Origin of the sequence: Treponema socranskii subsp. socranskii VPI DR56BR1116 = ATCC 35536 (genome assembly GCF_000468115.1) — a bacterium.
GTDB lineage: Bacteria > Spirochaetota > Spirochaetia > Treponematales > Treponemataceae > Treponema_D > Treponema_D socranskii.
The window spans coordinates 1-57,671 of the sequence record NZ_AVQI01000068.1; the positions used below are offsets into that span (position 1 = coordinate 1).

Below are 57,671 nucleotides of genomic sequence, written 5' to 3' on the forward strand. Positions count from 1 at the left end.
AAAGCTCGACATCCGTCCTTTTTCGTGTTAAAATCGCCGCTATGGATACTCGTTCAAATAAAATCGTACCGAAAAACCTTGTTGACGAATTTAATAAACTCTACGGCAACGGCAAAGACGCCGTGCGCGTTTTCGCGTCTCCCGCACGCATCAATATTATCGGAGAGCACATCGATTATAACGGCGGAAAAGTGTTTCCCGCGGCGATCGACCGCTACCTCTACGTAATTATCAGAAAGCGGGACGATACACGCATTACCTACCGCGACGTAAAATTTCCCGGTGTCTACAACTTCGATATATGCGAACCGCTTACATACAAAAAAGAAAACGGCTACGCAAATTACTTAAACGGCATCGTGACGATTTTAAAACGAAGAGGCTGCGTCTTTTCAAGCGGCTTCGACCTACTCATCGGAAGCGACATTCCCCCTGCCGGAGGCATTTCATCCTCGTCCGCACTCGAATGCGGTTTCGCGTACGCGCTTTCCGAAATTTTCGGCTTCGGCATTTCGCGTAAAGATATTGCGCTCGTCGGTCAACAAAGCGAACACGAATTCATGAACGTCAAGTGCGGCATCATGGATCAATTCATCATCGCGACGGCAAAAAAAGATACGGCGGAACTGCTTGACTGCGCGACGCTCGATTACGAATATGTGCCGCTTGCGCTCAACGGCTGCCGTTTCGTCGTTATGAACACACAAAAAAAGCGGCAGCTTGCCGATTCGAAGTACAACGAACGGAGAGCCGAGTGCGAACAGGCGCTCGCAATTTTACAAGCGGAAAAAATTCAGCTCACATCCGCCGGTAGATATACGAATACAAAAGATATTCCCGACCTGTGCGCTTTGACGCCGAAACAGTTCGACGAATGTAAAAATATTTTTGCCGACGAAACGATTTTCAGACGCGCCCGCCACTGCGTCACCGAAAACGAACGCGTTGCACAAGCGGCCGATGTGCTTAAAGCGGGAAATCTCATGGCACTCGGAACATTATTAAAAGCATCGCATGCGTCGCTCAAAAACGATTACGAAGTAACCGGCATCGAACTCGATACGCTCGCAGACGCCGCAAATGCCGAGCGCTCGTGCATCGGAGCCAGAATGACGGGAGCGGGTTTCGGAGGCTGTGCGATCGCGCTCGTAAAAAGCGACGGCACGGAAGAATTTATCGACAACGTACAGCGCGCATACGTAAAAGCGATCGGTTACGAAGCGGCCTTTTTTACATGCTCGACCGCGGATGGAGTACGAGAGATTGAAACGGCGCGGCGGTAAGGCGGACAAAATACCGGAGCGGCAAAATGCTATGTGTGCGATGATATGCGGCACAGCGCAATCCGGCAGTTCGCATTCAAACGAACGCGGGCTTAAACCGACGAGCAGCCGCGGCTCTTTGTTTTATCAATAGCCCGGATCGGCCGTTACCTTTAACACGGCACCGGAACCTTTGAGCTTCACTTGAACTTCCATAATCTTTGAACCGGTCTCTTTTTTAAGCTGTATGTTTTCAATAAAGATTATGTTTTCGTTTCTGGTTTTTGACGCGCCGAAAATCGCACAGCCTAAATGTGCTGAAGGATTAATATTTTCACTGTTTACACACAGGTGAAACGGAATATCCGTTGCAACAAAAGGATTGTTTACTGCAGCAGCCCCATTTTCATCTACACGCAGTAAATAATAGTCGGAAAAAGTTTTTTGTTCCCACTGCGTTTTTAACTCATCGGTCAACGGAATTTTCGGTATAAGATTAAAGAATAGGTGCGTTTTTTCCGCAAGTGCCGCATCTTCGGGAATCTTTGCAAATCCCGATTTTTCTATGTTTTTAATCGCCGTAATACCGCTTTGATCTGCAATCTCTTGATTGGTCGCAATACAAAGATTTATCTTAACCGTACCCGTATAATCATCAGCATCGATTCCGCCGTTTTTAGGCTGAACGGCACCGTACGAAATATCAAGTGCAATGTGTTCATCCGTATCTTGAGTACGATAAAGATCGGCATAAGCTTGAATTTTCATTTTAAATGTATCGGTAAAAAGATTTATCGGCGCTTGTCCTGTACTTTTTGCAGCGGCATAAAAGGATGAAGCAAATTCGGTTGAATCAACTTTTATAGCGCTATCGGCGGTTTTATTCAAAATATATTGGAATACATCCCTTGCTTTAAAATAGTTTTTTTTCAGCTGCGGCGTTAAACGAGTAAACGAAAGCGACGTATTCTCGACGAACTCTTCCGTTCCGCCTTCGGCAAGTTTTCGGAACACGACGCTCGGCCGTACCCATACTTGCGTACCTGCTTCTCGCGCCCTTGCCGCAAGGGTATAAGTATCGTGTTCACCTAATTCTATCGTTGTTACAAAATCACTCAGCAAAAACGACAATTTTTTTACAAGCTTTGCACCGCTCGGATCTTTATTTACTTCCGCAATATATTTTGTAAGCGAATAATTGTGTTCTATCGCGTCGTCCAAATTAAGCTCGCAGTCGGCAAGCGATTGTATCGTTTTGCCTGCAAGCGGGTGCGTAAAGCCTGCTACGGAAATCTTTTGAGAAAAGTTTTTACCTTCATTCGTGCCTTTTACTTTTACGGTAAACGTTCCCGCTTCGTCGTCATAGGCTACAAAGTTTCTTTCGGTAAACGTAATTCCACTTCCCGCCGGCATGCCGTTTGCAATCTTTTTAGCCGCTGCCGAAGCGGTAATGTTTCCTCGTTGTAAACCGAACGCCGCAAGCACGTCCGCTTCGGTCAATTCATACGGATTTTGCGGAACGGCAGGATTTGTCCCCGGATTTTCCGCATCGGAAGATGAGCTTGCATGCCGGCAGCCGGTTGTCAACAGCACAAAAAGCAACACCGGTAAAAGTATAAACATATATGTCTTTTTCATAGATACTATTTCCTAAAAATATTTATTTTCGGTTTATTTATTTTTATCCAGCCATGCTTGCCACTGCGTTTCGCCTTTATCCAAGGTGATTATTTGACCGATATAATGATTATCGTTGTAACTATTATTACTATAATTAAAGAAATACGGATTAAAATAGTGCGGATCATTTGGGTCAATCACAGGCTCAGTTTCGGCATAGATATCTACTCCATTTTTATACCATATACCGTAAGGGACTATTTTATTGGACACATCGTTATTATCGCCAACATATATGGCGATAATATTATTATCCTCATCAAAGGCAGCGCCCCACAATGTTATGGCATGTTGGGTACCGTCCGCCCCATATCTATTCAGCCCAACCGCTTTTTGAGATTTATTTTGAGATTTAAATACAGCTTTAAGCATATCCTCGAACTCTTTTTTTGTATAAATGGCTGCTCTCTCGATAGGAGTATTCCCTTCATTAAAGACATCCGGAAATAATGCCGGAGAATAGCTTTTATTTTTTGCATTTTTAAAACCATTTAATCCGAAGAGATACCACTGTAGTCCGTTAGCAGGATCCCCTCCCTCATTGATGCATTTTTCGCGAAAGAGATTTGCTATGGAACTTTTTTGCTCCTCCTGATTATCTTCAAGTCCGCGTTTATAAAAAGGTTCATACGCTTTTGCAGCTTCGCCGGTTATATGTTTCTTTTCTATGTACTTTTTTACATTTTCTTTGTTCTGTTCAAACCACCAATGCAGCATATTAGCATCGGTTTTAGCCCAACATTGATTACTATCGGGATAACCTCCGTTCGGAGCATGCGTATGATCGACTTTCCGCGTATTAAAAAATGTGGTAGTCTGTGTTTCCGGCCAGTAAAAAACATAGTTGATATTATGGTATGTCCCGGTAGGTACCCCTTTCTTAAGTACCTCAATCTTTTCCTTTTCCGCGTCCGTGGGTGGCGTTATTCCGTGTACCCACTGTATCGCTACGTTCGGATTCTCATTCTTTTTTTGAGTAAGCTGCACTTCCAGATATTTTTTACTTGAAATTTTGATGTATTCATTCGTAATATTATCCTTAAATCTGATACGTGCAGTTCTATTCCATACGGTTTTGTTTGTCTGAACAGTTAAGCGTACCGTATCTGTACTTTCATCTGTGTGATCTTTACCGGCTACGCTCAGCCATTTTGCGCCTCCTTCTACGACTTCAGGCGTATAGTCAAGTTTTCCTTTGAGTGTTTCTATCGTGAAAGTTGCCTCTCCGCCATTACTTTCGCATTCTGCAGGGCTTGTTTTTATTTTAATCTCAGGTTTTGGCTTCATCTTAAAATGAACCGTTTCGCGAACAGAGGGATTATCATCGGATGTTATGGTTACTGTCGCTTCTCCAAGTCCGTCAGCTTTTACTTCACTGTTCCCCTCACCGCATAGCCATGCTATTGAGCTATTGGATGTGGTGAATGTCAGCTTTTTATTGGTAGCTTCCTCAGGCATTGCTTTTGCACCGAACTTATATACTTGACCGATAACCAACTCGATCGGCTGTGCAGGAAGCGGCGGATTGAATATAATAGAAGTAACAGGAATATGCGCTGCCGTAACGGTAACGGTGATGCCCTTTGTAATACCGTCCGCGGCTTGTATCGTAATGTGTGCAGAGCCGACTCCGTTTGCCGTAATCAGTCCTCCGGCAGTTACGGATGCAATTGCTGCTTTATCCGAAGTATAGGTAAGCTTTTTATCCGTTGCATTTTCCGGCACGGCATGAGCGTTGATTTGCCGTGTAGTACCTTTTACCAGCGAAATGCCGCTTTCATCGGGAGAAAGAACAATACCTGTAACCGATATATGCGCTGCGGTAACGGTAACATTGATTGTCTTCGAAATACCGTTTGAAGCTTTAATCGTAATTTTTGCACTTCCAACCGCTTTTGCCGTAATCAGTCCTCCGGCAGTTACGGATGCAACCACTTCATTATCCGAAGTATAGGTAAGCTTTTTATCCGTTGCATTTTCCGGTTGAACTTGGGCATTGATTTGTCGCGTATTGCCATTTACCATCGAAAGAGTGCTTTCATCGGGAGAAAGAGCAATTCCTGTAACGGTAACCGCCGTATCGGTCTTCGATAAATCGTTCGCACAAGATAAAAACAGCAAAGCAATGAGTGCCGCAAACAAAATCGTTTTATTCTTGTTTTTAAATAAATGTTTTATATTGTGTATCATATTGTATATTATACAATTTTTTTTATTTCTTTTCAAGCCGATAAATCAAATAAATTCAATAACTCCAATAAATCAAACAACCGTCAATATCGTGATATCGACGTAAAAAATATTGCGGGAAAAATATTTCTTACTCGCATACAGGCATTCGGGCATAAAAAAAGGATTACCGGAAACCCGATAATCCTTACGATGCGGAGAACCTGACTTGAACAGGCACGGCTCGCGCCACTAGCACCTCAAGCTAGCGTGTCTACCAATTCCACCATCCCCGCGCATTGAAGGAAGAGTATCACAAGAGCTTAAGCGTGTCAAGAGAGCGCATTGCATCACGTTAAATCTAACCGAAAAAAACGGCGTATTATATCACATGCAGCATCAATCGGGACTAACAAACGTATACGAATATGCACCCTTGTCGCCCTCAGCGATCATTCCCAAAAAATTATTATGGCTTCCGAAAACCGCAATAGGTGCGTTACTGTTCGCTGCGCATACACCGCACACCGAACTCGTATCGCTTGTTTCACATACGCTGCCCGCCTCTTTTTCAAACATCGAAGAAAAAAGCGGACGCCCGTGTTTGAAATCGTCTTCGTATTCTGGAAAGATGTGCGCCGTACCGAAGCCGCATTCGGCTGCAAGGAGAGCGGTCATCGTCTGCATCTTTTCGCGCACTTCGCTTTGTACGTCTTCTCCCGAATGCGAAGTATGTTCCGACGCGTCCGCCTTACATGAAGCGGATTGCGCTTTTTGCATATCGGAAATCGTTTGATACACCGACTGTATCGTAAACGGCGCAAGCGATGAAAAGCCCGCAGCGTCTTCGAGGCGAAAGCTTCCGACCGAAAGCCGCCTCAAGCCTGCGAGGTGGGCTGCGCTTTTACAACACGAGCCGATATCGCGGGCAAGGCTTCTGATATACGTCCCCTTAGAAACCGAAAAGCGGACGCGGACGGCTTTTACACGACCGTCTTCCAATAAAAACTCTTCCGCTTCGGAAGCATATACGGTAACGGGACGCGAGGGCATTTCGGCGCTGCGTCCGCTCCGCGCAATATCGCTTGCCCGCTCGCCGTTTATGTGCAGCGCGGAAAAAAGCGGCGGCGTCTGCAGTATGTCGCCCGTATAATGCTTGATTGCGGAAAGGACATCGTCTTTTTTCGGAAGAGGCGCGGTTTTAACAATTTTTCCGGTGTATTCGAGCGTATCGGTTTCGCTTCCGAATTTGATGACGGCATCGTAAGTTTTATTAAAAGAAGTGATGTATGACGCAAGGCGAGTGAGAGAGCCGGTACACACGACGAGGAGACCGGAGGCGAAGCTGTCGAGCGTTCCCGTATGTCCGACTTTTTTCGTACCGAGCGCGCGCTTAATCGAAAAGAGAGATGAAAAACTCGTTACGCCCGGACGCTTTGCAAAAAGAACGATGCCGCCCCGCATCCGAGCCTACTCCGTTTCAGGAAGATCCGAAGCCGCATCGGCATTTTTTGCGTCTCCGGCAGTACGCCCTTCCCTTTCAAGTTCGTTCAGCTTTTGCACCATTTCAAAACCTTCTTTCATCGCCGTATCGACGTAAAAGGTCAAATGCGGAAATTGGCGGATGCGGAGCTTTTTTGCAATCGCCGACTGGATAAAGCCCGCAGCGCTGTTTAAACCTTCGACGCCCGTCTTTACCTGCGCGTCGGGAAGAAAACTCGAAACGTAAACTTTTCCGTAGCACAGATCGTTCGACACGTCGACGCGGTTTACCGTCAAAAACGTCGACACGCGCGGATCTTTTACCTGCTCGGTGATGATGAGCTTTGAGATTTCATCCCGCAGCTGATCGCCGAGTCGCTGCATGCGGTACTGCTTCACTCTTTTTCGCCCTCGCCCGAATCGGCGGCAACGGCTTCTTCGGCAAGCGAATCGCCGAGCTTTCTCGCCACTTTGATGAGTTCGAACGCTTCGAGCGTATCGCCGACTTGGATATCCTGCCAATCTTCGATGCCGACGCCGCACTCGTAACCCGCAGCGACTTCTTTCGCATCGTCTTTAAAGCGCTTGAGCGATGAAATTTTTCCCGTGAATTTGACGATCCCGTCGCGGATGAGGTGAACGCTGCCGCTCCGCTTGATGATACCGTCGGTAACATAGCAGCCTGCGATGACACCGATGCGCGGTACTTTGAACGTATTGCGCACTTCAAGCGTACCGGTAACTTCTTCTTTCGTATCGGGCGTGAGCATACCTTCCATCGCCGCCTGCACTTCTTCGACGGCTTTGTAGATGATCGAATACTTTCTGATTTCGACACGCTCCTGATCGGCCAGCAATTTTGCTTTCGCCGTCGGACGCACATTGAATCCGATAATGATCGCATTGCGGTCGGCGCTCGCAAGCGTAACGTCGCTTTCGTTGATGGCTCCCGCCGACGAATGGATGACGACAAGACGGATATCCTTTGTCGAAAGTTTTTCGAGCGCGGTTTTGAGCGCTTCGGCCGAACCCTGCAAGTCCGCTTTGATAATGACACGGAATTCTTTGACGTTGCTCGCGTCGATCGTCTGATAAAGATTTTCGAGCGTAACTTTTTTGACCGCGCGCGCTTCTTCAAAGCGCTTCAATTCCTGCCGCTTTACCGAAACTTCGCGCGCGTCTTTTTCGCTTTCCGTCACTTGGAACGGATCGCCCGCATTCGGCATACTTTCAATGCCCAGCACTTCGACGGGCATGGACGGAGAGGCTTCTTGAATGCGTTTTCCGCGATCGTTGAACATAGCCCGCACGTGGCCGGAGTAAATACCTGCAACAAAAGGATCGCCTTGATGAAGCGTACCGCGCTGCACGACGACCGTCGCGACGATACCGCGTCCCTGATCGACCCTCGATTCGAGAATCTTTCCTTCGGCACGGCAGTTGTAGTCGGCTTTCAATTCGAGCATTTCCGCCTGCAGCAAAACCGCATCGAGAAGATCGTCTATACCTTCGCCTTTGAGCGCACTGATATTGACATACTGCGTATCGCCGCCCCAATCCTCAGGCGTAAGCCCGTGCTCGGAAAGCTGCGTGCGTACGCGGTCGGGATTCGCTTCCGGCTTATCGATCTTATTGACCGCGACGATGATCGGAACCTTTGCGTCTTTTGCGTGATTGATCGCTTCAAGCGTCTGCGGCATAACGCCGTCGTCTGCCGCAACGACGAGAACGACGATATCGGTTACCTGCGCACCGCGCGCACGCATCATCGTAAACGCTTCGTGACCGGGCGTATCGAGGAAAGTGATCGTACCCTTTTCCGTCGAAACGGAATACGCGCCGATCGACTGGGTAATGCCGCCGAACTCTCCATCGGCGACATGCGAATGGCGGATCGCATCGAGCGTTTTCGTTTTGCCGTGATCGACGTGTCCCATGACAGTGACGATGGGCGGACGCGGCTTTACCGTTTCCGCATTGTCTTTGTCGCTTTCGATGACGGTTTCGTCGTACAAACTGACAAGATGCACTTCGCAGCCGTATTCGGACGCGACAAGCGTTGCCGTATCGGAATCTATCGATTGGTTGATCGTAACCATCATGCCTTGCGACATGAGCTTTTGAATGATGTCGGACGCTTTTAAATTCATTTTGCGCGCGAGATCGGAAACGGAAATCGATTCCATGATATCGATCGATTTCGGTACTGCATTCGCAGGCGTTTCAGCTTTTTTCTTTTGCGCAAAAAATTTATCGTCTTCGAGCTGTTCGTCAGTTTTACGGTAAACCTGTTTTTTGCCTTTAAACGATTTTTTTGCAGGTCCCTTCGGAGGCGGAACTGCAGCGGGAGAACCGTAGCCGCCCGGACGCGCTCCTCCGGTGAATCCCGGACGACCGTTTTGAAAACCGGGACGAGCAGGACGTCCCTGAAAGCCCGTACGAGTACCCGAAAATCCGGGACGACCGCCTCTTCCCTGCGTATATCCGCCCTGTTGGTTTTCGCGTTCTCTGTTTTGATACCCGGCGCGCGCCTGTGCTCCGGTAAAGCCGGTACTGTCGCGATAGGGACGAGTGCCGTATCCCGTCCCTTGGGAACGAGGTGAAGATGCCCGGTAAGCCGAACGGTTTCTGTCGGAAAGATTACCCGCTTTAACGTTGGGACGAACGGCGTTGAAGTCGTATGCTTTTTTGACCGGCGCGGCTTTTACCGGTTTTGTGCCAATATCGCCCGTCGGCTGCCGGACATTCGTCTCGGAAACGGGCGGCGCCTTTTTTTCGACGGTATCCGATGCGGCCGGTTCGGACATCTTTTGTGGGGATGGAGCCTGTACATCCGTCTTTACGACGATGCGCGGCCTTTCCGCCTTTGCACCATCGACCGCTTTCGAAGCGCGCTTAACGATGACGACACGCTTTTGCTTTTTTTCCGCAGGAGATGCAGGGGCTTTATCGGCCGCCGGCTGCTTTTTGTGATGAATTACGAATTCGGGCTTTTTTTCTACTTCATCCGCCATAAATTTTTCTATTCCTCGTCCTCTTTAAATTCGAACTCGACACCGCACTTTGGACAATGTGTCATATCGAGTGTAATCACCGCGCCGCATTCCGGACAGTGGTATACTTCTTCATCGTCGGCATTTTTTTCCGCACCGCTTTCGGGCGCGTTTTCCGCTTCTACAAATTCGACGGTATTTTTAATAATCGCATCGACGCCGTCGATATCGCTTTCGGTCAACCCTTCGATGTGTTTTAAGCCGTCGTTGTCATAGGCTTCGACGAACTGTTCGATATCCTCTATGCCGGCCGTTTTAAGGATTTCCGCAACACGCATATCGATACCGGGCAGTTCGGCAACGGTTTTGATTTCGTCGTAAGCTTCGTTGCCCGTATCGTCACTGAAAAGATTTTGTGCCGTCTGCATCGTAACCGATTCGGACAGATCCATTTCGGCCGCCTGCTCTTGAGTTTTAACGTCGATGCTCCAGTCGCACAGTTTGTTTGCGAGGCGCACGTTTTGTCCCTGCTTTCCGATCGCAAGCGAAAACTGGCTTTCTTCGACGATCGCAAGCGCTTGACGTTTTTCCTGATCGAGGATAAACACGCGCTCGACTTGAGCGGGAGAAAGCGCGTTTTTAATAAACACTGCAGGATCGGGATCGAATTTCAAAACATCGATTTTTTCGCCGAGCAGCTCCCGTATGACGTTTTGGATACGCACGCCTTTTAAGCCGACGCAGGCGCCCACGGGATCGACGTCTTCGCGGTTTGACGAAACCGCGATCTTTGTACGGTGCCCCGCATCGCGTACGATTTTGACGATTTCGATCGTACCGTCGGCGATTTCGGGCACTTCCATTTCGATGATCGAACGCACGAGTTCGGGATCACTCCTCGAAAGGATAACCTGCAGCCCCGTCGATATGCGCCTGAGATTGACGATGAGCGCTTTGATGCGGTCGTCTTTTTCGTAGTGTTCCCTCGGCGATTGGAATTTAAGCGGGAGCACGCCTTCGAGCTTTCCCGCATTTCCGAGATCGACGTAGATGTCGCCGTTTCGTTGGTATTGATAATAGCACACGACGATTTCGCCGATTTTATTTTTATATTCGTTATACAATGTGTCGCGGTAGCTTTCGTTCAGCTCCTGATGAGCGGTTTGTTTTCCCGTCGTAACGGCGGAACGGTCGAAGGTTTTCGGATCTTCGAGAATATCGATTTCGTCGCCGAGTTCCACTTCGTCGCTGAGTTTTTTTGCATCTTCGAGTTCGATTTCCGTCACCGGATCGTATACGCCGTCGACGACCGTTTTTCGAGAATAGATGGCCACATCCGACATATCGTCGTTGAATTTGACGATCGCGTTGTCGGCTGTTCCGTAAGTACGTTTATATGCGGCTTTGAGCGCGTTTTCGATGATCGTTTTTACCGAATCTTCGGAATATCCTTTTTCCTGTATCAACTGACGGATCGCCTCTGCCATTTCCGACATGGAAAACCTCCTAATGCTGTCCCCACAAAATTAATAATTAATAAAAATTTAATGTAAACCGACTACTGCACAAATTTCGCTTTCGCTATCTCTCCGTAAGGCACCGTAATCGTTTCTCCTTTTTCCGTTTCCATTGCAAGAGCCTTTTCGTCGGCACTTACGATTTTTCCGCTGATCCAATCGTTCTCTTTTTTGCTCCACACGCGCACGAGTCTCCCCGCAAACAGAGAAAATTCCGCAGCATTTTTTATATTGCGGTCGATGCCGGGCGAAGTCAGTTCCATCGATGTATTGTCGGTGCCGAGCAGGGCTTCAAGTCGGGGAAGCAGCGCATGGTGAACGCGCGAACAATCGTTTACGCTTATGTTTGTATCCGGCTCTTTCGGTGCGATGACCGCAAGGATTTTCGTAATCGTTTTTGCCGGAACGATTTTTAATTCGATAAGATGATAGCCCAGCCCTTCCACGAGCGGGGCGCATTCCGAATAATGCGGAATGTCGTCAAATGCAATATACTCCATCGTCACCTTGCATCAAAAAAAAAGACCCGTGTGTCACGAGTCCATCTTAAAGGATAATTAAAATGTACGGGAATATAGTATGATTTTTTTTACGTTATGTCAAGATGCAATATATTTCATTTTGTGATAGAATGATATTTATGGAACACAACATGATTCTTTCCGCGTCGGGCTGGCGCAAAGTTTTTGCAAAATCGGGCGATGAACAGGACACGACGAGCGAAATCGGCTCTGAAAATACCGCGCTCGCCGTTATCGCCGCCGACGTTTTTTTCGATTATATCAGCGCCGCGACGGGACAAAAAAATCCCGTCATCGTATGCGGTACGGATACCCGCCCGACGGGAGGAGCCGTTGCATCGGCGATCGTGCGAACGCTTCTCGCGCGAAAAGCCATCGTGCGCTATCCCGGCGTCGTCGCCGCACCGGAAATCATGGCGTACGCTCGAAAATTCGACGGCTCTATCTATATCTCCGCGAGCCACAATCCGATCGGTCACAACGGACTCAAAGTCGGCTTGAGCGACGGAGGTGTCGTAAACGCCGAAGAAAATGCGAAAATGGTCAAAGCTTTCGTCGAAAAATGCGCCGATCCCGAAGCGATGCAAAAAGCGGCGGCTCTCCTCAATTCGTGCAGTATGCGCGATGCGGAATGGGTATACGCGGAATCGCCGGGCTGTAAAAAAGATTCGCTTGCCGCATATAAAGCCTTTATCAAAGAAGTCGTCAGCGCTCTTCCCCAAAGTGCCGAACAGGACGCTCTTTTTTCAACCATCAAAAGCGCTGCCGAAAAAGCGCATATCGGCATCGTGTGCGATATGAACGGTTCGGCGCGTACGCTTTCGATCGACAAAGATTTTTTCGCCGAAAACGGTATCGGTTTTTATGCGATAAACGACAAAGCAGGCGCCATCGCGCACGAAATCATCCCCGAACCGGAAAACCTCGTGTGGTGCGCACAAGAGATGGAAAGGCTGCAAGCCGAAGGCAAAAGAGAAGCCGTCTTGGGCTATATGCCCGACTGCGACGGAGATCGGGGCAATATCGTCTATTGGAATGAAAAACAAAAAAAAGCGCTGCCTCTGAAAGCGCAGGAAGTGTTTGCGCTTTCAGTCCTTGCCGAACTCGCATACGCCGACAAGCTCTACGCTGCAAAGGACGGCTATAAGCCCGCCGTTGCGGTCAACTGCTGTACGTCCATGCGCGTCGACGACATCGCAAAGGCATTCGGCGCAAAAGTTTTTCACGGAGAAGTCGGAGAAGCGAACGTCGTCAATACCGCACGAAGCGCGCGTGAAAAGGGCTTTACGGTGCGCATCTGCGGCGAAGGCGGAAACGGAGGGAACATCACGTACCCGTCCGCCGTCCGCGATCCGCTTTCTACGCTGTTCGCAATTATTAAATTATTGACAATGGACGGTTTGTATAAAGCGTGGTGCGAAAAATCGCATCACACATACAAAGAACGCTTTACGCTCACCGACGTTCTCGAAACGCTTCCCGTCTACACGACAACCGGCGTTTCCGAACCCGGCGCCGTGCTCCGCCTCAAAACCTCAGACAACGCGGTACTTAAAGGAAGATTTCAGCGTATTTTCGAGCGCGAATGGAAGTCGAAAAAAGCGGAACTCGAAAAAAAATACGGCATCGTCTCATACGAAGCGGTTTTGACGAACGGAACGAAAGAAACTCGGAACGCTTCCGATTTTTCAAAGAGCGGTAAAGGCGGGCTCCGCATCATCTTTTTCGATAAAGATAAAAATCCGAAATCGTTTATGTGGATGCGAGGTTCGGGTACGGAACCGGTTTTCCGCATACTCTGTGACGTAAAAGGAGACGCGCACGACGAAGAGCGGATGCTCATCGAATGGGAAACGAAAATGCTTAAAGAGGCCGACAAGGCGTAAATGCGGGGAAAACACGGTATCGGTATTTTAAATCGGCGGGCGTATGGTGATTTTGCTCCGCGCGAAAAACTTACGCGAAATTGAAGCGCTGCGTAAAACCTGCTATACTTGAACGCGCCGTACAATAATAAAATGAAAAGGGGTGTGATATGGAAAAATCGGAAATCTTAAAACGCGCGAATGCGTACATCGCCGAAGAAAAAGACGAAAACTTTCGGAGCGAAGTCGAGTCGCTCATCGCAAAAGACGATATCAAAGAACTCGAAGACAGATTTTATCAATCGCTCGAATTCGGCACGGGCGGACTTCGCGGCATAATGGGAGGCGGAACGAACCGCATGAACCCGCTCGTCATAAATCGCGCAACGCAGGGGCTCGCTTCTTACGTGATCAAAGCTTTTCCCGAAAAGGCAAAAGCGGGCACGCTTTCGGCCGTGCTCGCCTACGACAGCCGAAAAAACTCCGACGTATTCGCAGAAGCAGCAGCGTGCATTTTCGCGGCGAACGGCATCAAAGCCTATCTCTTTTCGTCGCTGAGGCCCACGCCCGAACTTTCGTTCGCCGTCCGCACGCTCGGTGCCGACACCGGCGTTATCGTAACGGCTTCCCACAACCCGCGCATCTATAACGGCTACAAAGTGTATTGGAACGACGGCGCGCAAGTGATTCCGCCGCACGATAAGGGTATCATCGGCGAAGTGAACGCCGTCAAAGAAATCAAAACGATGTCGAAAGACAAAGCGATAAAAGCCGGCAAAATCGTCCTCATCGACAAAGACATGGACGAAAAATTCTGGGACATGTGCAAAGCACAGCTTTTCCGGCCGGATCTCATCAAAGCGCACGCGAAAGACGTCAAAATCGTCTACACTCCGCTTCACGGCACGGGCGGCATGCACGTCGAAAAAGTGCTCGGCGATTTGGGGCTCAATGTGATCACCGTTCCCGAACAGCGCGACCCCGACGGAAACTTTCCGACGGTCGAAAAACCGAATCCCGAAGAAGCGCCTGCGATGAAACTCGCGATAGCGCTCGGCGAAAAAGAAAAAGCCGACTGCATTATGGCGACGGATCCCGATGCCGATCGCTTCGGCTCGGCTTTCCCCGACAAAGACGGAAAATTCGTTTTGATAACGGGCAATCAAATGGGCGCGCTTTTTCTCGAATATATTTTGCTTTCACGGAAAGAGTTCGGCAAAATGCCCGAAAAACCCGCTGCCGTCAGAACGATCGTCACCTCTCCGTTTATCGACTACATCTGCAAAAAATACGGCGTCAAAGTTTTCGAATGTTTAACCGGTTTCAAATGGATTGCAGCCGTCGAAGCCGAGATGGAAAAAGACAAGTCCGCGAGCTACGTGTTCGGTTTCGAAGAGAGCTACGGCTATAAAATCGAAAAAGAAGTGTTCGACAAAGACGGCATTTCCGCTTCCGCGATGTGCGCGGAGATGACGCTCTATTGGAGAAGCAAAGGCAAAAGCCTTCTCGAGCACCTCGACGACATGTATAAAGAATACGGCTACTTCGAAGACAAGACGATCGAACAGTATTTCCCGGGTCCTACGGGCGGAGAAGCGATGCGCGGCATCATGACGAAGCTCAGAAACGAAGGATTGAAGACACTCGGCGGAAAACGCGTTAAAGAAATTCGCGACATCGAACGGAGCGTTTCGTTCGATCCGGCAAATCCGGCGACGACAAAACCGCTCGATCTTCCGAAAAGCAATGTGCTGCAGTTTTTCCTCGACGACGGAACGATCGTAAGCGCGCGGCCGTCGGGTACGGAGCCGAAAATCAAATTCTACATAAACTGCACGGTTCCCGTCGCCGGCAACAACGATGCGGGTCTTGCACAAGCGAAAAAAGAAGCCGCTCACCTCCGCGATGCGATCGCTTCGGAAATAAAATCCACACTCGATGCGGCTGCCGAATAAGCTTTTCCGCGATTACAAAAAACTGCTCCGCCTCGTAAACGGCGGGGCGGTTTTTGCGGCGATCGATACCGAAACGACGGGTCTTACTCCCGACACTTGCCGCATCATCGAAATCGGCGCCGTGCTCTTCGATAAAACTGGCGTACTCGACACGTTCGCCTCTCTCGTAAATCCGGGAATCGCTCTGCCCTCTTTTACGAAAGAGCTTACACACATTACCGACGATATGCTTTCCTTCTCTCCGCCTGCATCTTCGGTGCTTCCGGCTTTTATCGAATTTATCGGAAGCGCTATCCTCGTCGCACACAACGCGCCTTTCGATTTGCTTTTTATCAATAAAGAATTGGAACGGAGCGGTATGCCTTCCATGTCGAACAAAGCGATCGATACGCTGAATTTGAGCCGATGGGCGTACCCTTCGGCAAAACATCATTCGCTGCAATACCTCGCAGCCGCTATGGGAATCGATGCGAAAAACGCACACCGCGCATCGGACGACGCGAAAACCTGCCGCAAAATATTTTTACGCTGCTTAAAAGACACAGAATCGGTGCAAAAAAAATAAATCGGATTTAAAAATTGTATACAACGATCATTCACCGCGATTTTCGATGCGCATCGGCCAAAGCCTGCGGCAATCGATACAGTCGGCGGAAACTTTCAACCGCGCGGCGCTTTTGCAGGGTCGATCGGCATACCGTTTTGGAAAACCATAAAGGTCAAACTCGGGCTTCCCGCCGCATTTTTTCCGGCAGTACCGACCGTATCTCCGCACACGACGTAATCGCCTTTTTTTACGTGTACCGAACCGAGCCACGAATACGCGTAGATCAATCCCGTTTTCGATTCGACGAACACGATATTTCCGTAGCCGCGGTACATTCCGGTGTACATGACGGTTCCCGCGCGGATCGATTTTACCGGTTCGTCTTTTTCAGCCGAAAGTTCGACGCCCGATACTTTACCCTTTGTATAGATGACGGTCGGCTGCTTTACCGGCCATAAAAGCGAAGAGTCTCCCGTTCTGGCAGGACTCTGAGATGAAGATGTACCCTTACCCGATGAAGGATTGTTCGGAATATTTTTTGCGACAGCTGCGGATTTTGCGGGCACTTTTATGTGCTGCCCTACTTTGATCACGGCATCGTTTGCCATATTGTTTATCGAAAGCAGATCGTATAATTTTATATCGTATCTCCGCGCGATCGAATAAAGCGTATCGCCTTTTTGAACGGTATAGGTTTCCGCATTTTTTGCAATTTCGGAAACGGGGACGCCCGGTTTCGTTTCCGGTACGGCACTCAATGCCGCCGCATTCGTTATATCGGCCGACGGAATTGTCAATTTTTGCCCCGCTTGAAGCACATCGCTTTCCGAAAGATTGTTCGCAGTTCGAAGCTCTGCAACCGTAAGCTCGTAGCGGCGGCTTATCGAATAAAGCGTGTCGCCTTTTTTGACGATATATGTGCTGTCCGCAAAAACGGACGCGGAAACTGCGATGATGAGGGCGATACAGACTGCAAATGAGGACGATTTTTTTCCGTTGACTTTCATACCGTTATAATATCGGCAAAAAAAGCGAATTTAATGAGAAAGAAGGATGTTTGACAAAGAGCATTCGGGAAGCGAGAGCCGCTTACATTACGGCTGCCGCATTTCGTCGAACCGTATTGAAAACATCAGATACGTATCAATCACAGCGGATAAAATTCAAATCCCGCTGTTCTCAGCTTATCGCCGATACTGCCGTCCGTTTCGTCGACCGCTACGATATAATACGTCGTTCCGCTCGCTCTCGTTTCCGTCGTCACGGCGGCGGTAAAGCCTTTATCTTTCAGAGCGGCGACGAGCCTGTCGGCGTTGGCTTTTTCGCGGAACAAGCCGAGCTGCAATCTGCGAAGCGAACTGCCGCCACCCTGTGCGGCTGCCGCGCTTTGCCCTTGTTCGTCGCCCGTTCGCGTTTTCGGCGCTCCGGATGATTCGGATCCGGCGGCAACGTTTTGTACGGACTGCGATTGACCGCTATTTTCTTTTGATTCCGTTTTTTGAGGTACAGCCGCTCCCGCGTCTTTTTCGGTACTTGCAATTTTTTCCGCCCCGCCGGAATCGATTTCGGGGAGAGCCGCTTCTTTTCTCGGCAAAAAATACCAAAACGGCGCCGGAAGGAGCTGCACGCCGCCTTTTACGATTCCCGTTTCAAGCGATGCGGGGAATTCTTTTTTCAACGCCGCAGCATAGGATGCGTCCCCCGTAAGGTACCACAGCGTCAAAAGGACTGCAGGTTTTACGCTCGCCATCGACTTGAACGACACATACGCTTTCAGCATGACGACGCTCTCATCCAAATCGGCGCTCACGTTTGCACGGCAAAGGTCTGCCCAAAGCGCATAGAGTTTTATCCGCGCCTGAATCGCTTCGTCGGCCGAATTGCGCACCGCCGAATTGAGATAGCACTCCGCCGTCGTATAATCGCCTGAACTGAGCGCACAGCGTACCGCATCGAGGACGAGCTGCTCCGACGATTTTTTCGGCATGCGATCGGCATCGCCTGCACGTATAGCGGCGGCGGCGGCATAAGAAGCGCGCGCATCGTCGAAACGCGCAAGCTGTTCCTGAAGAGAACCAAAAAACGCATAGAGCGCGCGCTTTTCTTTCGGGTCGGAAACTTTCGGTAAGTTTTCCGCGATATACGCAATCGACGCGTCGACGTTCGGCTTTGCCGCCGCGGCATCGGCAACGGCGCGGGCCGTAAGCGATTGCGCTTCATCCGCCGCAAGCGGTGTAAAAAAAATTAATAATAAAACGGCAAACGAACGGCGGACACGCTTCATTTTTTTTCCGTCATCCGATTTTCGGCAGGAGCTTTTTTGTCAATGCTTTCCGCGTTTTTCAGCGCGTCCTTTGCCGCTTTCGCTTTTATCTTATCGATTTTTTTTGCCGCGATGCTTTTGCCCTTGCCGAAGGAAAACGGCAGCGCGACAACGATACCCGCAACAAAGGATACGATGATCGTGATAAACACGGGTACGTTGTGAAACGTGTGAAAGATCACGTTGACGTCACAGACATTTCGGATATTAAATCCCGTAAATACCGCGATCAATACCGCAATCACTATAAAAATTATAAGACCGATCATAATCACCTCGCAATCGAGTTAAAAAAACCTTAGTAGAGATTGTACTTTAAAAAAGCCGCTTGTGCAATTCGCCGCATTGCCGCGTACGAATCGCTTCTCTACAACCGGAGTCCTGGATCTCTAAAAATCCGACCGAGTTTTCAGAGGTGCCCTTTAAACGTCTGACCCGAAAGCTCGGTCAAATGAAGCTCGACGAATTTTCCGATAAGCGATTTTTCAGCTTTAAATGCGACCCTCTCGTCCTTCTCCGTCTTTGCAAGGAGCTCCGCTTCGTCGTCGCGGCTCACCGATTCGACGAGCGCTTTTACCGTCGAGCCTACCCGCTTTTGCATTTCTTCCGCCGTAATTTTAAGCTGCATATCGATGATCTTTTGCAGCCGCGCTTTTTTTACTTCGAGCGGAATCTGATCTCGCATCTTTGCCGCAGGCGTTCCTTCTCTCGGATTATAATAGTACATAAACGCATTTTCGTAGCGCACCGTCTTCATAAGATTGAGCGTTTCTTCGAAATCTTCGTCCGTCTCTCCCGGAAAGCCGAGCATAACGTCCGTCGTAAGCGATACGTCGGGAAGCGCGGCTCTTATGCGGTCGACGAGCGAAAGATAATACTCGCGCGTATAGCGCCTGTTCATCGCGTGCAATATCTTCGTCGAACCGTGCTGTACCGGCAGATGGATGTGGCGGCACAGCACATCGTTGTGCTTGATCGCATCGATAAGGGCATCGCTCAAATCTTTCGGATGACTTGAAACGAAGCGCACCCACTCTATCGGCGAATTGTTTTTTTTAAGATGATCGGAAATAATAATTAACAATTTTGCAAAGTCGGCATCGGCGTCGCAATACGAATTGACGTTTTGCCCGAGCAGCGTCACTTCTTTTACGCCGTACGATGAAAGCGCGTCGAGCTCCGAAAGCACTTCTTCAACGGGGCGCGACACTTCCCTCCCCCGCACATAGGGCACGATGCAATACGTACAAAAATTATTGCAGCCGTGCATGATGGGCACAAAGGTCGAAAAAGCTCCCGGCTCGGCGGAAATCGGCGCGAAGGTATACGACGGCGAATCGTCGAGAGGAGCCGCCCTCACCCCCTTTTCCGCAGCTTCGATGATATCGCCGAAATATTTTTTTGCAAAAGTTCCGACAACGTAATCGATACACGGATACTCTTCTTTGAGCGATGTAAGAAGGCGTTCGGCCATACAGCCGGTAACCACAAGCGTAAGCGGCTTTGCACCGTCGCGGACAAAAGCCTCAGCCTTTTCGAGCGTTTTCGATTTTGCACCGGGCATTTTTTGCCGCAGGGCTTTCAAACCCGCGTACCAGCCGAGCCTGCCGAATATGCGGTTTTCGGCCGTCGCGCGCACCGAACAGGTATTGATAACCGCAACGTCGGCGACTTGCGCGTCTTCGGCTTTTTGCCATCCGCGCGCGATAAACAGCCGTTCGATCGACGCCGATTCGGCGAGGTTCATTTGACATCCATAAGTTTCAAAAAAATATGTCATTTGCATTCCACTTGCATTTTTCAAAAATAGTACCGCGCACGGATGCGCGGATTTTGCCGAGCGAGAATTCGCACCCTCTCTTTCGCTTCGAAGAGAACGATCTTGCCTGCGGCCGCTGACGCGGGAATCGGCGTACGCACCTGCTTCGCCTCATCATTTGGCAACCATAAGTTTCAAAAAAGTATGTCATATCGCATTCCACTTTTATTTTTTTTGCCCTGCCTGCGGCCGCTGACGCGGGAATCGGCGTACGCACCTGCTTCGCCTCATCATTTGGCAACCGTATGTTTCAAAATAATACGTCATATTTCATTCCACTTGCATTTTTCAAAAATAGTACCGCGCACGGATGCGCGGATTTTGCCGAGCGAGAATTCGCACCCTCTCTTTCGCTTCGAAGAGAATTCTCGTGTTGTGAAAAAACACGACGTTTTTTCACAACGATCTTGCCTGCGGCCGCTCCACTTCGCTACGCGGGAATCGGCGTACGCACTTGCTTCGCCTCATCATTTGGCAACCATAAGTTTCAAAAAAGTACGTCATATTTCATTCCGTTTGCGATCCGTATTCGGCACAGGCATAGGCATTGTGATTGTGAATGCTTTCGTAATTTTCCGCTTCGACGGAAAACCATGCAAAGGGTTTTGAGATCTGAAACGAACGCAGCGCAAGATACGTTTCGCGCACGATGTCTTCGGCAAAGCGCGGGTTGTCATACGCGTGTTCGGTCACCCATTTTTCGTCCCGCCGTTTAAGCGCGGCATAGAGACCGCCCGATGAAGCGTTTTCGATGACGGCGATGACGTCTTCGATCCAAAAAAAATCCGAATACAGCAATTTTACGCGCACCGTACCGCGCTGGTTATGCGCGCCGTAATCGCTGATCGCTTTCGAACACGGACACAGCGTCGCAACCGGCACCGAAACAGAAATAAAAAAATCGCGCTCGGTTTTTCCGACGCTTCCTTCATACGCGCACATATAACTCATCATGCTTTTCGTACCGGTGACAGGTGCGCTTTTTTCGATAAAAAACGGAAACGAAACGGTTCCGTAGGCGCGTGCGGCACAAAGCGTTGAGCGGATCTCATCGAGCATGTCGAAAAAGCGATGCATCGAAATATCGAAGCGATATTTGTGAAAGACTTCGATAAAACGGCTCATGTGCGTACCTTTGCAGTCTGCCGGCAAATCGACAAAGAGATCTACCGTCGCCGTCGTGTTTTGCGTTTTATTGATTTTATCGCGCACCGTCACAGGATAGTGTAACCCCTTTACGCCGACTTTTTGCAGCGGCACACCCCGCGTATCCTTTTCGCTTTGTATATCGCGCAGCGCAGCTCGGGATGTTTTTTCGTCAGCGCTCACGGCCTCTCTCCGCAGCTTCAAGCGTATTTTGCATGAGCATCGCAATCGTCATGGGACCGACCCCTCCCGGCACGGGCGTAATATACGATGCGACTTCTTTTACCGCATCGAAATCGACATCGCCCGCTAAACGGAAACCGCTCTTTTTCGAAGCATCGGGTATGCGATTTACGCCGACATCGATGACGGCAGCTCCTTCTTTTACCATATCCGCGCGGATCGTATTCGGCATACCCGCCGCCGAAACGACGATATCGGCAACCTTTGTGATCGCTTTCAAATCTTTCGTTCCCGTATGGCAGAGCGTCACGGTGGCATTGCAGTCTTTGCGAGACAAAAGGAGGGCGAGCGGTTTTCCGACGATATTCGATCGACCGACGACAACCGCGCGCGCACCGGAGGTTTCGATGTGCATCGACTTGAGGAGTACGATGATGCCGTGCGGCGTACACGGAAGCGGCGCATCACAGCCTATGACGAGCTTTCCGATATTGACAGGATGAAAGCCGTCGACGTCTTTTTCGGGCGAAATCGCAAAGAGTATTTTACGTTCGTCGATGTGCTTCGGAAGCGGCAGCTGCACGAGAATACCGTGGACGCTCTCGTCGCGGTTGAGCGATCCGATAAGCGAAAGGAGCTCCGCTTCGCTTGTGTTTTCGGGCAGCTGCACGGAACGGTCGTTCATACCCGCTTCCGAAAGCGCGTTCCGTTTGGCACGCACGTATGAAAGGCTTGCGGGGTCGTTTCCGACGAGGATGACGGCGAGACAGGGAACGATACCTTTCGATTTCAGTTCCGCCGTCCGAGAGGCAATCCGTCCTCTAATATCCGCCGCCGTTTTTTTCCCGTCGATAATCACTGCGCTCATCGTGTAACCTGCCCCGCTTTCACATCGTTTTATCATTGATAAAAGTGCTTAAAAAAGGTATACTGAATAATATATCTTTTTTTTTTTAATTAGGGAACTGTCAAAACGCTGAAATTTTTGGACAGCCCCGTTTTCATTAGATGTATTTGTGAGGAAAGATGAAACGCATTGTACCGCTTTGCTGTATACTGTTTTTTTGCACCGCCGCTTTTTTTGCATCAGGCAAATCTCAAGGTGACGAATACGATGACGGTACGGAATTCCGATATAAGATGAACGGCTCCGGCGATCAATATATTCAGATTTCTGTTATGCCGAGTTTTCCGCTCAATTTCAAAGGTAAAATGTATGTCGGCGGCGCTGCGGATCTCGGTTACCGGCGCTTTCTCACCGGATTGTTTGCCGTCGGCGGCAATATCATGGTCGGCTATCATCCGACGCTCGGCAGCAATATCTTCAACTTTTGGCCGGTAACGGCGAGCGTTATGTTTCAACCGACCGTCTGGCATTTCGAATTTCCGCTTTCGATCGGAGCCGGCATCGCGTTTGAAACCTATCAGAGCAGGAGATATTTTCCGGGCTTTGTGCTGCGGCCTGAAGTCGGCATGTTTTACCGCATGTCGGAAAGCTGGTCGTTCGGAATCGGAAGCGTCTTTTTGTGGATGCCGCAGTGGTACAGCGATTCGAGCTATAATTTCGACGGTCTTTTTTTGACGGCGTCTCTTTCGGCACGGTACCATTTTTAAGGATTTTATATGAAGCGCACATTCCCTATTTTAATAATTTTTTCCGCACTCGCATGCGCCGTTTTTTTTACCGGCTGTCAGGATGTCATCTTTGCCAAAATCATGGGGGAGGTCGAACTCGAAGACGCAACGATAACCGGCCGCGTCAATGCGATCGTTCGCTGCAAGCTCGGCTCCGACGAGTACCTTTTTATCCAAAACGGCAGAGTGTACGGGAAACCTGCGAGTTCCGTATCGCACGGAGATTGGAACACTATGTCGGACGGACTGCCGAAACTTTCCTACGACTATTATAATAAAAAATTCAACGGTATCTACATCTACCAGCTTGCGTCTACTCCGACGACGCTCTATGCGATCGGCACTTCGATTTATGAAAATACGGAAGACGGTGAAAATACCGCCGGGAGCCGTTACCTCTATTATTTTGACACAGGCTCAAAGACGTGGCGTAAAACGCACGATAACGACGTTACCGGCACATCGGGAAACACGACGATATTCTGCACAAATACGCGTGATACAACAAAGCGAAAAGCGTATATCCGTATGAACAAAAACGTATACGCGTTGAACGATTCTCCCGTAAGCGATGCGACGTGTATCGCTACGACGGCAGAAACATCCGCATTGGGAGACGCGCCCGGCGAATCCACCGTCTCTGCAGCCTACACTGCAAGCGGCATCTATTTTTTTAATTCATGCGCCGCAACAAATGAAACGTCGGTACCCGCAACGTACGTCTATTGGGCGAGCGGTTCCACGCTGAAATACGCAGCGTCAGGTACAAATGCTTCATCGGGAACGAGCGCGGTAAACTGTTCTGTAAACATCACGTCGATAGCCGTCACAAGCGACGCGATCCTTTTGGGAACGAACGGACGCGGCCTTAAAAAGACAACGAATGCAAGCGGCATACCCGGAACATCGCTTCCGAACTTTTCGACAAACGCGGATTCCGCACTCGGCTCCCCGTATATCATCCCCGCACTGCTGTGCATCGACTCCTCCTTATCGGAGACAGGCGCAACGCTTTACGCGTCCGCAGACTTTAAACGGAAATCGAGTTCGAGCGGCGGCACTTACAAAGACGTCGGCCTTTGGTCGTACTATCCGTCACGCGGCAACTGGAACAGGGAATAATCCTTAAAAAAAACGGTCGATTTTCAAAGATGGCCGCCGAAGGCCAAATATCGATCCTTTCGATAGGCAAAGGAACGGAGACGCAGTATACTGATACTATGTCCGAATCGAATGATGCCGACCTTTTTAAAAACGCACACGCGCTTCGCGAACCGCTGGCCGCACGGATGAGGCCGCGAACGCTCGACGAATACATCGGGCAGGATCACATCGTCGGCAAGGGCAGGCTTTTGAGGCGCGCGATCGCGGCCGATCAGCTTTCGTCGGTTATCTTTTACGGACCGCCTGGAAGCGGAAAAACGACGCTCGCCCGCGTCATCGCAAATCATACGAAAAGCAATTTTATCACGCTGAATGCCGTGCTCACGGGAGTCGCCGACATCAGAACGGCGATCAAACAGGCCGAAGACTTTTACAGTCTCTACAGCCGCCGCACGATTTTATTCGTCGACGAAGTGCACCGCTGGAACAAAGCGCAGCAGGACGCCCTCCTGCCGTGGGTCGAAAACGGTACGATCATTTTAATCGGAGCGACGACCGAAAATCCGTTTTTCGAAGTCAATAAAGCGCTCGTGAGCAGGAGCCGCGTATTTCAACTGAAACCGCTGACAAACGACGATTTGCGAAAAGCGGCAGAACAGGCGCTCGGCGACAAAGAGCGCGGCTACGGTCATTGGAAAGTCGAATTCGAAAAAGGTGCTCTCGAACACTTGATCGAAACGGCGAACGGAGACGCGCGCAGTTTGCTGAACGCGCTCGAACTCGCCGTAGAAACGACACCTGAAAAATGGGATGCCGCCGCCTCTCCTCCCGTGCCCGCGTGGGGTTCGACGATCTACATAAGCCGCGAAGCCGCCGAAGAATCGATTCAAAAAAAAGTCGTGCTCTATGACCGCGACGGCGATTATCATTACGATATCATCAGCGCGTTTATTAAAAGCCTGAGGGGGCGCGATCCCGACGCCGCGATGTATTGGCTCGCGCGCATGGTCGCCGCCGGAGAAGACGCTTCCTTTATCTTCCGGAGAATGCTCATATCGGCGTGTGAAGACACGGGGCTTGCAGATCCGAACGCAGTGAGCATCGTCGCAAGCTGTGCCGACGCATTCGACCGAGTCGGCATGCCGGAGGGACGCTACTTTCTCGCACACGCGGCGCTCTATCTTTCGACGGCGCCGAAATCGAACAGCAGTATGGCGTTTTTCGATGCGCTTGCATCGGTGGAAAAAGAAGACGCGGAAGTGCCCAATCACTTGCGCGACGGAAACCGCGATGCCGAAGGTTTCGGGCACGGAGAAGGCTACCTCTACCCGCACGCATACCGCGATCACTGGGTCGCACAACAATATTTACCCGACGCTCTCGTCGGCCGCGTTTTTTATACGCCGGGTACGCAGGGCTACGAAAAGACGATACGCGGCGACGTGCTTTCAAGGCGCGAAATCCAAATCGCTTCGCTCCTCGAACGGGAAGCGCTCTCGGCCGATGAAAGCGCGAAGCATAAAACGGCGGCCGCTACGAAGCACGATGCCGTACATTTTATTAACAATAAAAAAGGCGAACATCTCACCTTCAGCCCCGCAGACGCGGCAAAAGAGACGGCGCTCGACAGAGCCGATAAATCGTGGCGGGCGCGTCTCGATTCGAACCGTGCAGAAGTGCTGCTGGCCGTGCGCGATACGATGACCGAACTCGCAGGCCTTCTCCGTCATCACCGCTCGCTCGTGTGGAATGCGGACGACGGTCTTTTACTGTGGGACGTCGCGCGGAAAACGCCCGAAGGGATGACGTGCGGACTCTGCCGTACCGAAAAGGGAAAAGAAATCCTCGAACAGTACGGAAGGACGCTCGGCGATTTGGATAAACCCGTCCTGCAAGTGCTCCCCGAAGGAGCGGGAGGAGAGGGCATTACAAGCGAAATCTTTTCCGATATCGTCTTGCAGTTCGCATATCGGGGTGCCGAATTCGACCGTCTTTTTTTTCGAAATCCTTTTACCTCACCCGCATCGATCGAATCCCTAGCCTCTTCTCTTTCGCGCACAGGACTAAAAAAAGAAGCGCCTTCCCCTGCCGAAAGCGAACAGTCGGGAGAAGCGGTGTTCGCCGAAGGATGGCTTGCCGTCGTCGCACAGCGCATTCCCAAAAGCGCACAATACCTGAGCCGCATCGTCGAAACGCAGATACTCACGCCCGCAACGCTCGGCACATACGAAGATACGCTTGCAAAAATGAAAGCGGCGGAAGACGAATTTTTCGGCGATACGGAAAACCCGCTTTTCAACTGGGATGCGTCGTCCGTCGTCCGCACATTCGAAAAAAAAGGCTTTACCGTACGAAGCTTATCGCGCCGCTTCGTCGAAAAACGGCGGATCACGGAAGAAGAACTTGCAAAGTGGTTCGATACGAAATCGTCCGCATACGGCGTGCGGATCGCAGAGGCGCTTTCGTCGAAAGAGCTTGAAAAAATCGTGCGTCTCCTCGAAAGTGCGCGAGAAAACACCGTCTTCAATTGGGAAAGCGAAACCGCATTTTTTACGATAGCGGATAATAAAGAACGGAAAATACAAGGATGACGCGGAAACAGATAAAGCGGATATATCAAAGCGTTCAAACGTACGCCGTCTTTTGAATCAGAGAAAAATATATCGGCCCCGCCCCGTTTTGCACGTCGGGCAGAACATGAAAACCGTATTTCGTCTTTTCGGCTTCGGGAAGCAACGTGTCGCAAAACGGCTCGAGCTTTTGTTTCCAGTGCGGAATAATATCGAGCACGATTTTTGCCGTATCGAATTTTTTCAAAAGCCGCTCGACGACACCGTCATTTTCGGCGGGAGCAAGGGCACACGTCGAATAGAGGACGTAGCCCTTCGGGTTCAGCATGCGATATGCGGAAGAAAGAAGCGCCCACTGAGCGATCGCCGAAGTTTTTATACGGGAAGGCGTCCACGCGGCAAGATATTTCATATCGGTAAAAACGTGGCGCTCGGACGAACACGGAGCATCGAGCAAGATTCGGTCATAGCGCGCATTTTCAGCAAGGCACATTTTCGCGCCGTCGCCCAAGCTCGTCTCCACGCGCGCACAAACGGTTTTAGGCAGACAATTTTCGAGGACGCGCTTGAGCCTGTAATAACGCTCCCGAGAACGCTCGTTTGCAACGAGATGCGCGTCCGTTTCCATGAGGGACGCGAGGACGAGCGTTTTGCCGCCGGGAGCCGCGCAGATGTCGAGGATTGTACGCGCACCGGAAAGCGGAAGCGAAGAAGCTGCCAAAACGCTTGCCCCGTCGAGAAAATACGGCTCTGCACCTCGTGCATTCCACGAAACATAACGAACATCGCGTACAAGCGCTTTTTTGATCGGCGGCCATCGCTCTCCGTAAAGCGCCGAATAATACGATTCGAATCCCGCTTTGCCGGAAAGCTTTTGCGCATCTCCATCTTTTCGCAGTCCGTTCATGTTTCACTCTCCGCTAAAGCTTTGCGTTCCGTTCGCTTCCGGCAGCCGACACGCGCGTTTGCCGAGCGGAGTACACTTCCGCGACGAGTTCGTCGTTTTCTTTTTTTGCGGTTCGAAAGGCTTCCACCCGCGCCCGCCCTATCTCTCCCCCCGCCTCTCCGTCATAGCGTATGGCGCTTCCGCTTTGTACCGCAGAGTCGATGTACGGCGAAGCGAAAGCCGAAACGACGTGCCAAACGCCGCCCGTTTTTTCAAGCACAAGGATACCCCGCTCGATTTTAAAATCGATAACGCGGCGGGCGGATTCTTCGATCCGCTTTGCAAAGGCGTCGTCTTCTTTCGCGCGCGAAACGAGAAGCGCATGCTCTCGTGCAAACTTTTTTTTTGAAATCATAATCACATCGACACCCGCTTCGATCGCCGAAAGGGCCGCGCGTTCGGGAGGATAGCCGTTTTCCGCAAGAGCCGCCATAAAGATATCGTCCGAAAACACAAGGCCTTTAAATCCGAGATCGCCGCGAAGTTTATCGCCTATCCAAACGTGCGAAAGGCATGCAGGGGTATGCGAATCGGCGAGGGAAATGCGCGCATGCGACATAAGCACGCCCGCGCTTCCGAGAGAGATAAGGCGGAAAAACGGATAGCGTACCGTTTTATTAAATTCACTTTCGGAGATATCGATTTCGGGCAAACCCGTATGCGGATCGGTATTCGTATTGCCGGGAAAATGCTTTATCACCGCAGCGACTCCGTTATTTTGCAGCGCGTTGAGCGCGGCGATGCCGTATGCGACGACGCTGTCCGCATCCCCGAAGCTTCGTTCTCCGATAAAGGCTTCGTTCGATTCGGTACGCACTTCGACGACGGGCGCGATATTGACGGTAAAGCCGAGAAGACGCATCTGTAGCGCCTGCAGCGAATAGAGGCGGTACGCATCCGAAATCGAAAAAAATTCCGAGACAACGCCGTTTGCAGGAAGCTTCCCCGAAACCGCTTTAAGCCGACACACGTCTCCGCCCTCCTGATCGAGGGCGAGATACGGCGGAATGCAGTCATGCAAAGCGCAGTACGAAAAAATCGAATCGGTAAAATTAATAATTTTTTCCGGAGTATCGGCGATATTGTATGAAAAGAAAATATAGCCGCCCGGCATGAGTGCTTTACTGCGCGAAGAATCCGTCCATTCGACAGGAGTGAAGACGTCGTCTCCGACGAGGTTTTCCATAAAAAGCTGGGCAACCTGCTCTTCGATCGTAAGAGACTCGACATACGAAAAAACCGCTTCGCGCTTTGCCGTAAGGACAGCCGCGACATCTTCATGCACGGTGCGCGCACCATCTCTCATCAATCCGTCGCGCCGCATCTGCCGCCGCTCGGACACGGAACAGGACACAAAGACAAAAGCTGTAATCAAAAAAAACGCGACGCCGTTCCGTACACTCCGCATACTACGGAGTATATGCCATTTCGAGGGATACCTCAAGAGCGAGCAAATCCGAGCAATGCACAGGATTTGCGAGCGTCTCCTATAAAAGAAAAACGCGCTGAGCGTTTTTCGCCTCCAGACTTAAAAGAGCAAATCCGAGCAGTGCGCAGGATTTGCGAGCGTCTCTAAAAAAAGAAAAACGCGCTGAGCGGTTTTCGCCCCCAGACTTAAAAGAGCAAATCCGAGCAGTACACAGGATTTGCGAGCGTCTCTAAAAAAAGAAAAACGCGCTGGGCGTTTTTCGCCTTCAGACTTAAAAGAGCGATTTCGTGTTGTCGATTATCGGTACATTTATTCGATGTACTGAAAACGCGTTAGGGATTGGAGCACCGCCGGAGGCGTACCGCGCGCGGTATGAAGCGATAGCGGAAGTGCGAAAAGCCCGACCGCCCTCTCCGGCTGCCATCAGTAGGAGAGGGCGGGAACGCCCTGATAAAAATCTCAGATTCAGAACTTTCCGTTTTGATTTTGTCATGTCGATTTTTCGGCGATCGTCTCCATCACATCCCAGTGTTCGGCGATTTTGCCGTCGGAGTCAAAGCGGCACATATCGAACGTAACCTGCCCGCCCGTGCCGTAAGCTAAGTTGTGCTGAATATAGCCGTTCGCCAAAAGTGAGTGAGCCTTTTTCGTATCACTCGTTGCAAATGTTCCGATAAGAAACACCAATAAATTTTCTGTGGCACGATTTGAAAATCTGTGTTATAGTAATATTAGCAGAGGCTATCTTTTTGACTGCGTGTCAAACGCGTCTTTAAACCATGCAGGAGGTGTTATGTCGCTGAGCGAAACGCGGGAAGGATTTTCCGGAACGATAACCGATATCGCAGGAGATGCGCATTTTATCGGAAGGGTTACGTCGATGGGGCTTACGGTCGGCTGTCCGCTTACCGTCGTGAGGCACGAAAAAAAACAGCCCATACTCGTCGAAGCGCGCGACACTCTGATTGCGATCAGCTGCGGCGATCTCGATAAAATTTTCGTAGAAGCGGAGAACCGATTATGACAAAGACAATCGCATTGCTCGGACAACCGAACTCGGGAAAATCCACGCTGTATAACGGGCTTACGGGCTCGCACCAGCACGTCGGCAACTGGCCCGGAAAAACGGTAGAACAAAAAGAAGGCTATTTCACTATCGACGGAGAGCGATACATCGTCGCCGATCTTCCGGGAAGCTATTCCCTTTCGGCGGGTTCACAGGAAGAGGAGATCACACGAGACTACATCGCATCCGGCAAAGCCGACATCGTCTGCATACTCGCCGACGCCTCTCAGCTCAGGCGAAATCTCTACATGCTCGCCGACTTCGCACCGATGCGCGTGCCGGCCGTTTTAATTCTCAATATGATGGATGTCGCAAAACTGCAGGGAAAATCGATCGATACGGAGAGTCTTTCAAAACGGCTCGGCATCACCGTCGTTCCCTTTGTCGCCGCCGACAGAAAAAAATATCCCGAACTGAAAGGTATCCTCCGAAACGAATTTAATAATCCGAAAAAAATCGATACGGAAAAACTCGACGCCCTGTGCAGCGGTGCAAAAAGCGAAATGGAACTTGCGAACGTCCGCTTTCAATGGATCGAAGCGCTGCTCGACGGCGTCGTTTCGGGCGAAAAAAAGCGCGCAACGCTTTCAAAAGCCGACCGCATCTTTACGAGCCGCCGCTGGGGAAAGCCGTTTTCCGTCGCTATCATGCTGCTTGCTTTCGTCGCGTCGATGATTATCGCCATGCCGCTCATGGGACTCGGATCGTTTATTCCTCGTCTCGCATCTCCCCTTCTCCATCGCCTCATGCAGGCCGGACACGCAGCTCCTTTTTTGGAATCGCTCGCTGCCGATTTGATCCCGAACGTCGTGTACTTTGCCGCCGCGATGGCGGGCTTTGTCGTCGGCGTAACGTTTACGTTTACGGCGCTCGAAGAAACCGGATTTTTGGCGCGCATTTCCTACGCTTTCGACGGAACGATGACGAAGCTCGGGCTGCAGGGAAAAAGCATCTGCCCCATGCTGATGGGTTTGGGCTGCACGATCGGAGGAGCCGCAGGCGCGCGCGTCATCGACAATTGGGGACAGCGCATACTGACGATTATGCTTACGTGGGCGGTACCCTGCGCCGCCATCGCGACCGTCATGCCGACGCTTGCGACGATTTTTTTCGGCGCGTACGGCATCCTCGTCATGCTCGGCATCTATACGTATATGTTTTTTATGATATTCATCACGGCAAAGATTTTCGGCAACAAGCTTTCGCCCGCCGCAGAGCGTACCGGCATGCTCATGGAACTTCCGCCGTATCATCGGCCCAGGTGGGCAAACGTACTTTATACGTCGTTTGCAAAATCGTGGGATATCTTTAAGCGTGCGCTCCGCGTCATATTTTTGATTTCGGTAATTTTTTGGGCGCTGTCGTTTTCATCGACGGGGCGCGCGGAAAACAGCATCATCTATCGATTCGGCACGTACATCGAACCGGTTACGCGCTTTTTCGGATTGGGCTGGCAGACTTTTATCGCCTTTCTCGCGTCCGCCGTTTCAAAAGAAGCGGTGCTCGGAGTATTGAATTCGCTCTATGTCGGAACGGGCGATGTTATGACGGCGACTTTTTTGTCGAAAACCGCAGGCGCTTCGAGCGGAAACCTCGCATCCGTTTTGCCCGAGGCGATTTCAAAAGCGGAAGCGCTCGCGTTTATGTTCGCCGTTTCGTTCAACGTGCCCTGCCTCATGGCCGTTACGGCGACATATCGCGAAACGCATTCGCTCAAATGGACGGTATCGATCGCATTCTATTATATCGCAAGCGCGCTCGTCCTGTCGTTCATCGTGTATCACATCGCGGCTCTGGTGATGTAATAATTGATAATGGGCAATCAGACCGAATGCACGGCAATTACAAGTTTAGCCCATTATCACTTACGCATTAAAAAGCCTGTAGTATTCGAGTTTTCCGCCCAAAGCGGCAACGCGGTTGCCGCGTCCGTCGGTATATCCGCACATGATGCGCCGTATGCGCTCGTAGGCGATATCGGCGATCGTATCGAATTCGGCGCAGGCGGCTTTTTCCGCCGATTGAACGGCGATGCAGCGAAAAGAGACGCCGTGTTTTTTGTTAAGGCGCAGCACCGCCTCAAGCGTCGTACCGCTCCCTGCAAAAAAATCGAGGACGACCGCATCGCGCGGAAGGCTCATCATTTCAAGCAGGTATTCGATGAGGTTTACGGGTTTCGGATTGACGAAAGCATTTTTGACGCCGAGGAGATCGTCGAGATAACGTTGCGCGTCCCGCGTCGAGTCGGCGCACGCGATGATATTTTTCGGAATAACGCGGCTTTTTTCTCCGTTGAAAATCTTTTTGCGCGGCACGCCGTTTCCGCCTCTTCCCCAGTAGATGCGGCCGTCGCGGATCAGACTTTCCATTTCGTCTTTACCGCACAGCCATTGGCGCGTCCAGGTTTTGCCAGAAGGAGACGTAATGGAAAAATAATTGACGTGCTTCGGATTCGATCGCGGCTCGGTAAACGAAATGCTGCCCGAAAACCACGGACCGCGAAGGTCGCCGTCCGCGTTGGAATGCGCCCAATCCGCCGTTTCCGAGGCTTCGAACGGAGGAAGGAAACGCTTGCATTTTGCAAAGCAGAGCGTGTGCTGCGTTACCGTGCGCGACCACGAATCTTTTTTCCCTTTTCCGTGGACATACATAAAATCGTTTACGTAATTTTCTTCGCCGAAAACCGCATCGCCGAGCAGGCGCAAGCGCGCGTATTCTTCATCGCCTATCGAAATAAAAATGCAGCCGCGCTCGCACAAAAGTTCCCTCGCAAGTTCGAGACGGCGGGACATAAACGAAAGCCACGCGGAATGGCGGGCGGAATCGTTTTTGGAAATGAGCGAGCCGTCGGGAAGGCGGCGTAAAAAGCGGCTGTCATTGTAAGTAATATCGGAACCCGTGTTGTACGGCGGATCGATGTATATCGCGTCGATTGCATTGCGCCGAGATTTGCATAAACATTTCAACACGGGATAGTTATCGCCTTCGATAAAGATGTGTGCGCTTTGCGACGACGAAGCTGCGCCTTTATCGGCATTTTCGGAAATCGCTTTTTCAAACACGGGCACGAGCGAATAGAGATCCGCATCCGTGCCGTCCGCGCGTTCGGGGACGTCGATCCATAAAAGACCGCATCGCTGATCCATAGGCATAAAGAAAAAAGCCAACTACCGGACTTGAACCGATCACCGCCGCATTACGAATGCGATGCTCTACCGGATGAGCTAAGTTGGCAAATACGTGCGAACTATAGCATAATTACCGAATTATGGCAATATGCTGTGCGGCGCTTACGGCGGCACAGGCCCCGTATTTTCCGCCCGTTGATTCCGGCATTTCGAATATGTTATAGTAAATCGATTTAGGATGACATAGGTGATATATGAGTTCCGATTTTCCGCTCAAGCACGATGAGCTTTTAAAATTAATAAAAAGATTTCCGACGCCCTTCTACCTTTACGATGAAAGGGCGATCCGCGAAAACATGCGCCGCTTTACCGAGGCCTTTTCCGTCTTTCCGAAGTTCCGCGAACACTTCGCCGTAAAAGCGATGCCGAATCCCTATATGCTTAAGATCCTCGCGGAAGAAGGATGCGGCGCCGACTGTTCGAGCTTACCCGAACTCATGCTCTCCGATTTGGCGGGCATCGAAGGGGAGAGCGTCATATTTACGTCGAACGAAACGCCCGCTCCCGAATTTCAATACGCGTACGAACACGGAAACCTCATCAATTTGGACGACATCACGCACATCGATTTTTTAAAAAATGCGCTCGGCGGCAAATTACCGAAGCTGCTCTGTTTCCGCTACAATCCCGGCCCGCTCAAGCAAGGCGGCAACGCGATTATCGGAAAACCCGAAGAAGCGAAATACGGCCTGACGCGCGAACAGCTTTTCGAAGCCTATGCGCGCTGCAAAAAAGAAGGCGTCGAACGATTCGGACTCCATACGATGGTCGCTTCGAACGAACTCAATCCCGATTTTTTTATCGACACGGCGGATATCCTCTTCGATCTCTGTGTCGAAATAAAACAGAGGCTCGGCATAAAAATCGAATTCGTCGATTTGGGCGGCGGCGTCGGCATTCCGTACAGGCCGGAGCAAAAAGCGGTCGATCTCGGTTATGTAGCGCACGGCATCAAAAAAATCTACGACGAAAAAATTATTAAAAACGACCTCGATCCCATGGGTATCTATTGGGAATGCGGCAGACCCGTCACCGGCCCCTACGGCTGGCTTATTGCGACGGCGATTCACGAAAAACACATCTACCGCGATTATATCGGAGTCGACGCGTGCATGGCCGACTTAATGCGGCCCGGTATGTACGGCGCTTATCACGAAGTGACCGTCAGCGGAAAAGAAAGCGCGGTAAAAGACCGGGTATACGACGTCGTCGGATCTCTGTGCGAAAACTGCGATAAATTCGCCGTCCGGCGAAGTCTGCCGAAAATCGATATCGGCGATATTTTAATAATTCACGATGCGGGCGCGCACGGAAGGGCGATGGGATTCAATTACAACGGAAAGCTCAGAGCGGGCGAAGTGCTCATGAGAAGCGACGGTTCGTTTAAAGAAATCAGGCGGCGCGAAACGATTGCCGACTATTTTGCGACGCTCGATTTGAACGGCGTAAAAGATTTCAGATAGCAAAAGATTTTACACAGCGCGGACGAAAATTAATAATCGACGTACCCGAAATATCCGTAACTCAAGGCAAGCACTCGTCTTCCGGCAAGTACCGCCGAAACTTATTGCGGATATTCGAACGAGATGCGCTATTTTGAAGCGTTTTGTGTTGCAATAATAATCGTCACCGTCGTCGAAACGGCGGAAAGAACGGTCGTTATAACGGGCGCATACAATCCGAAATAATATGTAAACGAATTTGCAGATGCCGTTATCGTCGTTTCCGGCGTAATCGGATCGGTTTTTCGCAGTTTTTTTCCGTTTATGTCGCGGATTTTCACAACCTCGCGCGTATTTTTTTCATTAACAAAACCGCCTGCAAGACCGATATAGTATTCCCACGTGCGGTCGGGGATGTACGGATACCTACCGGGATTTTTCACAGCACCGGCAACGGAAACGAAATACTGCCGAAACGGTATAATCAGCGTATCGTAAGGCTGTACCGTTTCTTTACTGTAATACATGGCGTCGTACAACATCTTATTGATATCGATCGGAATCGGTTTCCCTTTGCGAAGGATGTATGCGTTTTCAATATCCGCCGTCGATGAAAAACGCGTTTTATTGCGCCGCACGAGCGTAGCATAATTTTCGCCCGTATCAAACACGACTGCAAACCGTGTTGCGGCATCGAGCGCCGTACCGGTTGCAGAAGAAAGCGCACCCTCGATAAACATAACCGGCTTTATCTCCGCATACGTCGGAACACGTACCGTATCGTAACACAAAAGCGGATAGTCGGATGCGACGGCAGCGTTATTCAAGTACAGTATTTCCCCCGCAGGATCGTCTTTGCCCGATGTACGTATCAATTCCATGCGGTTCGTATCCGCACGATCCGCAAAGCCGCCGCCGTAATAATCGACAAGCCGCCGGAGGTTTTCTCCCGCAAGCAGTTCATAGGTTCCGGGTCGTTCGACGGCTCCGTTTATCGTCACTTTTCGCGTCATGCGTCCGACGGTGATTCGATCGCCCGGACGCACATAGGGATCCTGCGACAGATCGCCGAAACGCACCGCTTGAAAAATATCGTACGTATTTTTTTTCCCGCTTTCGCCTGTAACGACGATATCGCGCGTCGACGCGTAATCGGTCAGCGTCCCCACAATAACATCCGAAAGCCGAGAGAGCGCCCACGCCTGCTTAATCGTCGTTTCCTTTACTTCTCCGTCGATGACGACTTTAAAAACGGCAGGCGTCGTAAGCGCAAACTGAACACCGCTCATGGGATAGTTTTGCATAACGATTTCTTCTACGCGCTGTTTGAGGCGTAAAAACGTATTGCCCGCCGCGTTGATCGTCGTAATATTTGCAACGCGGATCCGATACGACGTATCTACCGGTATGATATAACTGACGATAGTTCCGTTGACCGCAAATGCAAGCGTATAGATATCGCCCGCCGTTACGCGATAATCGGCAGAAGACATCGCAAGCTGCGGCGTCGGAACAAGCGCATTTTCTTTGTCGAGCGGTTTTTCTTTTTCCTCCGTTTCCCGTTCGTTTATCTTATCCGCAGTCGACACCGTATCGGAAGTATCGGAAGATGGATCGGTTTTAGACAGTCTGCCGGTCGTACCGTATCGACCGGCGTTCGCCGTCTGCGCAAAAAGCGCGCCGCAGCTTGCAAGCGGAAAAAAAGATATCGTTAAAGAGAAAAAGACGATGCCGTACAAATATTTTTTCATAGATGCCGTTTCCGATTTTGATGTGATGCGACGGAAAGCTTTTTCATCGCTTCGGGATCGCGCTTGATGTTTTCTATCGCATTTAACGCAAATGCGATAAACACCGACATAAAAAACGCCGCGAAAGTTGCGATGATGCACAGCATACCGCGCGACGGCGCCGATTTTCTGTCGGGCACTTCCGCATGTTCCAAGATTTGAAATACCGGCGTTTCGCTCGCCATTTCCACTTTTAAAAGTTCGTATTGCGTTTTAAGCTGCTTGTACACCTGTTCCTGCGCTTCCAATTCCAAAACGAGTATTGCGTTTTCCACAATGGGAGAACCGTTCGGATTATAACGATATGCGGCGGTATTTTCGTTTTCACGGATCTGCTTCGATAATGAAAGAATTTGTTTATAACTCGCATCGATATTTTCTTCGAGGTTCTTTTTCGCAAGTTTGTTTTTATCGATACCGAGTTCTGCAAAAACGGTTTCCATATAGTCCGCCGCAAAATTTATGACGGATTGTGCGAAGACAGGATCGGTATCCGTAAATGCAAGCGAAAAAACACCGGATTTATCGTCAAAAGACGCACTTAAATTTTTTTGCAAAACTTTACGTGTTTCGGTTTTCGGGGAATCTTTTATCTTATAGCGTGTCGTGAGATCGAACTTATCGATAATCGCATCGAGATAAGTATTTGTCTCCGCAATGTAAACGGCGAGCGCACTGTATGTCGCGCCTCTTTTTGAAAGACCCGAAAGCCCCATAAGACTGCTCAACCCGCTTGAGTTCAACATCGACGAAAGGGAACCGCCGGAAGACGACGAATCGTTTATCAGCATAAGCGCACGCGGCGTGTATTCGTTCGGAAGCGGCGATTTTTCAGGCGGCAGCATAAGCGATATCACGGAAAATAAAAGAACAGCGGCAGCAGCGGCGGACGTCATTAGAATGATGAGTTTTTTATGCCGAAGCAAAACGGCAAACAGATCGATAAGTGAAATCTCTTCGTCCGACGAAGACGGCGATGTATTTTTGATATCCGATACACTTTCCATAGGAGTATTATATAAGAAAATATGCGGCTTTACAACCTAAGGGAAAAGCGTATCTTCTTCCGGCAAGTATCGCCGAAATTCTTCATGCTCCGCAGCAAATACTCGAGCCGCCCCATTGTAATTTTCCCATGTCGAATCGAACAGCTCCTCCACGCCCGGAATGCACGCGATATCGCTCACCATAAGATAACGATAATCGATGTGATTTTTATTAAAAAAATCCCGCACGCTTTGCACGGAATTGTATAGAACGTATGCGACAAAAGTCGAACACACAAATTTTTTTTTCATTTTTTTATTTTCCGCATCGTTTACAGCTTCTATGTCTTTTTTCGATGCATAAAATTTATCCATAGGTCTGTCGTTTTCCGCCGTAAATAATTTCCGTTTTACAGCGCGGTTGGCGATTTTAAAATTTTTATCGACATCGTAGCGCACATTCTTATTTTCCATAAGAACACGGATCGCTTTTTTGCGTTCTTCACCGGTTGCTTTGATCGCATACAGCATTTGCTTTGACGATACAGCATCGCACTGCTTCGTATAGTTATTTGCTTTCGTATCGCTGCAGTGTTCCCTGTCCAGCTGGGGTCGAGCCATCAGCGTAAGGCCGAAAAAATCGTCGCGCAAGTCGAAACCGATGCTCACGTGACTTGCCGTAAGCGGGTTTACGTCTACTTTTGCGATGCCGTTTTTAAGAATATTCGATACGTAAAACGGAGAGATAAGCTGCGGATCGTAAAAACGCAAAAAAATATAGGAATCGTCGGCGGCTTCCTCTGCCGTATCGACTCGGCACATAAAATCTTCATCGGTCAGCAGGTACGCGTTTTCGGTTTTCGTCGAAGCACAGGATGTCGTCAAAAACGCGCACACCGCGGCGCTCAATAAAAATAGAGTTTTTATTAATCGCATATTCATCATTACTCACTTATCGGTACGGTGCTGCCGTTTTTGCACTCGATATATATACCATAGTGAAAAACAAGCGCGATAACAAGCGGTCACTTGCATTTTAAGTATTTAATCGAATCGAGGGCGACCGCCGCGATCAAAATCAATCCTTTAAATACAAAGTCCAGGTTCGTGTCGATACCGAAAAAGGAGACGGCGAAAACGGCATCCTTCCTTAGCGATAGTAGGAGAGTTTCGCTTCGATGCGTGCAAACACGATTTCGACACCCCAATTCATCGCAAGGTAAAAGACACCCGCGACGAAGAGCGGCATAAACGAAAAGAGGCGGCTTTGCGTTTCCTGTGCGACGCGCAAAAGTTCGGATACGCCGATAACTTGGATGAGCGCCGTATCTTTGACGAGGGTTATCGCTTCGTTGCCCATCGCGGGCATGATGCGCTTAACAACTTGCGGCAAGACGATATACAAAAAAGTTTGTCGCTTCGTATAGCCGAGCACTTTCGCAGCTTCGTATTGTCCTTCGGGAATCGATTCGATACCGCCGCGATAAATCTCCGCAAAGTACGCCGCGTAGTTTACGATGAGCGCAACGAGAGCGGCGAAAAAGCGCGGCCACGCGACACGGAAATCGGTACCGAAATTGTTGTTGAGCCAAAGGCACAGAAGACTCGGGCCGAAGTATACGACGAGCAGCTGCAGCATGAGAGGAGTGCCGCGTATGACGAGCAAAAACGCTTTCATCGACCCGGAAAGTATTCGATTTTTCGCCATGCGCCCCGCACAAAACGAAAGCGCGAGCGGAAGCGAAAAAAACAGCGTCAAAAAAAACACTTCGAGCGACGTTGCGCTTCCGCGCAGCATCGCCTGCAGCATCTTCTCCATTTATTTGCCGATCACCGAAATATCGCGTCCGAACCACTTTACCGAAACGGCGGTAACCGTTCCGTCTCTTTGCATATCTTCCAATATGCTCTGTACTTTGTCGCGCAGGGCAGCGTTTCCCTTGCGGAACGCGATACCGTAGTTTTCATAGGACAGCGCTTCGTCGATGACGATAAAGGGCTTTCCCGTCGCGGAGATGCTGTAGTTTGCGACAACGCTGTCCATGACAACGCCGTCGACGCCGCGGATTTCAAGGTCGTTGAGAGCGGTAACGTTGTCTTTTAAGAGTACCTGTTCTTTGAGCGAACGCGAAAATTCCGCATTGGCATCGACGGCTTCCTGCGCGCTCGAACCGCTTTGCAGTGCGATTGTTTTTCCCGCCATGTCTTTCAAAGACGCAATGCCGCTGTCGTTTCGCACGACAAGCACTTGCGCGTTTTTCAAATAGGGCTTCGTAAACACGAGCGCTTCTTCCCGCTCTTTCGTCATCGTAAAGCCGTTCCAAATGCAGTCGATTTTACCGGTGTTCAGCTCCATCTCTTTCGCACCCCAATCGATGGGCTGCGCTTTAAATTCGACGCCGAGCCGCTTCGCAACTTCTTTTGCCAAATCGATATCGTAACCGACGATTTCGCCGTCGGAAGCACGAAAGCCGAGCGGAGGGAACGAATCGTCGAGTCCGAGCACAAATACGCCGCGCGAGATGAGGTCGTCAAGCGAAGTATCGCGGGCGGAAGCAGCATCCCGTTTTTTGCAGCCGGCGCTTGCCGCCGCGAGACAGAGCGCGAAAAGCGAAGCTAAAAATACCCTTATCGTTTTTTTCATTTATTATCTCCTGTAAATAAATTAATAATCAGAGCCGTTTTTTTGCGAAATCTTTCAGCACACGTATCTGCTCCGCGACTCGCTCGGCTGCAGGCCCTCCCTCGGTTTTTCGCGAAGCGACGCAGGACTTCGAATCGATGAGCGGGTAGATATCGTCCTCGATGCGATCCGAACAGGATCTAAAATCTTCGATCGGAAGTTCTTCAAGCCTGCATTTTTTTTCGATCGCGGTGCGCACCGCTTTTGCCGCAATGCCGTGCGCCGTGCGGAACGGAATGTCCTTTCGCACGAGGTAGTCGGCGACATCGGTCGCATTGAGATAGCCGTCTTCGCAGGAGCTTTCCATGCGCTGCGTATTCCACGATGCTGAGGCGATCATATCCGTAAAAACCGACACGCAGGCGCTCACCGTATCGAATGCGTCGAAAAGGCTTTCTTTGTCTTCCTGCATATCGCGGTTATACGCAAGCGGCAGCGCTTTCATCATCGTCAAAAGAGCTACGAGATCGCCGTACACCCTGCCCGTCCGCCCGCGGATGAGTTCGGCAAAGTCGGGATTTTTTTTCTGCGGCATGATCGAACTGCCGGTCGACCACGTTTCGCTCAATTCGATAAACGAAAATTCCGACGTAGACCACAGCACGACCTCTTCGGCAGCGCGCGAAAGGTGCATTTGCAAAAGCGCAAAGCACGATGCGAATTCGATGCAGTAGTCGCGGTCGGAAACGGTGTCGAGCGAATTTGGCGTCACGCCGTCAAAGCCGAGCAGTTCCGCTTCGAGTTTTCTGTCGAGCGGAAGGGTTGTTCCGGCAAGGGCTCCGGCTCCTATCGGTGAGCGCGAAATGCGTTTAAGCGCATCGGAAAGCCGTTCCCAATCGCGCGTAAAACTCCACGCCCACGCGCACAGATGATGAGCGAGCGTCACCGGCTGAGCGTGCTGCATGTGTGTAAAGCCCGGCATAATCGATTGCGTGTGGCGCTCGGCGAGAACGGCAAGCGTTTCGATGAGATGTGCGATGCTTTTTTGCAGTTCGGGAATCGTCCGCCTGAGATACAGCCTTTCGTCGAGGGCGATCTGGTCGTTTCGGCTTCTGCCCGTATGCACTTTTTTGCCGGTCTCTCCGATCCTGTCGGTAAGCGCGGCTTCTATAAACGAGTGAATATCTTCAGCGGAAGCGTCGACGGAAAGCTTACCCGACGCCATATCGGCATCGATAGCGTCGAGCGCTCCGATAATCGCATCGGCTTCTCGGCGCGAAATGATGCCCGTACGCGCGAGCATTTCCGCGTGCGCTTTGCTTCCGAAAATATCATCGCGAGCCATGCGCTCATCGACGTGAATTGAAGTTTCAAACGCGACTGCCGCTGCGTCCGGCCCTTCGGAAAAACGACCGTGCCACAAAGCGGTGTGATTGTCTCCGGTCATCGTACCGTGCGTATCCATAGTTCGGACAGTATACACTACATTGTTTATTTTTACAATGATTTGTATACTGTATGAGTACGAATCGCAAATTCACAGGCAAAGTCGACTTGTTCGTTGACTTTTTACGGGAGTGCGTTATGTTAAGAAAATTATTCGTCATCGTTTCGGCGCTGATTTCGGCAGGCTCTCTCTTTGCCGTACAAATCGATACGGCGCTTCTCGATACGGCAACGCGCGTGGACTATATCGAAGATATGTCCCCTGTGCCGAAAAACGAATTCAATACCGCAAAGCAGATACGCGATATGGGGCGCAGACTCGGCGGAAGCATTAAACGGCAGGATGCGCAGCATAAAGACGGAGAGCTCTACGCATCGGGCGCTCCTTCAAAAAAATACCGCGCGCTCCGCGTACCTTCGTCGGACTCGCTTCCGGGAGCCGACATCATCTATATCGCGCCGAACGCGAAAGTCGGAACGATCAAAGCGCTCGCCTTTATCGTCTCCGGCTACATCGAAACAGCACACGGTTTGCCTCCGGAACAAGCGGATACTCTCGCGCAAAAAGTGTGTTGGTGGAATACGAATCGTTACGACGATCGAAATTATTTTACAAAGCATTTCAACGCACGCATACTCGAATCTTTTTCCGATGAAACGGCAGTCATCGGTCTTGCCGACTCATACAAAAATTGGGCGGGACATGCGCGCTTCGTCATCCCCTTTGCGCCTGAAAAAATGCACGATATACAGGCAGCGGCAAAAGACGGCAAAAAGCAAAGCGCAAAAATCGATTCGAAAAACAAAGCCGCACAAAAAAACAGCGAGACCGAAAAAGAGGCGGCACAAAATAAAAAAGAGAGCGCAGGCAAAGGCGCGGCGCAAAACGACGCCGATAAAACTGCAGCGGATGCGATCCGGAATACGCTTGAAAACGAAGCGCTGCAATTTAAAACCGTGCCGGCAAATTATAAAATTCTCTTCGGCGCTTTGTGCCTTGCCGCGCTTTTGCTCCTTATACTGCTCGTGCGGGTTGCCGTAGACATGGCGAAAAATTGACGAACCTTATGCCGAATAATCGTCCTGCAGCATTATTTTGATGAGCTTCGTTTCGGGATTCCCCGCGCGCTCGTTCGTGCATTCGATTTGATCCCGCTCAAGACTGATTCCCGCAAGCGATGCAAAGCGCTTCGCATCTTCGGAAAGCAGTGACATCTTCGAAGCGCTGCACGCGTATACCGTGTTGCGCTCGGCGATAAAGCCCGTAAACAGATGCGCGAACTCATCGTCGCCGAAGGGAAGGCCGTAATACATAAAAATCTTCGAATACTTGTGAATCGCCGCAATTCTCCGGCAGCAGTTTTTAAGCGCTTTCGAAAAATGCCCGCCGCCGGAAGCGTCCAGCACCAGCCCCTCGGCAAACACGTACAGACTGTCGTTCCAATCGCTTTTACCGCCCGCATTCGCAAGGCTGACGCATTCGTATTTTTTTGCCGCGCCGGCAATGCGTTTCAAAAGCGAATCGCCCGAAGGAACAGAGTCGTGTTCCTGCGCGCTCGCCGAAACCGTTATATCAGTCGGCGTATTTTGCCGCAGGATATCGCTTTCCGTGACCAGCATATTGAGCTCGTCCTGCGAAATAGGCTTAAATCCGTCGTCCGCCGTCTGCACGTTTTCCGATTTTACTTCGGAAGCTTTTTTAAAAATCTCATCGACACTTGCTTGATTGATATTCGGCATCGTCTTTTTCTCCATTATATCGCTTGATTCTCTATTATTAAATTTACAGATTTCGATTTCATCCGGTATCGCTTCGCCGTCAAAATTAATAATTTCATATTCTCGTTTTTCGCCGCCGCTTTCCGCATCCGGCTCCGCAGCATCCTGCGCTTCCGCTTCGATCGCATCCGGCGCACAGACTGCTTCTTCGGACGTTTCATGCCGCTTTTTTTCAGCGGACTCCTCCGATTCGACTTTATCGAGCGGGGCACGGACATCTCCCTCAAATATAGCGTCCGGCCGATTTTCCGCAGTATCGGAATTATCGTTTTTTTTCGATAATGTTGCAACAGGTTCTTTTGCATCGGAGACGGCGCCTTTTTCCGCGTCGAAATCCGAATCATCGGCATCGGTTTCAACGGCTGCATCGTCCCCCTGCCCTTCGACAAGATCGGAAGCCGCGTCGGTTGTATCGCCGGTTTTTTCGCCGCCGCACGCTTCGCCTTCACGTTCGTTTTCACGCAATTCCGCTTCGTTGGCCGCTTTGCGTGCATCCGCTTCGTACCGATCGATTTCGGAAAGGTCTTCCTTTTCAAGCTCGTCGGAAGGCGTTTCATCTTCATCGGTTTTAATCAATTTTACCGCCGTCTTTTCAAAATCGCAGGGACGTAGAACAATAACCGAAGTACCGTCCTTTTCGCGGCGATACAAGCACCCGTCCTTTTCATCGACGTAAAAAACATCGTTATCTTCCGAAATGCGGATATGGCGGAGCGACGAACATCCGGCGAAAGCACCCGCTTCGAGCGTTTTGAGCGAAGAAGGCAATACAACGGCAGCGAGTTTCGTACAGTCTGCAGCAGCACCGCTTTTAATCCGCTCCACCGTATCGGGAATGACGAGCGATGCGAGCGACGTGCAATATGAAAAGACGTCTTCCGAAAGCTCCGTGAGGCCGGCGCGGAACGGAATCGATTTTAACGACGAGCAGCCGGAAAACGCAGCTCTGCCGATCGAATCGATTTCGGGAGGCATAACAATTTTTTCAAGAGAAGAACAGCCTTCAAAGAGCCGGTCGGGAAGAGAGCGAAGAGAAGTCGAAAGCTTTATCCGTTTGAGCGAAGCGCAGCCGGAAAAAAGAGAGGCTGGTATGTCCGTAACGGAATCGGGAATATCGACGGATTCGGCGCCTTCGTCGGGAACAAACGAAACAACTGCAGTACGGTCATCCGAAAGCAACAATCCGCTTCTGTGAAAACCAGTGCGCATACTATCGATATAATAACCCGAATACCGGATCTTGTAAATTATGTGATCGGACAGAAGGAATCCGTACCGTTATCGCCGAAATTGTTTTCTACGGCTACCGCTAAAATCGCTTATCGTTCATCGCACCAATTCGCAAGCAAATACTTTTCCGCCTCCGCATTCCACAGCCCTCTGTGGGCGTCTACGATGTCGGCAAGCTGTCCGAAACGGGAATCGCTCTCTCCGAGAGAACGGAAATCATCAATCGCCGTGAGAGGAAGATCGAGGTGCGTATAAATCAGTTTTTTTCCGCCCGGTATTTTCGGAAGTTCAAGCGTTGTCTTTGCGACGCTTTCAAGACCGCCTATATGTGTAACCATCACCGCAGGTTCGAGCGTCCCTTCTTCCGTCATGCGAAGCGATTCTATCATATCGCTTACATTGCCGCCGCTCGTCCCGATAACGTGCGTTGCATTATAATGAACGTCATAAAAATTTATATCGGCATGAAATTGTTTGTCGGTCGGGCCCGCGAAAAAATTCAAACAACCGTCGCGTCCCAAAACGGCGGAACCGAGCGACAGTACGGAAGCTACGGGAACAAAACAAAACACATCATCGAAGCCTTCAGGCGCGTACCGTCTAAGCTGCCCTGCAGGATCCGGGCTGTCGTTTGTATTGATTATTTCGACTTGCACACCAAGTTTTTTCATTTCGGATTCGGGGAAAATTTTCTTTGCGCGCGCTATGCGTTTTTCATCGATATCGGTAAGCACAATAAGCGACGGCCGTCTGTCGCAGTGGACGGCATACATCAATGCGCCGAGTCCCATGGGGCCTGCTGCAGCAAGCAGCGCGAGCTTTCCGCCTTTTTTGATTCCCATTTCGTGGGCGTATACTCCCATCTGCGTATGAAAGCTCGCGTGAAAAGCGCCTATACAGCACGACATCGGTTCCGCAAGAGACGCTTCAAAATATGCGTCGCCGTTATATTCGAGCAGACAGTCAAGGTCCATGACTTCGTGCGGCAAAATACAGTACGTCGCATCGCCCCCGCAAAATTCATAGGAATATCCCGGCGACCACATTTCACCCTTGTAGTTGAGCGCCGGCTGGATCGTAAACTTCATACCGGGTTTAAAGCGAGATGTATACTTTGAGCCGACTTCTATGATATCGCCCGCAAACTCATGCCCGATTATTGCCGGATGATCCGCGATGTCGGGATGAACGCGCTTGTGTTTCGTTCCGAGTACCGCGCACTTATAGCTGGACATGCATATACTGTCGGAAACCACTTTTACGAGGATTTCATCGTCTTTAATGGGAGGGAGTTCAAACGTATCAAGACGTAAATCATTTGCACCGTGTATGCGCACCGCTTTTGCCAGCATTTTAAAACCTCTTTATATATCAAAATAATTTTCCGAAACCTTCTGCAGTATGTCGTCAAGTTCGCCGATATCCCAAAGCAGGCGCGTTCCGACGTATTTGTCGCGGATATCTTTCGTACATTTTACAAGCGTCGGAATATCGTGCGGTGCGACACCGAGTTCCGTAAGACGCAGGGGCATGCCGAGCGCTTTCATAGTATCTTCGATTTTCTGCGAAGGCGGAAGCATCTCTTTCATCACACTGCGCAATTCGGGCCACTTTTCGGCAATCTTTTTTATGCGTACTTTGTGCGAGGCTTTATCGTATTTGCGCTCTTTCGCTTCGAGCGCGATCATCGACTCGGCGGATTTTCCGACAAAGGCGCGCAGCGTTTTGCTCCATTCATCGTAATCGAAGGCGGCGGCATACCCCTCGGCTTTTGCAATATCTATCGCATCGATCTTTTCGATTTCCTCATATAATTTCAGCGTATACAGCGTCCCGATGCCCGCTTGAATACCGTGTAAATCCGCAGGGGTTCCGAAGACGAGATGCCGCATATCGATGATATGTGAAATATAGTGTTCCATGCCGCTCGCAGGCCTCGTAACGCCCGCATACGCCATCGCGCAGCCGGCAAGCAGGAGTCCGTCGGTCAATGTCCGTACCGCCTCTTCGTCCCCCGACAATAAACGAGGGGCGGCATCGAATACCTGTTGCAGCGCGCTTTGCAGAAGAGATGCAATTTTTTCGCAATAGTATTCGCCGGTGATGATATGCGAAATCTTCCATTCCGTTACGCTGATGTACTTGGCAAGCATATCGCCGAATCCCGCCAAAATCATGCGCCGAGGAGCGCGTGCCAAAACGTCGATATCCGCAACGACGGAGTGCACCGTAGCGGACGGAAGCGATACTTTGAGCGACTGCACGTCCATCGATGAAGTCGGAGAAACCATGCCGTCCATACTCGGCGCCGTCAAAACGAGGATATACGGACGACCGCTCACGCGCGATACGAGCTTTGAAACGTCGTTGATGACTCCGCTCCCGACGGCGACGATACAATCGCAGGACGGATCCCAAAACATCATAACGCGCCCGAACGTTTCCTCCGTCGGCGCAAGCGGCTCGGTCGTTTCATATACATAGGATGAAAACGGTATGCCGGCATTTTTCAAAATATCCGAAACCGTATCGCCCGCCGCTTTTTTCGTATTTCCGTCCATTATAAGAAACGGCTTTTCGGCGCCGGCTTCACAAAGCAATGACGGAAGCGATGCAAGCGCACCTTTTTCGATTATTAATTTTTTTACGCCGCATACGTGTTTTTTCCCGCAGCCGCACGATCCGCCGTTATTTAATTCCATATCGCCGTATCCTTTGCAAAAAATATCAGGACGCTGTGCCGGACGGCAAGCTCATCTTAAAAACAGCACGCTGCGGCAGCATATTAGGCTTTGTTCCATGTGCTGAAATAGGTGCCTGAAGGATCGATAATGCGCTCGATCATCGCATCAAACAGTCCCGTTTCGTACAGCAAATCGACAACAGTATATCGGTTCCGCATCATCTGAGCAACGCGCATACCGTACCGATGATTTTCGCTCGACAGGCAAATATCACTCGGTTCGGTCGGACAGCCGGCCGTTTGAAACATCTCTTTCAGCTTTGCAAACGGGATAATCTGCCCTTCGATTTTTTGCCGCAGCTCAGCCCACTTTGCCGCGATCGCAGATTGCCGCGCGGCGAGCGCATCCCCTTCCAAAAACTTTTTCCGGCATATTTCGATTTGTCTGTCCCGCACCGACGGCTCTCGGACAAAATGCGCGATCGATTTTTGCCGCTCTTCCCACGTTTCGGGTGTATACGATGCGGCCGCTTTTTCCACATCGCTTTTCGATAATTTTAATAATTCTTCCATAATTGCGGTAGTCGTCAGCGTACCGATCGCAACTTTAAAACCGTGAGAAGCTTCTTTACCGCCGACGGTACAAGAGCCGCGCATTTCCCATACGTGGCTCATAAGATGCTCGGCGCCGCTTGCCGGACGGGAATCGAAATACTCCTGCATCGCAAAACCGGTTTGAATGAGCCCTGTAAAAACAGCCGCGGCGGCGGCGGGATCCCGAGCGCGAAGTTTTGCAGGTTCGGAAATCGCGGCTTTAAGCGAGGGCTGTACCATATCCCACACGCTTTCAACTATTTTTTCAATGCCGAGCGCATCTGCAATAAGCCAATCCGCGCCCGCAGGGACTTTCGCCGCCAAATCGCCGTAACCTGCTGCGATCATATCGATCGGCGCGTTCGACAAAATATCCGTATCCGCGACAACGAGAACGGGAGCGGGACATGGAAGCGTCATCTTTAATCCGCGGTCGGTAATGGCCGCACCGTTGCTCGTAAAGCCGTCTACCGACGGTGCGGTTGCGATGCACATATACGGCCGCTCGCCTGCAACATAGGATGCCCGCTTGCACAGATCGTTGATCGTGCCGCTTCCGAGCGCAACGGCGACGGCGTCGGGCTTTTCTTCGAGCGCCCTCTGCACAGCCGAAACGTGCTCATCGTCCGCATATATCGTTTTTGCATCGAAACAATGACTGCTGCATTCGTCAAACTGGGAAACGACGATATCTTCGGCAAGAGCTTGCGTGTTCGTATCTTCTATAATTAAGGGCTTCTTACCCGGAAATTTTTTATGGAACGCTTCGGCTGCTTCCCTCACCGCGCCGCTTTTCATCAGCAGTTCGCTGCGTATCATATATACCTCTCCCTAAAAAGGCACTGATTAATCCCTATATAAAACGCTCACCGTCGGATATTATATAAATTGAAGTTTTTTTTGTCAAACAAATTAAAACAGATTTTTTATAAAAAATTACAAAACAACGAATATTATTAACACTAATTCACTTTTTTTATACTTTATGCTATAATAATCGACGATATATTTTCACAATAAATGAAATTCAGGGGAAAAATGAACAAAACCGGAAAAGAGCAATCGACACCCAAAAGACGCGATGCGGTTTATCAATTGCTGCAGCAATGTAAAATCGCATCGGCAAAAGAGATAAGCAAAAAATTACACGTGTCGGAAATGACTATCAGACGCGACTTTGAATATTTGGAAAACAAAGGATTGGTAGAGCGAACTCACGGCGGTACAATCATTTCAAACAGATACAATACCGCCCTGCTTTTTTCACAAAAGAATATGCTGCATATCGAAGCAAAGCAAGCTATCGCACGAAGCGCAGCCGCATACATTCAACCATACGATACGATTTTTTTAAACAGCGGAACAACAACGATGCGCATATTTCCGTTTATCACTGCAGAACACGTAAAAATCATTACAAATAATCCATGTATTCCCCTCGACGAAATATCCGAAAATATCGAAGTTATTTCTACCGGCGGCATATACAACACCGAATCGCTTACATTGGTAGGAGGAATCGCAAATACAAGCGTCGGCAACGTGTGGGCGACAAAATCCTTTATCGGAATAGACGGTATCGACGTCAACTGCGGTCTTACGACGCCGGTCGAGCAGGAAAGTTATATCAATCGATTGATGATCGAACACACTCGGGGAAACATTATCATAGTTGCAGACAGCAGCAAAATCGGTAAAATTTCCCGGTTCCGTGTCGCTCCGATAACAAGCATACATATTTTGATTACCGATACCGATATATCGAATACGGACGTTGAAAAATTCACAAATGCGGGAATTCAAGTAATCAAAGCGTCTTTTCTTTGACATAACGCAATTACGCTGTAACGCTTTCATAGTTATTATTAAAAGTAAATTATTGTTAAAGAAACCCATAATTTTGTGAAATTATATAAAAAATCTGTTCGAATTTTCTTGACAGGTGATTTTTCTGTGGTATAATTTTTACTGCAATTCCTTATAAGCTACTTTTATTCGTTTTTTCCTTAATTAGGAGGATGTTCGTACGTAGTTTGTTTTTGTCCGAAAATTACGAATTTCTTTGCAATATATTTTACGATTTTCCAGGAGGCAATTATGAAAAAATCGGTGCTTTTAGGATGCATGTTTTTCGTATTTTCCGCTGCATTATTTGCACTGGGCGAATCGGACGTTTCGAAACAAGACAGCGGCCCGGTTAAGCTGACATTGTGGCATCGCTGGTCGGGCGCAAACAGCGACTATCTTGCACAAGTCGTCCGAGCGTTCGAGGCAAAAAATAAAAACATTAAAATCGATATTATCGCAAAGCCCGGCGAATATATGCAGCTTTTGCAATCCATGGTTGCGGATATAGCGGCCGGAAATCAGCCGCCCGATTTATTTATCGGAGGATATAATCTCCTCGACTATATCGCAACGGAATTACAGCCGACGGAATTGAAAAATTTGGCTCCGAACGAAGCGGCTCTTTCGGAACTGCGATCGCGATTCGATAAACCCATATACGATATTACGAATATCAATGGAAAACAAATCGGTCTGCCGTTCGCGCTTTCAAATATCGTCTTGTACGTAAACATGGATATTTTTAAAGCGGCGGGATTAAGCGAACGCGACATCCCCGCAACATGGGATGAAGTTATACGTGTCGGAAAAATTATCAAAGCAAAAACTGATAAAATGCCGATCGCCATCCAGCTTCCCGATACATGGGCGGACTGCAGCCTCATCTATTCTGCGGGAGGACGGATCAAATCTGCAGACAACAAACGCATCGACTTAACAAATACGGGGGCAATACAAGCGCTCACGATGTGGCAAACTCTTTACCAAGAGGGTCTTTCTCCTGTCGAAACGGACGCGGAAAGCGAATCCGGCTTTGCTGCGGGCAACCTTGCGATGCGTCCGACAACGATCATGAAAATCAACGGATATCTTTCACAGGCAAATTTCGATCTTCGTACGGCAAAAATGCCGAGCTTTGCGGGAAAAACAAATAAACTCGCAGCCGGAGGCGCGGCCGTCATCACGTTTGCGAAAGATAAAACAAAAAAAGATGCGGTATGGCAATTTATGAATTTCGTCGCATCAAAAGAAGGAATGGATATCTTTACGAAGACGGGGTACCTCTGCGTTACCAAAGACGTCGTCGCAAAGACAAAATATCAGGAAGTCGCTTACGAGCAAGAACCGCTTGCAATGATATGGCCGAACTGGCCGGGCGGGGCTGCAGGAATGGAAATCGAACGGCTGTATCTTAACGCCCGCAACAAGATCGTGCTTCAAAATGCACCGGTTGAATCGACGCTGAAAGCGTTGGAAACGGAATGCAATAAACTCTTGGCAAGGTAGATACGATTATATTTTTAAGGAGTTGTTATATGAGAAAATTATTAAATGTACTGATATGTTTATCAGTATTATCTGCAGCCGTGTTCGCAACCGGCAATCCGGATGCCGCCGCAAACGGCAACACGATTCAGCTGACGCTGTGGCACAGATGGTCGGGAGGGCACAGCGACAGGCTCAATGAGGTCGTAAAAGCGTTCGAAGAAAAAAATCCCGACATCAAAATAACCGTCGTTGCAAAGCCCGGCGAATATATGCCGCTCTTGCAGTCACTGGTAGCAAATCTTGCCGCAGGAAATCAACCGCCCGATATGTTTGTCGGAGGATACAACTTACTCAACTATATAACGACGGAATTGCAGCCTGTAGAATTAAAAGACTTGGCGCCGAGCGCTGCGGCTCTCGCTGAAGTCGAATCTCGGTTTAATAAATCAATCTATAACACGACCAACGTTAACGGAAAACATGTCGGCATGCCTTTTGCCCTGTCAAATATAGTCATGTTCGTGAACATGGATATATTTAAAGCCGCAGGATTGACCGAAGCGGATATTCCGACAACATGGGATGAAGTAATGCGAGTCGGAAAAATCATAAAATCGAAAACGAAAAAATATCCGATCGCAATTCAAATGCCCGATACATGGCCGGACTTCAATCTCATCTATAGCGCCGGCGGCACTATCAAAACGCGTGACGATAAAAAAGTCAATTTCACCAATGCCGGCGCTATAGAAGCGCTGACGATGTGGCAAAACTTATACAAAGAAGGTCTTGTTCCGATAGAAACGGATGCGGAATTCGAATCCGACTTTGCGGCCGGCAATATCGCCATGCGTCCTACATCCTGCATGAAAGGTGCTGGATACGCCGCTCAAGCAAATTTCGATTTGCGATGTGTAAAATTTCCTTCCTTTACGGGGAAGTCGAATAAACTCGCAGCCGGAGGCGCGGCAATCATTTCCTTTACAAAAGATAAAACGAAAAGAAATGCCGTATGGAAATTTCTTGACTTCGCGGTATCGAAAGAAAGCATGAACATATTTACGAAAACGGGATATCTTTCCGTTACAAATGCCGATGTTAAAAAAACTCCGCTGCAGGCTGCAGCGTACGAACAAGCGTCAAATATGATCATGTGGCCGAACTGGCCGGGCGGCGCCACAGGGATGGAAATCGAACGTTTATACTACAATACGAGGAATACCATTATTCTGGAAGGTGCACCCGTTGCACCCTCATTAAAAAAACTCGAAGAAGATTGCAATAAATTATTATAGAGCAAAACAATAAAAAGAGCTGTATGCCGTTTTATCGGCACAGCTCTTTTTGTCTATAAAAAAAGAAACCTTAGACACCGAGGAAACTATTTATGGGTAATAATTTTTACCGTGACAAAAACGAATATGCCATTTCTACATATCTGTTTGAAAACTGGGATCTGGAAAGCGCTCTGCATTCGGTTGCAGCGCACGGTTTTAATTCCGTAGAATTGTGGGCAGACGAATCGCACCATGTCGATCCGCGCAGTTTAGCCGATGAACATAAAGTCCGCGCTTTATTAAAAGAATACAATATCCGCGTACATTCCATTCATACTCCGTTCCGAAAGTTCAGACCTTTCGACAGCATCGAAGAAGCAAGAGCGCATAGAATAAACGTAAAAAAAGCCTCTATCGATTTTTGCGGCCGATTTGAAATTCCTATCGCCGTCATCCATGCCTGCGACCGAAAGGAATACAATGCCTCAAAAGCCGATATCCCTTATCTGCATGATGCATTAACGGAACTTGCGGATTATGCGCATAAGCAGGGCGTAAAACTTGCCCTCGAAAATATTCCGAGCGGTAAAAACAAAGATGACGAAGTGCTCTGCACATTGATAAATCAGCATGCGTTATTCGGCGATATCAAGAATTTATATTTTTGTCTCGATATCGGGCATGTTACAATTACGAGCAACGATATGCAAAAAGAAATCGAAACGGTAGAGCCGGAACGCCTCATCACATTCCATATACATAACAATGACGGAAAGAGCGACAGTCACAGGCTTCCCGACGACGGTATAATCGATTGGCCGAAATGGCACGATATGATACGCAATAGAGGTTTCAAAGATCAATTTGTTTTTGAAATTTGTGAATACGGAAATCCGTTTGCAAAGATGGATGCCATCAGCGCTTTATTCAAAGAGTAAAATTCGTATGACAAAACAAAAAAAATCAAAGACTGCAATGCGGCAACAAATAAAAATGAATATATATTTTTTGTTGTATGTTCTTCCCGCTCTCTTTGTATTTCTCTTATTTAAATGGTGGCCGATCATCTACAGTTTTTTCCTCAGTTTTGAAAAATGGAATTTTATCGGCGCAAAACATTTTGTCGGCCTCAACAATTACGCACGTATGTTTACGCATCAAAGTTTTGCAAAAGCATTCGGCAATACCTTTGTCTACATCGCGGAAATGTTTCCGTTTTTTGTAATATTCCCGCTGCTGTTTGCGCTGTTTCTCACTTATATTAAAAATAAAAAACTGCAATCGACGTTTCGCGCCATGCTTTTTATTCCGACCGTTTTAGCGTTTTCCATCGTATGTCTCGTGTGGATGTGGATGTATAATCCGACTTTCGGCGTATTTAACAATATTTTAGCGCAATGCGGAATTCCGAAAATAAGCTGGCTTACGGACACTCGCTTTGTGATACCGTCTATAGTGACGGTCACCGGCTGGAAGATACTCGGTTCCAATTTGATTTTGTACGCGGCGGGCTTGATGATGATAAGCGATGAATACATTGAAGCCGCAACGATAGACGGCGCATCGCAGTGGACAATCTTTTGGAAAATCAAATGGCCGCTTCTCGGTTCGACGACGATTTACAATATCATCACCGCCATCAATTATTCTACCGACAAAGCCTTTATCCCGATTAATATATTGACTCAAGGCGGACCGAATGAAGCATCGACCAATTTGGCGCACATGATTTACGTATTCGGTTTTAACTTTTTCAATATCGGCCTCGCTTCGGCAGCTGCCATATTCACTTCGATTCTCTTTTTAATTATCACCGGTCTTATGATGAAATATGCGGGAGGATTCGGATATTATGAAAACTGAACATAAAAAATTAACGGTCGGGCACATTGGCTTAATCATATTTATGGTGTTTCTTGTAATCTGCAATATCTTTCCCATATTGTGGATGTTCAGTTCCGCATTTAAATTACCGAATGAATTGTTTACAAATGAAATTCATATTATTCCGAGATATCCGACATTAAATAATATGAAGACGGTTTTCTTCGAATATGATTTTTTTGAATGGCTGCACAATACCCTTGTTTCAACCGCATGGATAGGCGTCGGACAGATCGCCGTCTCCGTACTCGCTGCATTCGGTCTTATCTATTACAAAACGAAATTCAATAAAGCGGTATTCCTAATTTTAATAACGACGATGGTCATTCCTTTCCAAGTAACGATGATACCTAACTATATCATCATAAGCAAATTCCGCTTATTAAATACGATGACGGCCGTGGTAGTTCCCGCACTCGCATCTGCCGCCGCGTTTTTCTTTATCTATCAGCATTTTCGCGGCGTCCCCGTCGCATTTTATGAAGCGGCGAAAGTAGAAGGCGCAAATTCATTTTGGATTTTTTCCAGGGTTGTCATCCCCCTCTGCAAAAGTTCGATTTCATCGATGTTCATATTGTGCTGCATTGACGGCTGGAATCAATATTTTTGGCCATTGCTCGTTTTAACGTCATCAAAAAAACAAACCCTCGCCATAGGTTTGCAGCAATTTCTCGATTTTGAAATGGGAAACAACTGGGGGCCTTTTATGGCGACGGCGACATTGGCATCGCTGCCGATCATCATCATTTACCTATTCATGCAGAGAAATATTATAGACGCATTTATGTCGTCGGGATTGAAAGGATAAGGTACTGCCGAAGCTGAAGTTTTCGGAAGTACCCGGGTATTTTATTCGTGTGGAGGATTCAATCCCCTGACGCTCTGCGTCGGGGTTGTTGATTGCGGAACGATCTCTCGATAAAAAATTGTTCCGCAAATTTTCCCCGCCCGTCTATCTTTATCTTTGAACCGTTCGTGCCTTATCCCGCAATACGCTCGGCTACGAGCTCGCCCATCTTTTTCGTGCCGGCAAGTTTTCCCGCAGCTTTTACCGCCGAAATATCTCCCGCGATGTCTCCGGTGCGCCAGCCTTCGTCGAGCACGCTTTCGACGGCAGTCTCGATCGCGCGCGCTTCGGTTTCCGCGTGAAAGCTGTAGCGCAAAAGCATCGCTGCGGACAAAATAGTTGCAAGCGGGTTCGCCGCATCTTTACCCGCGATGTCGGGCGCGGATCCGTGAATCGGTTCGTAGAGTCCCGGCCCGCTTCCGTCGCCGAGTGACGCGGATGCGAGCATACCGATGGAACCGGTGATTTGGCTCGCTTCATCGCTCAAAATATCGCCGAACATATTGCTCGTCGCGATGACGTCGAACTGCTTCGGGTTTCGCACGAGCTGCATCGCCGCGTTGTCGATATACATATAGCCGAGCGAAACGTCGGGATAATCGCCTTTGACGCTTTCCGTAACTTTGCGCCACAGTCGGCTCGTGTTGAGGATATTCGCTTTATCGACGACCGTGAGCACTTTCCGCCGCTTTTGCGCCGCTTCAAAGCCGAGCCGCACGATGCGCTCTATTTCATGCCACGAATACGTTTCCGTATCCCATGCGCTCTTTCCGTCCTCCGACGTACCCCGCTCGCCGAAATAGATGCCGCCGGTCAATTCGCGTACGATGAGGATGTCGATGCCGTCGCCGGAGTCTTTGAGCGGACAGGCTTCTTTGAGTTGTTTGAACATGACGGCGGGACGGAGGTTCGCGTATACTTTCATGCCGCCCCGTAAACCGAGGAGCGCTTTTTCGGGACGCATTTCAGGCGCGACGTTGTCCCACTTCGGCCCGCCGACGGCTCCGAGCAGCACCGCATCGGATGCGAGGCAGATATCGAGCTGGTCTTTCGGAAGCGGATTTTGCCGGCTGTCGATCGCTTCTCCTCCCGCAACGACATTTTTATATACAAACTCGTGTCCGTATTTTTTTGCGACGGCGTCAAGCACGCGCACCGCTTCCGCTACGACGTCCGGTCCGATTCCGTCGCCGGGAATAAGCGCAATCGTCTTTTTCATATTCACCTCATATCATTTTTCGAAAATGTTTTTCGATATCTTTTATCAATTTATATTCGAACGAATCGACGAGGGCAAGCCAAGAGGCTTCCATGATATCCGCCGAAACGCCGACCGTCGTCCACGAATCGCTTCCGTCGGTACTTTCGATGAGGACTCTCACGCGCGCTGCGGTCGCGGACTTCCCGTCGATGACGCGGACTTTAAAATCGGTGAGCCGGATCTTTTTTACGGCGGGATAAAATTTTTCGAGCGCGCGGCGGAGCGCGATATCGAGCGCGTTGACGGGGCCGTCGCCTTCGCCCGCACTCACCGCGATCTGTCCGTCGACTTCAACTTTAATCTGCGCGCACGCGTTGACTCCCTTTTCGGGCCTCGGATTGATGCCGCTCGTCTGATAATAATGCAGCGTAAAAAACGGCTGGTATTTTCCGATCGTTTTGCGCACGAGCAGTTCGAAACTTCCGTCGGCTCCTTCAAACTGGTAGCCTTCGAATTCGAGCTCTTTCATTTTTTTAATAATTTCCAAAACGACCGGATCGTCTTTTTGAATCGCCGGATCGAATTTTTTAATCTTTTCGAGGATCATGCTGCGCCCGGCAACTTCGCTCATGAGGAACACGCGGGAGTTTCCGACGCTTTCGGGGGCGATGTGTTCGTACGCGTCGGGATTTTTGATAACCGCATCGATGTGCATGCCCGCTTTGTGCGCAAACGCATTCGCGCCGACGTAGGGAAGCTGCGGATTCAGGGCGATATTCGCGATTTCGGCTACTCGCCGCGCGATCGGTGTAAGCGATTTCAGCTTTTCGTCCGGAAGACAGGTATAGCCCATCTTCAACTGCAAGTCGGCGATGATGGTCGCAAGGTTTGCGTTTCCCGTGCGTTCTCCGAAACCGAGAAGCGTTCCCTGCACGTGGCGGGCTCCCGCTTCGACCGCGACGAGCGAGTTCGCAACGGCAAGCCCCGAATCGTCGTGCGTGTGGATACCGACAAGGGCTTCGCGTCCGAAATGCGCACACACATCGGCAACCGCTTTTTTGCATTCGTCGATGAGGCAGCCGCCCGTCGTTTCGCAAAGCGTGAGTACACCGGCTCCCCCTTCGATCGCAGCTTTGAGCGTTTTCAGCGCATA

46 protein-coding genes and 2 tRNA genes (1 of these 48 running past the window's edge) are annotated in these 57,671 nt (G+C 49.7%); 17 read left to right on the forward strand and 31 right to left on the reverse strand.

The features are described 5' to 3' along the window. Nucleotides 1-41 precede the first annotated feature (41 nt). Nucleotides 42-1,283, forward strand: a complete 1,242-nt coding sequence (locus tag HMPREF0860_RS09400; RefSeq protein ID WP_021330415.1) for a galactokinase — start codon at nucleotides 42-44, stop codon at nucleotides 1,281-1,283. A 126-nt stretch (nucleotides 1,284-1,409) separates the two neighbouring features. Here the strand turns inward: HMPREF0860_RS09400 and HMPREF0860_RS09405 are convergent, their stop codons facing one another. The 8 genes from HMPREF0860_RS09405 to HMPREF0860_RS09445 form a co-directional block, all read right to left on the reverse strand. Continuing rightward, the gene (locus HMPREF0860_RS09405; protein WP_021330405.1) at nucleotides 1,410-2,900 is read right to left on the reverse strand and encodes a lipoprotein 17-related variable surface protein; all 1,491 of its coding nucleotides are present in this window, start codon (nucleotides 2,898-2,900) and stop codon (nucleotides 1,410-1,412) included. A 33-nt stretch (nucleotides 2,901-2,933) separates the two neighbouring features. Next, a complete protein-coding gene (locus HMPREF0860_RS09410; RefSeq protein WP_244870193.1) occupies nucleotides 2,934-5,132 on the reverse strand; it encodes an IdeS/Mac family cysteine endopeptidase in 2,199 nt (732 codons plus the stop codon). A 193-nt stretch (nucleotides 5,133-5,325) separates the two neighbouring features. Next, nucleotides 5,326-5,407: transfer RNA gene (locus HMPREF0860_RS09420), tRNA-Leu, on the reverse strand. Between the two features lie 103 nt (nucleotides 5,408-5,510). Then, nucleotides 5,511-6,575: a tRNA pseudouridine(55) synthase TruB gene (gene truB, locus HMPREF0860_RS13360; protein WP_021330418.1), complete on the reverse strand. Its 1,065-nt coding sequence runs from the start codon at nucleotides 6,573-6,575 to the stop codon at nucleotides 5,511-5,513. Nucleotides 6,576-6,581: 6 nt separating this feature from the next. After that, nucleotides 6,582-6,992: a 30S ribosome-binding factor RbfA gene (gene rbfA, locus HMPREF0860_RS09430; RefSeq protein WP_021330414.1), complete on the reverse strand. Its 411-nt coding sequence runs from the start codon at nucleotides 6,990-6,992 to the stop codon at nucleotides 6,582-6,584. Continuing rightward, nucleotides 6,989-9,607: a translation initiation factor IF-2 gene (gene infB / locus HMPREF0860_RS09435; RefSeq protein WP_021330416.1), complete on the reverse strand. Its 2,619-nt coding sequence runs from the start codon at nucleotides 9,605-9,607 to the stop codon at nucleotides 6,989-6,991. The genes rbfA and infB overlap by 4 nt, the downstream gene beginning before the upstream one ends. 8 nt (nucleotides 9,608-9,615) lie before the next feature. Next, nucleotides 9,616-11,082, reverse strand: coding sequence for a transcription termination factor NusA (gene nusA, locus HMPREF0860_RS09440; protein ID WP_021330408.1), 1,467 nt, complete (start codon nucleotides 11,080-11,082; stop codon nucleotides 9,616-9,618). A gap of 62 nt (nucleotides 11,083-11,144) precedes the next feature. After that, complete coding sequence (locus tag HMPREF0860_RS09445; protein WP_021330412.1) at nucleotides 11,145-11,603, reverse strand: LSm family protein; 459 nt, start codon at nucleotides 11,601-11,603, stop codon at nucleotides 11,145-11,147. A 140-nt stretch (nucleotides 11,604-11,743) separates the two neighbouring features. On the opposite strand from HMPREF0860_RS09445, the gene HMPREF0860_RS09450 reads away from it, so the two are divergent. From HMPREF0860_RS09450 to HMPREF0860_RS09460, 3 genes are all read left to right on the forward strand, one after another. Further along, nucleotides 11,744-13,510, forward strand: coding sequence for a phosphohexomutase domain-containing protein (locus HMPREF0860_RS09450; RefSeq protein ID WP_231364363.1), 1,767 nt, complete (start codon nucleotides 11,744-11,746; stop codon nucleotides 13,508-13,510). Nucleotides 13,511-13,659: 149 nt separating this feature from the next. After that, the gene (locus HMPREF0860_RS09455) at nucleotides 13,660-15,444 is read left to right on the forward strand and encodes a phospho-sugar mutase (protein ID WP_021330420.1); all 1,785 of its coding nucleotides are present in this window, start codon (nucleotides 13,660-13,662) and stop codon (nucleotides 15,442-15,444) included. Continuing rightward, nucleotides 15,428-16,009, forward strand: a complete 582-nt coding sequence (locus HMPREF0860_RS09460) for a 3'-5' exonuclease (protein ID WP_021330413.1) — start codon at nucleotides 15,428-15,430, stop codon at nucleotides 16,007-16,009. Before HMPREF0860_RS09455 ends, HMPREF0860_RS09460 begins: the two co-directional genes overlap by 17 nt. A gap of 95 nt (nucleotides 16,010-16,104) precedes the next feature. Here the strand turns inward: HMPREF0860_RS09460 and HMPREF0860_RS09465 are convergent, their stop codons facing one another. The 6 genes from HMPREF0860_RS09465 to folD form a co-directional block, all read right to left on the reverse strand. Next, complete coding sequence (locus HMPREF0860_RS09465) at nucleotides 16,105-16,998, reverse strand: M23 family metallopeptidase (RefSeq protein ID WP_021330403.1); 894 nt, start codon at nucleotides 16,996-16,998, stop codon at nucleotides 16,105-16,107. A 140-nt stretch (nucleotides 16,999-17,138) separates the two neighbouring features. Further along, nucleotides 17,139-18,275: an SPOR domain-containing protein gene (locus HMPREF0860_RS09470; protein WP_021330419.1), complete on the reverse strand. Its 1,137-nt coding sequence runs from the start codon at nucleotides 18,273-18,275 to the stop codon at nucleotides 17,139-17,141. Then, on the reverse strand, nucleotides 18,272-18,583 hold the full coding sequence (locus HMPREF0860_RS09475) for a LapA family protein (protein WP_021330410.1): 312 nt from the start codon (nucleotides 18,581-18,583) through the stop codon (nucleotides 18,272-18,274). The genes HMPREF0860_RS09470 and HMPREF0860_RS09475 overlap by 4 nt, the downstream gene beginning before the upstream one ends. A gap of 140 nt (nucleotides 18,584-18,723) precedes the next feature. Continuing rightward, nucleotides 18,724-20,094, reverse strand: coding sequence for a tRNA (N6-isopentenyl adenosine(37)-C2)-methylthiotransferase MiaB (miaB, locus tag HMPREF0860_RS09480; RefSeq protein WP_038081105.1), 1,371 nt, complete (start codon nucleotides 20,092-20,094; stop codon nucleotides 18,724-18,726). A 546-nt stretch (nucleotides 20,095-20,640) separates the two neighbouring features. Next, on the reverse strand, nucleotides 20,641-21,462 hold the full coding sequence (gene folE2, locus HMPREF0860_RS09485) for a GTP cyclohydrolase FolE2 (protein WP_021330130.1): 822 nt from the start codon (nucleotides 21,460-21,462) through the stop codon (nucleotides 20,641-20,643). Beyond that, nucleotides 21,452-22,330, reverse strand: a complete 879-nt coding sequence (gene folD / locus HMPREF0860_RS09490; RefSeq protein WP_038080850.1) for a bifunctional methylenetetrahydrofolate dehydrogenase/methenyltetrahydrofolate cyclohydrolase FolD — start codon at nucleotides 22,328-22,330, stop codon at nucleotides 21,452-21,454. Before folD ends, folE2 begins: the two co-directional genes overlap by 11 nt. Nucleotides 22,331-22,488: 158 nt before the next feature. On the opposite strand from folD, the gene HMPREF0860_RS09495 reads away from it, so the two are divergent. The 3 genes from HMPREF0860_RS09495 to HMPREF0860_RS09505 all read left to right on the forward strand — a co-directional run bounded on the left by HMPREF0860_RS09495 (nucleotide 22,489) and on the right by HMPREF0860_RS09505 (nucleotide 26,792). Then, complete coding sequence (locus HMPREF0860_RS09495; RefSeq protein ID WP_021495717.1) at nucleotides 22,489-23,076, forward strand: TP0733 family outer membrane beta-barrel protein; 588 nt, start codon at nucleotides 22,489-22,491, stop codon at nucleotides 23,074-23,076. Nucleotides 23,077-23,085: 9 nt separating this feature from the next. Beyond that, complete coding sequence (locus HMPREF0860_RS09500) at nucleotides 23,086-24,219, forward strand: hypothetical protein (protein WP_021330122.1); 1,134 nt, start codon at nucleotides 23,086-23,088, stop codon at nucleotides 24,217-24,219. 98 nt (nucleotides 24,220-24,317) lie between these two features. Then, complete coding sequence (locus tag HMPREF0860_RS09505; protein ID WP_038080862.1) at nucleotides 24,318-26,792, forward strand: AAA family ATPase; 2,475 nt, start codon at nucleotides 24,318-24,320, stop codon at nucleotides 26,790-26,792. 34 nt (nucleotides 26,793-26,826) lie between these two features. Here HMPREF0860_RS09505 and HMPREF0860_RS09510 read toward each other — a convergent pair whose 3' ends face one another. The 3 genes from HMPREF0860_RS09510 to HMPREF0860_RS09520 all read right to left on the reverse strand — a co-directional run bounded on the left by HMPREF0860_RS09510 (nucleotide 26,827) and on the right by HMPREF0860_RS09520 (nucleotide 29,830). Next, a complete protein-coding gene (locus HMPREF0860_RS09510; RefSeq protein WP_021330119.1) occupies nucleotides 26,827-27,678 on the reverse strand; it encodes an RsmB/NOP family class I SAM-dependent RNA methyltransferase in 852 nt (283 codons plus the stop codon). A 13-nt stretch (nucleotides 27,679-27,691) separates the two neighbouring features. Beyond that, a complete protein-coding gene (locus HMPREF0860_RS09515; protein ID WP_021330145.1) occupies nucleotides 27,692-29,125 on the reverse strand; it encodes a glycoside hydrolase family 3 N-terminal domain-containing protein in 1,434 nt (477 codons plus the stop codon). 510 nt (nucleotides 29,126-29,635) lie between these two features. Next, nucleotides 29,636-29,830, reverse strand: a complete 195-nt coding sequence (locus tag HMPREF0860_RS09520) for a hypothetical protein (protein WP_021330127.1) — start codon at nucleotides 29,828-29,830, stop codon at nucleotides 29,636-29,638. Nucleotides 29,831-29,939: 109 nt separating this feature from the next. On the opposite strand from HMPREF0860_RS09520, the gene HMPREF0860_RS09525 reads away from it, so the two are divergent. Beyond that, entirely contained in the window at nucleotides 29,940-30,170 is a 231-nt protein-coding gene (locus HMPREF0860_RS09525) for a FeoA family protein (protein WP_021330115.1), read from the forward strand. Continuing rightward, on the forward strand, nucleotides 30,167-32,017 hold the full coding sequence (feoB, locus tag HMPREF0860_RS09530) for a ferrous iron transporter B (protein WP_021495711.1): 1,851 nt from the start codon (nucleotides 30,167-30,169) through the stop codon (nucleotides 32,015-32,017). The genes HMPREF0860_RS09525 and feoB overlap by 4 nt, the downstream gene beginning before the upstream one ends. A 60-nt stretch (nucleotides 32,018-32,077) precedes the next feature. Here feoB and HMPREF0860_RS09535 read toward each other — a convergent pair whose 3' ends face one another. Next, the gene (locus tag HMPREF0860_RS09535; RefSeq protein ID WP_038082395.1) at nucleotides 32,078-33,358 is read right to left on the reverse strand and encodes a site-specific DNA-methyltransferase; all 1,281 of its coding nucleotides are present in this window, start codon (nucleotides 33,356-33,358) and stop codon (nucleotides 32,078-32,080) included. A 15-nt stretch (nucleotides 33,359-33,373) separates the two neighbouring features. After that, a tRNA-Thr gene (locus HMPREF0860_RS09540) sits at nucleotides 33,374-33,446 on the reverse strand. A gap of 148 nt (nucleotides 33,447-33,594) precedes the next feature. Between HMPREF0860_RS09540 and HMPREF0860_RS09545 the strand changes: the two genes are divergently transcribed. After that, complete coding sequence (locus tag HMPREF0860_RS09545; RefSeq protein WP_021330137.1) at nucleotides 33,595-34,863, forward strand: diaminopimelate decarboxylase family protein; 1,269 nt, start codon at nucleotides 33,595-33,597, stop codon at nucleotides 34,861-34,863. A 128-nt stretch (nucleotides 34,864-34,991) separates the two neighbouring features. Here HMPREF0860_RS09545 and HMPREF0860_RS09550 read toward each other — a convergent pair whose 3' ends face one another. The 6 genes from HMPREF0860_RS09550 to argH all read right to left on the reverse strand — a co-directional run bounded on the left by HMPREF0860_RS09550 (nucleotide 34,992) and on the right by argH (nucleotide 41,706). Next, the gene (locus HMPREF0860_RS09550; RefSeq protein ID WP_021330125.1) at nucleotides 34,992-36,593 is read right to left on the reverse strand and encodes a polysaccharide biosynthesis/export family protein; all 1,602 of its coding nucleotides are present in this window, start codon (nucleotides 36,591-36,593) and stop codon (nucleotides 34,992-34,994) included. Next, entirely contained in the window at nucleotides 36,590-37,639 is a 1,050-nt protein-coding gene (locus tag HMPREF0860_RS09555; protein ID WP_051169938.1) for a GNVR domain-containing protein, read from the reverse strand. The genes HMPREF0860_RS09550 and HMPREF0860_RS09555 overlap by 4 nt, the downstream gene beginning before the upstream one ends. A gap of 36 nt (nucleotides 37,640-37,675) precedes the next feature. After that, a complete protein-coding gene (locus HMPREF0860_RS09560; protein WP_021495709.1) occupies nucleotides 37,676-38,563 on the reverse strand; it encodes a hypothetical protein in 888 nt (295 codons plus the stop codon). A gap of 205 nt (nucleotides 38,564-38,768) precedes the next feature. Next, entirely contained in the window at nucleotides 38,769-39,437 is a 669-nt protein-coding gene (locus HMPREF0860_RS09565) for an amino acid ABC transporter permease (RefSeq protein ID WP_021330135.1), read from the reverse strand. Then, a complete protein-coding gene (locus tag HMPREF0860_RS09570) occupies nucleotides 39,438-40,262 on the reverse strand; it encodes an amino acid ABC transporter substrate-binding protein (protein WP_021330134.1) in 825 nt (274 codons plus the stop codon). Nucleotides 40,263-40,290: 28 nt separating this feature from the next. Further along, nucleotides 40,291-41,706 (reverse strand): argininosuccinate lyase, encoded by a 1,416-nt coding sequence (argH, locus tag HMPREF0860_RS09575; protein ID WP_021330138.1) that lies wholly within the window; start codon nucleotides 41,704-41,706, stop codon nucleotides 40,291-40,293. Nucleotides 41,707-41,825: 119 nt separating this feature from the next. Between argH and HMPREF0860_RS09580 the strand changes: the two genes are divergently transcribed. After that, a complete protein-coding gene (locus tag HMPREF0860_RS09580; RefSeq protein WP_021495707.1) occupies nucleotides 41,826-42,746 on the forward strand; it encodes a P83/100 family protein in 921 nt (306 codons plus the stop codon). Between the two features lie 6 nt (nucleotides 42,747-42,752). Here HMPREF0860_RS09580 and HMPREF0860_RS09585 read toward each other — a convergent pair whose 3' ends face one another. The 4 genes from HMPREF0860_RS09585 to HMPREF0860_RS09600 all read right to left on the reverse strand — a co-directional run bounded on the left by HMPREF0860_RS09585 (nucleotide 42,753) and on the right by HMPREF0860_RS09600 (nucleotide 48,792). Further along, nucleotides 42,753-44,675: a leucine-rich repeat domain-containing protein gene (locus tag HMPREF0860_RS09585; RefSeq protein ID WP_021330140.1), complete on the reverse strand. Its 1,923-nt coding sequence runs from the start codon at nucleotides 44,673-44,675 to the stop codon at nucleotides 42,753-42,755. 110 nt (nucleotides 44,676-44,785) lie between these two features. After that, complete coding sequence (locus tag HMPREF0860_RS09590; RefSeq protein WP_021330111.1) at nucleotides 44,786-46,048, reverse strand: zinc-binding dehydrogenase; 1,263 nt, start codon at nucleotides 46,046-46,048, stop codon at nucleotides 44,786-44,788. 12 nt (nucleotides 46,049-46,060) lie between these two features. Next, a complete protein-coding gene (locus HMPREF0860_RS09595; protein ID WP_021330144.1) occupies nucleotides 46,061-47,398 on the reverse strand; it encodes a sn-glycerol-1-phosphate dehydrogenase in 1,338 nt (445 codons plus the stop codon). 83 nt (nucleotides 47,399-47,481) lie between these two features. Then, nucleotides 47,482-48,792 carry a sn-glycerol-1-phosphate dehydrogenase gene (locus HMPREF0860_RS09600; protein WP_021330114.1) on the reverse strand — a complete coding sequence of 437 codons (1,311 nt, stop codon included), beginning with the start codon at nucleotides 48,790-48,792 and terminating at the stop codon, nucleotides 47,482-47,484. 219 nt (nucleotides 48,793-49,011) lie between these two features. Here HMPREF0860_RS09600 and HMPREF0860_RS09605 point away from each other — a divergent pair, with 219 nt between their 5' ends. From HMPREF0860_RS09605 to HMPREF0860_RS09630, 6 genes are all read left to right on the forward strand, one after another. After that, nucleotides 49,012-49,800: a DeoR/GlpR family DNA-binding transcription regulator gene (locus tag HMPREF0860_RS09605; RefSeq protein WP_021330121.1), complete on the forward strand. Its 789-nt coding sequence runs from the start codon at nucleotides 49,012-49,014 to the stop codon at nucleotides 49,798-49,800. 270 nt (nucleotides 49,801-50,070) lie between these two features. Continuing rightward, on the forward strand, nucleotides 50,071-51,327 hold the full coding sequence (locus HMPREF0860_RS09610; protein ID WP_021330132.1) for an extracellular solute-binding protein: 1,257 nt from the start codon (nucleotides 50,071-50,073) through the stop codon (nucleotides 51,325-51,327). Between the two features lie 29 nt (nucleotides 51,328-51,356). Then, nucleotides 51,357-52,604, forward strand: coding sequence for an extracellular solute-binding protein (locus HMPREF0860_RS09615; protein WP_021330129.1), 1,248 nt, complete (start codon nucleotides 51,357-51,359; stop codon nucleotides 52,602-52,604). 92 nt (nucleotides 52,605-52,696) lie between these two features. After that, on the forward strand, nucleotides 52,697-53,524 hold the full coding sequence (locus HMPREF0860_RS09620; protein ID WP_021330118.1) for a sugar phosphate isomerase/epimerase family protein: 828 nt from the start codon (nucleotides 52,697-52,699) through the stop codon (nucleotides 53,522-53,524). A 55-nt stretch (nucleotides 53,525-53,579) separates the two neighbouring features. Continuing rightward, complete coding sequence (locus HMPREF0860_RS09625) at nucleotides 53,580-54,449, forward strand: carbohydrate ABC transporter permease (RefSeq protein WP_162147009.1); 870 nt, start codon at nucleotides 53,580-53,582, stop codon at nucleotides 54,447-54,449. 169 nt (nucleotides 54,450-54,618) lie between these two features. Beyond that, the gene (locus HMPREF0860_RS09630; RefSeq protein WP_162147010.1) at nucleotides 54,619-55,278 is read left to right on the forward strand and encodes a carbohydrate ABC transporter permease; all 660 of its coding nucleotides are present in this window, start codon (nucleotides 54,619-54,621) and stop codon (nucleotides 55,276-55,278) included. Nucleotides 55,279-55,450: 172 nt separating this feature from the next. Here HMPREF0860_RS09630 and leuB read toward each other — a convergent pair whose 3' ends face one another. Then, nucleotides 55,451-56,536 (reverse strand): 3-isopropylmalate dehydrogenase, encoded by a 1,086-nt coding sequence (gene leuB, locus HMPREF0860_RS09635; protein ID WP_021495715.1) that lies wholly within the window; start codon nucleotides 56,534-56,536, stop codon nucleotides 55,451-55,453. Between the two features lie 7 nt (nucleotides 56,537-56,543). Continuing rightward, nucleotides 56,544-57,671 carry the 3' portion of a citramalate synthase gene (gene cimA, locus HMPREF0860_RS09640; RefSeq protein WP_021495714.1) on the reverse strand. 477 nt of this gene lie beyond the right edge of the window, so 1,128 of the gene's 1,605 nt are visible here — the last part of the coding sequence; its start codon lies off the right edge, out of view; the stop codon is at nucleotides 56,544-56,546.

What these genes read in the sequence shown, in the direction of transcription:
- HMPREF0860_RS09525 (WP_021330115.1), top strand. Translation starts at nt 29,940, where the DNA reads ATGTCGCTGAGCGAAACGCGGGAAGGATTTTCCGGAACGATAACCGAT.
- miaB (WP_038081105.1), bottom strand. Translation starts at nt 20,094, where the DNA reads ATGACATATTTTTTTGAAACTTATGGATGTCAAATGAACCTCGCCGAA.
- HMPREF0860_RS09605 (WP_021330121.1), top strand. Translation starts at nt 49,012, where the DNA reads ATGAACAAAACCGGAAAAGAGCAATCGACACCCAAAAGACGCGATGCG.
- HMPREF0860_RS09570 (WP_021330134.1), bottom strand. Translation starts at nt 40,262, where the DNA reads ATGAAAAAAACGATAAGGGTATTTTTAGCTTCGCTTTTCGCGCTCTGT.
- HMPREF0860_RS09625 (WP_162147009.1), top strand. Translation starts at nt 53,580, where the DNA reads ATGAATATATATTTTTTGTTGTATGTTCTTCCCGCTCTCTTTGTATTT.
- HMPREF0860_RS09450 (WP_231364363.1), top strand. Translation starts at nt 11,744, where the DNA reads ATGGAACACAACATGATTCTTTCCGCGTCGGGCTGGCGCAAAGTTTTT.
- HMPREF0860_RS09470 (WP_021330419.1), bottom strand. Translation starts at nt 18,275, where the DNA reads ATGAAGCGTGTCCGCCGTTCGTTTGCCGTTTTATTATTAATTTTTTTT.
- HMPREF0860_RS09545 (WP_021330137.1), top strand. Translation starts at nt 33,595, where the DNA reads ATGAGTTCCGATTTTCCGCTCAAGCACGATGAGCTTTTAAAATTAATA.
- folD (WP_038080850.1), bottom strand. Translation starts at nt 22,330, where the DNA reads ATGAGCGCAGTGATTATCGACGGGAAAAAAACGGCGGCGGATATTAGA.
- HMPREF0860_RS09460 (WP_021330413.1), top strand. Translation starts at nt 15,428, where the DNA reads ATGCGGCTGCCGAATAAGCTTTTCCGCGATTACAAAAAACTGCTCCGC.
- HMPREF0860_RS09500 (WP_021330122.1), top strand. Translation starts at nt 23,086, where the DNA reads ATGAAGCGCACATTCCCTATTTTAATAATTTTTTCCGCACTCGCATGC.
- HMPREF0860_RS09580 (WP_021495707.1), top strand. Translation starts at nt 41,826, where the DNA reads ATGTTAAGAAAATTATTCGTCATCGTTTCGGCGCTGATTTCGGCAGGC.
- HMPREF0860_RS09615 (WP_021330129.1), top strand. Translation starts at nt 51,357, where the DNA reads ATGAGAAAATTATTAAATGTACTGATATGTTTATCAGTATTATCTGCA.
- feoB (WP_021495711.1), top strand. Translation starts at nt 30,167, where the DNA reads ATGACAAAGACAATCGCATTGCTCGGACAACCGAACTCGGGAAAATCC.
- HMPREF0860_RS09590 (WP_021330111.1), bottom strand. Translation starts at nt 46,048, where the DNA reads ATGCTGGCAAAAGCGGTGCGCATACACGGTGCAAATGATTTACGTCTT.
- HMPREF0860_RS09445 (WP_021330412.1), bottom strand. Translation starts at nt 11,603, where the DNA reads ATGGAGTATATTGCATTTGACGACATTCCGCATTATTCGGAATGCGCC.
- HMPREF0860_RS09505 (WP_038080862.1), top strand. Translation starts at nt 24,318, where the DNA reads ATGTCCGAATCGAATGATGCCGACCTTTTTAAAAACGCACACGCGCTT.
- HMPREF0860_RS09405 (WP_021330405.1), bottom strand. Translation starts at nt 2,900, where the DNA reads ATGAAAAAGACATATATGTTTATACTTTTACCGGTGTTGCTTTTTGTG.
- HMPREF0860_RS09455 (WP_021330420.1), top strand. Translation starts at nt 13,660, where the DNA reads ATGGAAAAATCGGAAATCTTAAAACGCGCGAATGCGTACATCGCCGAA.
- nusA (WP_021330408.1), bottom strand. Translation starts at nt 11,082, where the DNA reads ATGTCGGAAATGGCAGAGGCGATCCGTCAGTTGATACAGGAAAAAGGA.
- HMPREF0860_RS09515 (WP_021330145.1), bottom strand. Translation starts at nt 29,125, where the DNA reads ATGCGGAGTGTACGGAACGGCGTCGCGTTTTTTTTGATTACAGCTTTT.
- HMPREF0860_RS09600 (WP_021330114.1), bottom strand. Translation starts at nt 48,792, where the DNA reads ATGATACGCAGCGAACTGCTGATGAAAAGCGGCGCGGTGAGGGAAGCA.
- HMPREF0860_RS09550 (WP_021330125.1), bottom strand. Translation starts at nt 36,593, where the DNA reads ATGAAAAAATATTTGTACGGCATCGTCTTTTTCTCTTTAACGATATCT.
- HMPREF0860_RS09565 (WP_021330135.1), bottom strand. Translation starts at nt 39,437, where the DNA reads ATGGAGAAGATGCTGCAGGCGATGCTGCGCGGAAGCGCAACGTCGCTC.
- leuB (WP_021495715.1), bottom strand. Translation starts at nt 56,536, where the DNA reads ATGAAAAAGACGATTGCGCTTATTCCCGGCGACGGAATCGGACCGGAC.
- HMPREF0860_RS09630 (WP_162147010.1), top strand. Translation starts at nt 54,619, where the DNA reads ATGAAGACGGTTTTCTTCGAATATGATTTTTTTGAATGGCTGCACAAT.
- argH (WP_021330138.1), bottom strand. Translation starts at nt 41,706, where the DNA reads ATGGATACGCACGGTACGATGACCGGAGACAATCACACCGCTTTGTGG.
- HMPREF0860_RS09410 (WP_244870193.1), bottom strand. Translation starts at nt 5,132, where the DNA reads ATGATACACAATATAAAACATTTATTTAAAAACAAGAATAAAACGATT.
- HMPREF0860_RS09495 (WP_021495717.1), top strand. Translation starts at nt 22,489, where the DNA reads ATGAAACGCATTGTACCGCTTTGCTGTATACTGTTTTTTTGCACCGCC.
- HMPREF0860_RS09610 (WP_021330132.1), top strand. Translation starts at nt 50,071, where the DNA reads ATGAAAAAATCGGTGCTTTTAGGATGCATGTTTTTCGTATTTTCCGCT.
- HMPREF0860_RS09400 (WP_021330415.1), top strand. Translation starts at nt 42, where the DNA reads ATGGATACTCGTTCAAATAAAATCGTACCGAAAAACCTTGTTGACGAA.
- HMPREF0860_RS09535 (WP_038082395.1), bottom strand. Translation starts at nt 33,358, where the DNA reads ATGGATCAGCGATGCGGTCTTTTATGGATCGACGTCCCCGAACGCGCG.
- infB (WP_021330416.1), bottom strand. Translation starts at nt 9,607, where the DNA reads ATGGCGGATGAAGTAGAAAAAAAGCCCGAATTCGTAATTCATCACAAA.
- HMPREF0860_RS09555 (WP_051169938.1), bottom strand. Translation starts at nt 37,639, where the DNA reads ATGGAAAGTGTATCGGATATCAAAAATACATCGCCGTCTTCGTCGGAC.
- HMPREF0860_RS09585 (WP_021330140.1), bottom strand. Translation starts at nt 44,675, where the DNA reads ATGCGCACTGGTTTTCACAGAAGCGGATTGTTGCTTTCGGATGACCGT.
- HMPREF0860_RS09620 (WP_021330118.1), top strand. Translation starts at nt 52,697, where the DNA reads ATGGGTAATAATTTTTACCGTGACAAAAACGAATATGCCATTTCTACA.
- HMPREF0860_RS09475 (WP_021330410.1), bottom strand. Translation starts at nt 18,583, where the DNA reads ATGATCGGTCTTATAATTTTTATAGTGATTGCGGTATTGATCGCGGTA.
- HMPREF0860_RS09560 (WP_021495709.1), bottom strand. Translation starts at nt 38,563, where the DNA reads ATGATGAATATGCGATTAATAAAAACTCTATTTTTATTGAGCGCCGCG.
- truB (WP_021330418.1), bottom strand. Translation starts at nt 6,575, where the DNA reads ATGCGGGGCGGCATCGTTCTTTTTGCAAAGCGTCCGGGCGTAACGAGT.
- HMPREF0860_RS09510 (WP_021330119.1), bottom strand. Translation starts at nt 27,678, where the DNA reads ATGAACGGACTGCGAAAAGATGGAGATGCGCAAAAGCTTTCCGGCAAA.
- HMPREF0860_RS09595 (WP_021330144.1), bottom strand. Translation starts at nt 47,398, where the DNA reads ATGGAATTAAATAACGGCGGATCGTGCGGCTGCGGGAAAAAACACGTA.
- HMPREF0860_RS09465 (WP_021330403.1), bottom strand. Translation starts at nt 16,998, where the DNA reads ATGAAAGTCAACGGAAAAAAATCGTCCTCATTTGCAGTCTGTATCGCC.